At 58.7% G+C, this 40,939-nt stretch carries 28 protein-coding genes and 6 pseudogenes; 26 read left to right on the top strand and 8 right to left on the bottom strand.

The annotated features are described in order from the left end of the window. The first annotated feature begins 89 nt into the window (after window positions 1-89). The gene (locus AOQ71_RS21630) at window positions 90-1,115 is read left to right on the top strand and encodes an IS110 family RNA-guided transposase (protein WP_057748104.1); all 1,026 of its coding nucleotides are present in this window, start codon (window positions 90-92) and stop codon (window positions 1,113-1,115) included. Between the two features lie 574 nt (window positions 1,116-1,689). Here AOQ71_RS21630 and AOQ71_RS21625 read toward each other — a convergent pair. The 3 genes from AOQ71_RS21625 to AOQ71_RS21615 all read right to left on the bottom strand — a co-directional run bounded on the left by AOQ71_RS21625 (window position 1,690) and on the right by AOQ71_RS21615 (window position 5,421). Next, the gene (locus tag AOQ71_RS21625) at window positions 1,690-2,994 is read right to left on the bottom strand and encodes an NAD(P)/FAD-dependent oxidoreductase (RefSeq protein ID WP_063958282.1); all 1,305 of its coding nucleotides are present in this window, start codon (window positions 2,992-2,994) and stop codon (window positions 1,690-1,692) included. A 1-nt stretch (window position 2,995) separates the two neighbouring features. Further along, window positions 2,996-3,379, bottom strand: coding sequence for a RidA family protein (locus tag AOQ71_RS21620; protein ID WP_057750706.1), 384 nt, complete (start codon window positions 3,377-3,379; stop codon window positions 2,996-2,998). A gap of 620 nt (window positions 3,380-3,999) precedes the next feature. Continuing rightward, complete coding sequence (locus tag AOQ71_RS21615) at window positions 4,000-5,421, bottom strand: amidohydrolase (protein ID WP_083514391.1); 1,422 nt, start codon at window positions 5,419-5,421, stop codon at window positions 4,000-4,002. A 1,898-nt stretch (window positions 5,422-7,319) separates the two neighbouring features. Here AOQ71_RS21615 and AOQ71_RS21610 point away from each other — a divergent pair. The 3 genes and pseudogenes from AOQ71_RS21610 to ald all read left to right on the top strand — a co-directional run bounded on the left by AOQ71_RS21610 (window position 7,320) and on the right by ald (window position 10,946). Then, window positions 7,320-9,148, top strand: a pseudogene (locus AOQ71_RS21610) (peptide ABC transporter substrate-binding protein). Between the two features lie 252 nt (window positions 9,149-9,400). After that, window positions 9,401-9,508 carry an ATP-binding cassette domain-containing protein gene (locus AOQ71_RS50340; RefSeq protein WP_167353990.1) on the top strand — a complete coding sequence of 36 codons (108 nt, stop codon included), beginning with the start codon at window positions 9,401-9,403 and terminating at the stop codon, window positions 9,506-9,508. 325 nt (window positions 9,509-9,833) lie between these two features. Further along, window positions 9,834-10,946 carry an alanine dehydrogenase gene (ald, locus tag AOQ71_RS21605; RefSeq protein WP_057750700.1) on the top strand — a complete coding sequence of 371 codons (1,113 nt, stop codon included), beginning with the start codon at window positions 9,834-9,836 and terminating at the stop codon, window positions 10,944-10,946. Between the two features lie 160 nt (window positions 10,947-11,106). Here ald and AOQ71_RS21600 read toward each other — a convergent pair. Both AOQ71_RS21600 and AOQ71_RS21595 read right to left on the bottom strand, forming a co-directional pair. Beyond that, window positions 11,107-11,988 (bottom strand): annotated as a pseudogene (locus AOQ71_RS21600) (MFS transporter); the annotation flags it as partial. Between the two features lie 638 nt (window positions 11,989-12,626). Then, window positions 12,627-13,103 carry an Lrp/AsnC family transcriptional regulator gene (locus AOQ71_RS21595; RefSeq protein ID WP_057750689.1) on the bottom strand — a complete coding sequence of 159 codons (477 nt, stop codon included), beginning with the start codon at window positions 13,101-13,103 and terminating at the stop codon, window positions 12,627-12,629. 157 nt (window positions 13,104-13,260) lie between these two features. Between AOQ71_RS21595 and AOQ71_RS21590 the strand changes: the two genes are divergently transcribed. From AOQ71_RS21590 to AOQ71_RS21550, 9 genes and pseudogenes are all read left to right on the top strand, one after another. Then, the gene (locus AOQ71_RS21590; protein ID WP_057750723.1) at window positions 13,261-14,775 is read left to right on the top strand and encodes an NAD-dependent succinate-semialdehyde dehydrogenase; all 1,515 of its coding nucleotides are present in this window, start codon (window positions 13,261-13,263) and stop codon (window positions 14,773-14,775) included. 8 nt (window positions 14,776-14,783) lie between these two features. Next, on the top strand, window positions 14,784-16,172 hold the full coding sequence (locus AOQ71_RS21585; protein ID WP_057750685.1) for an aminotransferase: 1,389 nt from the start codon (window positions 14,784-14,786) through the stop codon (window positions 16,170-16,172). Between the two features lie 113 nt (window positions 16,173-16,285). Continuing rightward, window positions 16,286-17,038: an SDR family NAD(P)-dependent oxidoreductase gene (locus AOQ71_RS21580; RefSeq protein ID WP_057750676.1), complete on the top strand. Its 753-nt coding sequence runs from the start codon at window positions 16,286-16,288 to the stop codon at window positions 17,036-17,038. Between the two features lie 438 nt (window positions 17,039-17,476). Beyond that, complete coding sequence (locus AOQ71_RS21575; RefSeq protein WP_057750670.1) at window positions 17,477-19,165, top strand: thiamine pyrophosphate-binding protein; 1,689 nt, start codon at window positions 17,477-17,479, stop codon at window positions 19,163-19,165. A 174-nt stretch (window positions 19,166-19,339) separates the two neighbouring features. Continuing rightward, a pseudogene (locus AOQ71_RS21570) lies at window positions 19,340-20,819 on the top strand (NAD-dependent succinate-semialdehyde dehydrogenase). Between the two features lie 258 nt (window positions 20,820-21,077). Next, a pseudogene (locus AOQ71_RS21565) lies at window positions 21,078-21,595 on the top strand (transposase); the annotation flags it as partial. Further along, the gene (locus AOQ71_RS21560; protein ID WP_057750659.1) at window positions 21,595-21,939 is read left to right on the top strand and encodes a hypothetical protein; all 345 of its coding nucleotides are present in this window, start codon (window positions 21,595-21,597) and stop codon (window positions 21,937-21,939) included. The pseudogene AOQ71_RS21565 and the gene AOQ71_RS21560, both read left to right, overlap by 1 nt. A 219-nt stretch (window positions 21,940-22,158) precedes the next feature. Then, the gene (locus tag AOQ71_RS21555; protein WP_057750649.1) at window positions 22,159-22,425 is read left to right on the top strand and encodes a hypothetical protein; all 267 of its coding nucleotides are present in this window, start codon (window positions 22,159-22,161) and stop codon (window positions 22,423-22,425) included. A 1-nt stretch (window position 22,426) separates the two neighbouring features. Beyond that, window positions 22,427-23,212, top strand: coding sequence for an SDR family NAD(P)-dependent oxidoreductase (locus tag AOQ71_RS21550; RefSeq protein WP_057750646.1), 786 nt, complete (start codon window positions 22,427-22,429; stop codon window positions 23,210-23,212). Window positions 23,213-23,352: 140 nt separating this feature from the next. Here the strand turns inward: AOQ71_RS21550 and AOQ71_RS21545 are convergent. Then, window positions 23,353-24,165: pseudogene (locus tag AOQ71_RS21545) on the bottom strand (IS630 family transposase); the annotation flags it as partial. Between the two features lie 773 nt (window positions 24,166-24,938). Here AOQ71_RS21545 and AOQ71_RS46005 point away from each other — a divergent pair. After that, window positions 24,939-25,535 (top strand): alpha/beta hydrolase family protein, encoded by a 597-nt coding sequence (locus AOQ71_RS46005; protein ID WP_162268392.1) that lies wholly within the window; start codon window positions 24,939-24,941, stop codon window positions 25,533-25,535. Between the two features lie 245 nt (window positions 25,536-25,780). On the opposite strand, the gene AOQ71_RS21535 is transcribed toward AOQ71_RS46005, so the two are convergent. Continuing rightward, complete coding sequence (locus tag AOQ71_RS21535) at window positions 25,781-26,263, bottom strand: MarR family winged helix-turn-helix transcriptional regulator (protein WP_057750717.1); 483 nt, start codon at window positions 26,261-26,263, stop codon at window positions 25,781-25,783. Between the two features lie 478 nt (window positions 26,264-26,741). Between AOQ71_RS21535 and AOQ71_RS21530 the strand changes: the two genes are divergently transcribed. From AOQ71_RS21530 to AOQ71_RS43650, 9 genes are all read left to right on the top strand, one after another. Beyond that, complete coding sequence (locus AOQ71_RS21530; protein WP_057750640.1) at window positions 26,742-28,274, top strand: porin; 1,533 nt, start codon at window positions 26,742-26,744, stop codon at window positions 28,272-28,274. Window positions 28,275-29,313: 1,039 nt separating this feature from the next. Then, on the top strand, window positions 29,314-29,553 hold the full coding sequence (locus AOQ71_RS21525; protein WP_057750715.1) for a hypothetical protein: 240 nt from the start codon (window positions 29,314-29,316) through the stop codon (window positions 29,551-29,553). A gap of 457 nt (window positions 29,554-30,010) precedes the next feature. Continuing rightward, window positions 30,011-31,084: an ABC transporter substrate-binding protein gene (locus tag AOQ71_RS21520; protein ID WP_063958280.1), complete on the top strand. Its 1,074-nt coding sequence runs from the start codon at window positions 30,011-30,013 to the stop codon at window positions 31,082-31,084. 12 nt (window positions 31,085-31,096) lie between these two features. Then, a complete protein-coding gene (locus tag AOQ71_RS21515; RefSeq protein ID WP_057750632.1) occupies window positions 31,097-32,212 on the top strand; it encodes an ABC transporter ATP-binding protein in 1,116 nt (371 codons plus the stop codon). After that, window positions 32,209-33,996 (top strand): ABC transporter permease subunit, encoded by a 1,788-nt coding sequence (locus AOQ71_RS21510; protein WP_057750628.1) that lies wholly within the window; start codon window positions 32,209-32,211, stop codon window positions 33,994-33,996. Before AOQ71_RS21515 ends, AOQ71_RS21510 begins: the two co-directional genes overlap by 4 nt. A gap of 27 nt (window positions 33,997-34,023) precedes the next feature. After that, on the top strand, window positions 34,024-34,845 hold the full coding sequence (locus AOQ71_RS21505; protein ID WP_057750625.1) for an acetoacetate decarboxylase family protein: 822 nt from the start codon (window positions 34,024-34,026) through the stop codon (window positions 34,843-34,845). Window positions 34,846-34,859: 14 nt separating this feature from the next. After that, window positions 34,860-36,407, top strand: a complete 1,548-nt coding sequence (locus AOQ71_RS21500) for an aldehyde dehydrogenase family protein (RefSeq protein WP_057750621.1) — start codon at window positions 34,860-34,862, stop codon at window positions 36,405-36,407. Continuing rightward, on the top strand, window positions 36,404-37,756 hold the full coding sequence (locus tag AOQ71_RS21495; protein WP_245317057.1) for an aspartate aminotransferase family protein: 1,353 nt from the start codon (window positions 36,404-36,406) through the stop codon (window positions 37,754-37,756). Before AOQ71_RS21500 ends, AOQ71_RS21495 begins: the two co-directional genes overlap by 4 nt. Before the next feature lie 125 nt (window positions 37,757-37,881). Further along, window positions 37,882-38,061, top strand: a complete 180-nt coding sequence (locus AOQ71_RS43650; protein WP_283809608.1) for an FAD-dependent oxidoreductase — start codon at window positions 37,882-37,884, stop codon at window positions 38,059-38,061. A gap of 469 nt (window positions 38,062-38,530) precedes the next feature. Here AOQ71_RS43650 and AOQ71_RS43645 read toward each other — a convergent pair. Continuing rightward, window positions 38,531-38,668: pseudogene (locus tag AOQ71_RS43645) on the bottom strand (transposase domain-containing protein); the annotation flags it as partial. A 123-nt stretch (window positions 38,669-38,791) separates the two neighbouring features. Between AOQ71_RS43645 and AOQ71_RS48270 the strand changes: the two are divergent. The 3 genes from AOQ71_RS48270 to AOQ71_RS21480 form a co-directional block, all read left to right on the top strand. After that, on the top strand, window positions 38,792-39,307 hold the full coding sequence (locus AOQ71_RS48270; RefSeq protein ID WP_245317055.1) for a hypothetical protein: 516 nt from the start codon (window positions 38,792-38,794) through the stop codon (window positions 39,305-39,307). A gap of 214 nt (window positions 39,308-39,521) precedes the next feature. Further along, window positions 39,522-40,031, top strand: coding sequence for a tyrosine-type recombinase/integrase (locus tag AOQ71_RS48265; protein ID WP_245316621.1), 510 nt, complete (start codon window positions 39,522-39,524; stop codon window positions 40,029-40,031). After that, the coding region (locus AOQ71_RS21480) for a tyrosine-type recombinase/integrase (protein WP_057750615.1) at window positions 40,028-40,939 on the top strand (912 nt) is incomplete at its 3' end. The genes AOQ71_RS48265 and AOQ71_RS21480, both read left to right, overlap by 4 nt.

Genomic DNA, 40,939 nt, shown 5'->3' with positions numbered 1-40,939 from the left:
TCTTCACATGGCGTAATCGCGGCTGACGTCTTCTTGAGAACACGAGGATCGGTACGATCGGCGTCAGCAAATCGAAAAGGAGCCGCGCTATGAAGCAGTACGTTGGTCTGGACATCTCTATGGAAGAAACCAGCATTTGCGTTTTGGACCAGGCCGGCGGCGTGACATTCGAAGGTTGTGCGCCGACCAATCCGGAGGCGATCGCTGAGCTCCTAAGGCGTCATGCCGGCAATGCTGAGCGGATCGTCTTTGAAACGGGCTCGCTATCCAATTGGCTTTGGCATCAACTCAGGGCACTGGGCTTTCCGGTGATTTGCCTTGATGCGCGTCACGCCAACGCGGCGTTATCAATGCGTATCAACAAGTCGGATCAAAACGATGCCAAGGGATTGGCCGAAATGGCCCGCATGGGATGGTACCGGGAAGCTGCCGTGAAGGGGGCGGAGAGCTGGAAAACCCGTTCGATGCTGGCGGCTCGAAGCAAGCTGGTGGATCTGCGGCGTGACCTCGACAACCAGATGCGTGGTCTTTGTAAGGGGCTGGGAATATTGCTCGGCAGGGCCGGTTCGACCAATCTGGCTCGCAAAGTCAACGCCGTCCTCGCTGAATCGCCGGATTTGCAAAGTATTTTCGCGCCGCTACTCCTTGCTCAGTCCTGTTTGACCGAGCAAATTGAAAAATTTGATCGAGAACTTCTGGTGATGGCGAAGGGTGACCAAACTGTTCGGCGAATGATGACCGTTCCCGGTATCGGTCCCCTGACCGCTCTGGCCTTCGTCGTTACCATCGACAACCCCGCTCGCTTCAGACATTCCGCCGACGTTGGTGCCTATCTCGGCCTGACACCAAGACGTCATCAATCCGGCGAGATCGACCGCACTGGCCGCATCTCCAAACGCGGCAACCATCAGGTTCGGACTTATCTGTTCGAAGCCGCGAACGTCCTGCTGACCGTTGTCAGGCGAGGTTCTGCGCTCAAGCGCTGGGGCAGCAAACTGACAAAAAGGATCGGCGCCAAAAAGACGAAGGTTGCCGTTGCTCGCAAAATGGCTGTCATCCTCCACTCCATCTGGACCGACGGCACTGAGTTCCAGGCAGAGATGCGCGCCGCATGAAGTAACCCTAAACCGACACCCAGATCCGCCTCCGGCGGAACAAGCGTCCCTGCCGGGACGAAGGTGTTGGCAATCTCGAAGTCGTCCCTGCGGGCGTTACGCACCGCGCTCTTCACATCGAGATGCACACCTCTTGAACGCCATCATGCGGCGGCTGTAGAGACGACCGCGGAAAGAACCATGAACCCGGCAGTGGATGATTTTTGTCTAATCGGGGTTGACACCGTGCCCGCGATTAAAGAACAGACGACTACTTAACGATCTGGCGCACACGCACGATGCATTCGGGCGCGATTGACGCTCCCGCACTTTGCTGCTCTCCGGTTGACGCCTGCGTTGAAGTCACGTCTTGGCGACTAAAGTAAGCCGAGGACTAGTCTAAAGTCATCAAAAGGGCACGCCCGTCCGCTAGACGCTGCCGTCTCACAAGTTGCCATCCGACCTATCTCGCCGCGGACTCTTTCTCGGGACAACGTCATCAGGCTCCCAAATCGGGCGATTTACGTGCGCATCCTAAGCTCATCCGTAATATTACGAGGGGGGCAGTAGCACCCTTTGTCGAAAATCAACAAACTCAGTATTCACGCCCGGCCTTATGCCGTAGCCAAGCGATGCGGGACATGGCGCCAATGCCGCGGAATGGCTCCGGCGGCAACCAGTTGGGTCCGGTCTGCCTTAGGCGATCAGTCAAGAGCTCCGACTGTGAACCGCAAGCTAACTCGGCAAGTAACTTGCCATGAATCGTGCCCTTCACCACGCCCGTGGCGTTGCAGCCGACAGCGCCGAATATGCCGGGCCTCGCTTCGCCGAAATAAAAGCCACCATTCCCACTGAACGCCATGGCGCCCCCCCAGACGTACTCAAACTCGTGTGAGCTCATGCGAGGGTAGCGGTTGCGGTACAGACGAGTCAGTTCCTCGCGTACAGTCTTTGGATCGGTCTCCCTGCCGTATGAAGACATGCTTCGCACGAGGAAGCGGTCTTTCAGCTTGCGCATAGTCATGCCCATGCTGTTGATAGGCGTCATCCCCCAGATCGGTGCGGCACCGAGCTTGGTGAGCTCGTCCACATCTAGGCGCGGCGTGAGTGCGGCATACGTCAGGATGGTGACGGTGCGATCGGGAAGGATCCCAAGATCCCTGGCCTGCCCATTGTTGGCGATAAACAGTCGGTCAGCCGTGAAACTGCCCTTCGTACTATGGACTTTAAACGGTCCATTGCCTTCGACGCGCGTCACGAGTGTTCTCTCGAGTAACGTCACGTTCGCCGGCAGGCTTCCTGCCAGCCCGCGGATTAGGGCGGCAGGTTGAACGAGTGCACGAGGGCGGACATCGAAAGCCGTTGAGTAGTAGTCGGTCCCGAGCTGGGCCACACGTTCCTCGTCGTTCAGAACCCTACAGTTGAAGCCCCACCTGCGCAGTGACTGCAGCCAATCTCCGGCAGCCACGGCACCCTCAGGCGTCGCCGCGGCATTGATCCGCAGCGACTCTTCGTCCCAGTCGCAATCGATGTTATGTTCCCGGATCAACAAGCGAAGCCACTCCTGTCCGGCCATGGATATTCGGACCTTGCGGATCGCGTCATCGTCTGCAGAACCGTATTCATTCGCTGTCGGCTTGGATGGGAAGATCGACGCAAAACCGGAATTGCGCCCGGACGGTCCTTCGCCAATTTCCGACGCATTCAGCACGAGCACTTCCTTGGCCGATTCAAGTTCGGCGGTGCGGCGGGCTGCTGCCAACCCAGTGTACCCCGCTCCGATCACGATCGAAGCAAAGCGAGTATTCGCCGGCTTCTGATCGCGCGGTGCGCGTGGAGGCAGCAGAGCATTCCATCCGCTACGGGTATGATACTGGGTCAAATGCTTGGTGTTTAACATCTCAGCCTCCAGCAGGTGAAGCAACCGTACCATTGGCCACCGCGACGATGGATACCTCGACAGGTAGTTCGGGCGCGGCCAGCGCGGCCCCCACAGTAGTGCGCGCCGGGGCCGCACCAATAGGCATCCAAGCTTCCCAGACTGTATTCATTGATCTGAAATCGCTCATTGAGCGCAAGTGGATAAGCGCCGACAGGATACGGGTCTTGTCGGTTCCCGCCCGCGCGAGCAACCCATCTACGCGAGCCAAGGCCTCCTGTGTTTGTTGGGCCACGTCTCCGACACCGCTCGCAGCTGTCTGCCCGCACAGATACGCCAGGCCATTGTGGCGCACGATCCTGCTCATACGTGGGCCCGTTTCGAATCGCTCAATGGTTGTCGTCATGTGCGTTCCTTCAGGTGTGGTGCGCAGCCACCGATGACATCAGCCGTTCGTCATACGGCCAGCAGGCTGTCTCCACGCCAACCTCCCGCACGTGTTGAATCCCAACTGGTGGATGGCCCAGTCCTGAATGCCAGGACGCTCGATCGTTGTGGGTTGGGCTGAATCATTAGCCTTACATGTATCGAGCGGTTGGGGTCGCAATTCCGCAATGTGGCAGAGATTTCCGCTGTTTTTGTGCACAGGTCAGAACGTGGCGCTCTTCTCCGGCTCAGACGTAAAGTGATACCAAACGGGAGATCCGGCAGCAGTTTTTCCTGCACGCAGTTTTGACGATACAAGCTTGAGATGGCGAGCTTTCGCCAACCGCCGACAGCTTGCAAACTTCTTCTTCAGATTCGCCGACGGGATGCGATTGCGAGTTCAGCGTGGAGCTTCCAAGGAACGGCAGACACTTAAACTAGCAAAACGGCCTGTTCCGGCTCGTGGTTACCCCGCGTATTCGCCAGCGAGAGCCTGATTTTTGCCTAGCCAGCTTCCGTGAGCAACGGAGCATACCCAGCGCTCTAAGGGGGCGCACGTTGGACAAACTGGTGGTCTGAAGTAGCCGTACAAGTTTATCTTCATTTTGCGGCCATGGAGAGCGGGGGGGCCGTTTCTGGTCCTATAGGATTTTTGAACTCGTTGTCTTTGCGATAACCCTCAAGTGCTTCTTTCGCCGCAGCAAGGAGCGCGGGATCCGAAAGAACGTCTGCGGCCACGCCAGCCATAGCTTTCGCCGCGAAGGCGATTCCTTTGTGAGCAGCGGGGGATTTGCCTTGCGCAACCAGCTGCCAGGAATGACCTGGCGTACCGATCGCATAGCTTGAGACTAAGCACTGCACCGTAGGAACGACCCAGCTCACGGTTCCTACGTCCGTGGAGCCCAGTGAGTCAGTGCGAGAGCCCTCCGGGGGGTAGATTTGGCTGCTGAGAGGGTCTGAGCTCACCGGCAAACCATGCCGGCCATATGCCGAACGAATATCGTCCGGCGGGAGAGTGCTTTGGATGCTTCGGGCGAACTCCATATCAAAACTGTCAAACTCCACTCCGCCCAGTTGCATCAGGTTAGCATGCATGGCTTCTTCCAAGGGAGCGTTAGGAACCAAGTTCGCCTCGCCCGAAAGCTGTTTCATCTCCACCCTGGTCTCTGTCATCAGCGCCGCGCCCTCCGCGATCTTCTTGACCCACTCGACCAGACCCCACATTTCATTGAGCTTAAGTGCCCGAACGAGATGACGCACAACGGCACGCGGCTGCACTACGTTTGGCGCGATACCTCCACCATCCACAAGAGCGTAGTGCACGCGAGCCGAGGAGGGCATGTGCTCGCGCATATAATTCACCCCTACGCTCATGAGCTCCACGGCATCGAGCGCGCTTCGCCCAAGATGCGGTGCCGCCGCGGCGTGGGCGGCGCGACCGTAAAACGTGAATTCGAATTCCGCACACGCGAGCGAAGCCGCAGGCCACACGCCGGTAAAGGCTGAGGGGTGCCAACAAATCGCAGTGTCGACATCATCGAACGCGCCAGCGCGAACCAAAAAGCTCTTGCCAGATCCACCCTCTTCCGCAGGGCAGCCATAATAACGCACTCGCCCCGGCAGCCCAGCTTGCGCTAGCCAATCCTTCACCGCCACCGCAGCCAGCAGGGAGGCCGAGCCCAGCATATTATGACCGCAGCCGTGGCCTGAACCGCCCGGAACGACCGGCCTCTGTTCCGCCACGCCTGCTTCCTGGCTCAAACCGGGCAGCGCGTCGTATTCACCAAGGATCGCGATAACAGGGCCGCCTTTACCCGCTTCACCCATCACTGCTGTTGGTATTCCCGCCATCGCTTCTGAGACGGTAAAGCCTTCCAAGGCGAGCGTCTGGCGATGTTCGTTGAATGCGAAGAATTCCTGATAGTTCTCTTCGGGCCGCCCCCAAATCCGGTCGCTTAAACCGAAAAATTTCGTTTTGTGAGATTCAATGCACTCCCAAACCGGTTTTGTGTTCCTCAGCATTGAAATTCCTCGCTGTAAGATCCAATCACTTAGTTGCTCTTCGCATTTTCGCCCCTACTCGCCACCGAGCCCCACATGGGAAGCCTGCATCGGTCAACCAGAGATGAAGCGGCAACACCATCTTTGAATTTGCGACGCCCGCGTCTCGCCGAAGACGCTCTCTGTGCGAGATTGGGCGATCTGCCACGACAATCGTCGGCAAAGGTGCTCCGCCTGAGACGGAATGCGGCGTTGAGAATGCTTGACATGCCGAAATCCATCACAGGTCTGAATGTGCCGCTTTGCCGCGCGCATGGCCAGCACTGGCTGCTGGTGAACTCAGAACCTATCAGCAGCCAACTCGACCGCCGGGTCGCTCCCGCAGCCATTCCATGGTCTCCGCAAACGGGCTTCAGAGTTACAGTAAGCACAACGCTTCAAACAATCGGTGGGACCAGAAGTCGAACCGCCGTTCTCTATGGCGCCAAATTGAAATGCACTTTTAGCGCGCGCCAGGTGCCCAGGTAATGAGTGCCGGTGGGGCCTCAAACGCCTGTCGCTTGCCATCAGACGCGTGCATCCAATGCCGGATCGGATCCGCCACCCATAGTGCGACCATCTGGACGCAGTGCAGAACGATAGCGATCTTGCGTGGCCATGGCATCAAGGCTTCAACTCCTGGCCGACGTAGCCGACCCAGAAGGCGATCGTGGCGCGGTCGATAACGATATCTTACCTCGCCGAACGGTGCGCCGGCCGATAGGCCGTAAGTGCCACCGATACTTGGTACCGATCACATGTGCGACGAGATGCACAGTAGGCAGTTAACCCCGGAACAATCGGCTCGGGAGGGTGTGCCGCAGAACGACACCGTGAGGCGCAGCAAGCCAGCTTGGGGCGACGAGCCACGATCTACCCGGTATTGCACCGGAGCGACGTCGAGCCTGGACTCTTAACCATCGGATCCCAGTTGCGAGCCCTGTGCGGCCACCAGAAACGGGATTGACATGGTTGCGTTGCGAATTCGGTGCTAAAGGCGCCGGGCGGATTTGCGCACCGCGGTACAGAGCGATGCGCGCAACATGCTAGTCAGCAAGCCAGCATCGCCGACTGCCGCGATTGTGAGCATGCGGCCGCGGCCTCGATTCGGGATGCGGCGAACAGGGACTGACTGACGCGTCTCGCGCAGTCACTACAGGCAGTCACACCGCATTGTGCGGGCGACAAGCGGGTGACCGGAAGAAATTGCCGTCGAATGGCCAAAGTACATGATCTGTCGTTCTTCGGCCATTTATCGGAAGAGGTTCTTGCCTAGAGGTAACTGATGCAGAACAGACGGGCACGCTCGCTCGGTGAGCAACGTGACCGGCTAGGCGAAGCCGTTGGTCGCAGCCCACAGATGCTGGTTGCAGCGCTTTCGATGTAAACATTAAGCAGTAAGGAGAGCGTATTTTGTCGTCGCTGCTCTGTGCTTCGAATTCAACAAGACGTTTGCCAAAGAAGCCGCGCACAGAAAAACTTGAATAGGTGAGAAATAATAGCAGGATTCCGGCATTGCCAGGCTCCACATTAGGGGAATCCAACCTAGGGCGCCGATTACATCTGAGCAACAATACAATCTTTACGATTGATCAAAGTCACTCGCAAAAGTCAAAGCTCTGGGATGGAAAGATGGAGGCGATGGTAAGGCGCAGTCGGCGCCTCGCTCAGGTGGGCTAATCCTGTTGTCATTCCGGTTTTAGTGAGAAGCTTGGCTCCGACGGCATCGTTAGTTGGCAGCGTGGGCATCTGGTTGATGGTGGAAAGTGAAGGCTGCACCACTCCGGCGGCCTCAGCCGAATCTCGCCCGGCGGCTCAAAATGTCAGAGGTAATCCCTCTGGCGCTCTCGCATTCACACAACTCTTGGGGATCCACGATCGTGAGCCATTTTGACAGTTCAGCGCGGACGTCCACGTCCGATCAACATCAGCTTGGTTCGCTCGTTGAGGATGTGAAGAAGGGGGGCTGTCGCGTCGCTCCTTTGTTCAGCGCCTGATCGCTGTCGGATTCACCGCGCCAATGGCGACCCAGATACTCGCTCTTGGCGGCGTCGCGATGGCGCAGAGCGCGTCTTTCTACAAGCCGACCAAGCGCGGCGGCGGGGGCGCCCTACGGTTGTTGTGGTGGCAGGGGCCGACCCTACTCAATCCGCATTTCGCCGTTGGCGAAAAGGACCTGGATGGCTCCCGCTTGTTCTATGAGCCTCTCGCTAGCTGGGACGCCGATGGCCACCTCAACCCGATCCTCGCTGCTGAGATACCGTCGCTCCAGAATGGTGGCCTGAGCGCCGACGGAGACTCGGTGATTCGGAAGCTCAAGCCCGGGGTTAAGTGGCATGATGGGACGGCATTCACCGCCGATGACGTAGTATTCAATTGGGAATATTCTCGGGACCCTGCAACAGCTGCGGTAACAATCGGCACTTATCGCGACGTCATCGTCGAAAAAGTGAACGATCTTATCATCCGTGTCGCCTTTCCTAAGCCGACTCCATTCTGGGCAGTCGCCTTTGTGGGCCCATCTGGCTGTATCATCCCCAAACACTTATTTTCGGAATTCAAGGGCAAGAAGTCCCGCGAAGCTCCAACCAATATGAAGCCGGTCGGCACTGGCCCGTATAAGTTCGTCCAGTTTCAGCCGGGCGACCTCATTCGCGGTGAGCTCAATCCCGACTACCACATGGCAAACCGCCCCTACTTCGATTCCATCGAGATGAAGGGCGGCGGTGATGCCGTATCGGCGGCGCGCGCCGTGATCCAGACCGGCGACTTTGACTTTGCCTGGAGCATGCAGGTCGAGGACGAGGTGCTGCAACGCATGGAAAAAGGGGGCAAGGGGAAGGCCGTCTATATCAGCGGAAACAACCCGGAGACGCTCTTCATCAACTTCGCCGATCCAAATACTGACGTAGATGGCGAGCGTTCATCAATCAAGGTCAGGCACCCGGTGCTCTCGGAGCCGGCAGTGCGGAAGGCGCTTTCCTTGCTCATTGATCGCGAAACCATCAAGAAGGCGATCTATGGACGTGCTGGCCGCATCTCGGCCAATTACGTCAACGGTCCTGAGGAGTTTGTGTCTAAGAATACTTCGTGGGAGTTCAGTATCGAGAAGGCCAGTGCACTTCTCGATGAGGCCGGATGGAACCGTGGTGCCGACGGCATTCGCGAGAAAAACGGGAAAAAGCTAAAATTTGTGTACCAGACCACGATCAACGGTCCCCGTCAGAAAGTACAGGCGATCGTGAAGCAGGCCTGCCAGAAGGCGGGCATAGATATCGAGCTAAAATCCATCGTTGCCTCGGTCTTCTTTTCATCCGACGTTGGCAATCCCGACACCTTTTCCAAGTTTTACGCAGATCTTGAGGTATTTGCTTCTACGATGCTGCAGCCTGATCCAGGCCGGTTCTTGAATAGCTTCAATTCCCGCAATATCGCCGCTAAGGAAAACAAGTGGCAGGGAACTAACTTCCTTCGCTGGGTCAATAAGGCTTATGATGCGGCACTGGAGGCGGCAGATACCGAAACCGCCCCCCCGATCAAGCGAGCAGCCTTCTACGTCAAGTGCAACGATCTGCTTTGGCAGGACACTGCGCTCATTCCTCTTATGCAACGTCTCGTAGTGCACGCTAGCTCCAACACGTTGCGGCCGGCACTCTCAGGTTGGACCAGCGCAACGGACAATCTTCAGGACTGGTATCGCGAATCCTGAACGCCGTGTAGCGCAACTTCATTTGTAAGTTTATCGCTTCTATCTCTCCGCTTGAACGCGGGCCTATCGAGGAGCCGTTCAACCTTCCCGGACCGGACCCAGGAGCATTGTCGTCCATAAGTAAGTACATTCTGCGCCGCCTCTTGAAGCCAACTGCGTGACGCGCTCGATGCGCGACGGGTGATCTGATGGCGCGAAGCATTTTCCGGTGCTGGGCGGCCTGTTGTCGCGCCAAGTCGTCAATGGCGTGTCATTTCTCGGTTCAATCGCGGCGAGACGCTCGGTCTCGTCGGGGAGTCCGGGTGCGGCAAGTCCACGGCGGGACGCTGCGTGCTGCGCCTGATCGAACCCAGACCGTGAGGACGTGTTCGACGGCCAGTACGTGCGTAAGCTCGGCGGCAGACCTGCGATCTCTACCGCAACCCACAGCATTGCTACACGAAAGCGCTGCTCTCGGCGCCAGGGTAGTTTGGCCGGGATAGGACCACTTCGCCGTTTGGCGCCGCGGCTGCTCCGGGTTATCGCGGAGAAAGAATATCTGTGAACTGGGCGGTCTGATCCGTCTGTTCGAAATCCTGCGCGGCGGCAAATAAGATCGCCGGATTAATGCGTCGTTTGGGCTTCAGAGTTGCAGGTTTATGCCGCTGTTACGACTACAAAGGACAGCTCACCAAGGAGATTGTAGATGAAAGTCGGTGTTCCCAAGGAAATCAAGACGCATGAATATCGCGTGGGACTGACGCCTGGGGCCGTCCGCGAATACGTGGCAGCTGGACACAGCGTGTTGGTCGAGACCAATGCCGGTGCGGGAATCGGCGCCACAGATGACAATTACCGCAAAGCCGGCGCGACAATTGCGGCCTCTGCTCGCGAGGTGTTCGCGTCCAGCGAAATGATTGTGAAAGTCAAGGAGCCACAGGCGTCCGAATGGACTCAGCTCCGAGAGAATCAGATTCTATTCACTTACCTACACTTGGCGCCAGATCCGGAGCAGGCCAACGGCCTTATCAAGTCCGGATGTACCGCAATCGCCTACGAAACGGTGACTGATGCCCATGAGGGGCTCCCGCTGCTTGCGCCGATGAGCGAGGTCGCAGGTAGGCTTTCAATCGAGGCAGCTGGTGCCGCGCTGAAGCGATATGCAGGCGGCCGTGGCCTGTTGATTGGTGGTGTGCCGGGGGTTCAGCCGGCTCGCATTGTGGTGATCGGAGGCGGCGTTGTCGGTACACACGCTGCGCGTATGGCGGCCGGCTTGGGCGCCGAGGTTACAATCCTTGACCGCTCGATTCCTCGCCTTCGCGAGTTGGATGAACTGTTCAAGGGGCGGGTTCGTACCAGGTTCTCGACAATCGATGCTGTGGAGGAAGAGGTCTTCGCCGCAGACGTCGTTATTGGCGCGGTGCTCGTTCCTGGCGCGAGCGCGCCGAAGCTGGTTAACCGCAGTATGTTGGGCTCTATGCGAAAGGGCTCAGTGATCGTTGACGTTGCGATTGATCAGGGCGGATGCTTCGAGACATCGCGGGCGACGACACACGCTGATCCCACCTACGAGGTAGAAGGGGTCATCCACTACTGCGTCGCCAATATGCCTGGAGCTGTCCCGCTCACCTCGAGCCAGGCTCTGAACAACGCTACGCTGCCTTTTGGCTTGGCTCTCGCCAACAAAGGATTTGCAGCTGCCCTCGAAAATCCGCATCTTCGTGCCGGCCTAAATGTCTATCGGGGCCGGCTTACTTACAAGGCTGTGGCCGAGAGTCTCGGGCTGCCATTCTCCCCGATTGAACAGGCTGCGGCCTGATCCCAGAGGTCCTCTAGGGGACATTTCCTCCCTGACTCGGTGGCCACTCCTTCGGAGTGGCCACCTTTTTGTAAGCTGCGGAAGACTTTACTCGGCAGAGACCACGTGGTTTCTGCCGCTTGATCCGTATCCAAGGTCTCTAACGGCTGACGGTTCGAACGCCAAGAATGCGCTTGCGCAGCTCGGTGATATTGAGTGCGCGCGACCACCGCGCCGAGACCAAAAGCGCTGAGCATCGTGCCATACGTTTGTGCGACGCCATGCAGCAGGTCGCGAGCTACAAGCGACATGAGCGCGATAATCGCGCCGCCGATCACACCCATCACCATGGAGCGCACCAGCACGATCATGATCGAAGGCGAATTGATGATGTAGCGCGCACCTGAAACGATAGCGCGACTAAGCTTCTCAGGCGGCAGACGACTCGGTACAGAGTTGCGTTTCCATAAGAACAACGCGACAATCAGCGGAAAATAAAGGAAGGCATCGGTGCGAATGCAGCTGCCGCACCCGCGGTTGCAACTACGATACCGCCAATGGCCGGACTCTCGTTTCGCGCAATGTTGTAGCTGATACTGTTCAGCGCCACTGCCGCCGGAAGGGTTTCCACGGCACTTGCTCGCTGACCGAGGATTGCCAGGCCGGATCCATCAGGGCCATGCCGCTGCCGACTACGAAGCATAACGCCAGCAACAAATTTGGAGTGATCAAGTCAAGCCAAGCGAGCGCCGTCGGCGCGGACGCGCCGGCGAGTGCGATACCGACAGAGACCAGTGCAACGATACGCCGGTCGTGCATGTCGGCGATCGCACCGGCCGGCACTGAGATGAACATGACCCGCAACATCAGAGCGGTCTGCACTAGCGCGAGCTTCGGCTGACGATGTCATCTGGGTCATTGCCCAAGCGGCGCCGACGCCCCGAATGAGAGCGCCTAGATTGGCAAGCACGCTCGCTATCCAGATGCGCCGGAAGGTGAGAAAGCGGAGTGGCGAGGTGATGCCATCAGCGCTAACCGTCTTCGGCTTGGACGAATTGGTCATCTCGGCCCCTGTCTCGCATCCGATTATTGGATTGCAACGGCCGTTGATGGTCCAGCTTGACCGTTAGGAAACGGTCAGACACTTCGTCCGATTTGCACAGCTCGAGTGCGAAGGCCTTACCGCAATGGTCAACGCCCTGAAATTGCCATGGAACAGGATACTGCCCGCCTCGTGTGTGAGAAGCCGTCTCTCGTGTTGTAAGGGCAGCCTGTGACAAAGCCGTGAGGTGGTCTGGATGAGGCGTGCTCTCGGTGAGCTGGCTTACCGCCCTCGCGGCATCTTCCGGTCGCCGCGATCCCGACCTCGACGCTGATGCCGATTGTCGTGAGTAGGGAGCATCGGCCCTTCCGCCACGGTACGCGGGAGCAAGTTGAGCTACTTCGTCAAGTGAACCGCAGAGGAGCTTTCGCGAAGTTCTTATATTTTGCATCGTCTCGTCAGAGTGGATGCCTCACGCGATCAATTGACGAGCCGCTTGGTCGAGCTGGCTGCTTGGAAAATCAATCCGAAAGGAAACCGCTTCAGAAAGCGTGCCAGCGAGTAGAGTAGAGCACCGAGGCGACTGTTTTTTGGCGCTGTATGCGAATGAGCGATGAAAAACCGCACGAAAGACTTAGTCCGAGGGAGGAGCGCCACGTTCACTCCTCCGACGGAGACTCAATCGGAATGGCAAAACCTGTCTTCACACGATCCATTATGACCATTGTTTTGAAGCCTTTGATATCCGAATTCTCATAGAAGAAGCGACGCGTGAACTGTTCATAGTCCTCCATGGTTCGGGCGGTAATGTAGAGAACAAAATCGGCGTCGCCCGTGACGTAAAAGCCGTTGACGACCTCAGCAGAGGATTTGATGGCCTTCTTGAACTTGTCGATGATGTCTGAACGCTCTCGTTCGAGGCTCACCAGCACAAGCATCTGGATGGGCCTTCCCACCGCTCTTGCGGAAACGATCGAGACATCGGCTTCAATTATTCCGTCCGAGCGGAGGCGTTTCAGCCGGCGCTGACATGCCGTTGCAGAAAGCCCCGCCATTTCACCGATGACCTCGGAAGTTAGTCGGTTATTCTTTTGGACGATCTCCAGGATGCGGGCGTCTATCCGGTCGTATTGCATGATTGAGCTCCAGCCTTCGGGTGCATTCCGTCGCCAAGTGCATCTGCGTTGCAGGAAATCGTCCGAGCGATGGGTAAATGCGACGCAAATCTCTATGCACTATGAGTATCCTGAATGCATGTGCAATTTCAACAAAATGACCGCGTGGGACCCCCAAATGGTGTTTCAAAGTAGCCGGCACAAACGTCCGCACTCGGTCGGTCTGGCTAGCAGGTATCTGCAGAATCTGCGCCGTCGTGATTTTCTGTCTGGAGCGGCGCTCGTCGACGGACAGTGGGTGTCCGGCGGCGAGCGAGACCCTGTGATCGATCCCGCGACGGGCGAGGAGATCGCGGATGTTGCTCGTTGCGGGGCCGCAGGGATGGAGGTGGCGATAGCTGCCGCCGAGCGGTCTTTCCCCATGTGGCGAGAATTGCTGCCGGCAAGGAGAGGCGCGATTCTCCGGAGTTGGGCCTCATTGATGATTGAGCACGAGGAAGAGCTCGCGATCCTGGTGACGAGCGAGCAAGGGAAGCCGCTCGCTGAGGCGCGTCAGGAAATAGCGTATGGTGCTGGCTTTCTTGAGTGGTTCGCAGCAGAAGGGGAGCGGGCATACGGGGAAACGATCCCAAGCCATAAGCTTGGAAGCCTTCTTCACGTGCGAATGCAGCCAGTAGGTGTCGCGGCGGCGATAACCCCGTGGAATTTTCCTATAGCGATGATCACACGGAAGGCGGGGGCCGCCCTCGCTGCCGGATGTCCGATCATTGTTAAGCCTGCTCCCGAGACGCCGCTCTCTGCGATGGCGCTGGCGAGGCTAGCCGAGCAGGCTGGGCTTCCGCGGGGCGTGTTTCAGGTGCTTGTCGGCAATCCGATCGAGCTTTCGACGCCCCTGTTGAGCGATACAAGAATACGCGCTCTTTCGTTTACGGGTTCTACCGGAGTGGGCCGTTTGCTTCTTGAAGGGGCAGCCGAGAGCGTCAAGAAAGTATCACTAGAGTTGGGTGGCCATGCTCCTTTTCTGGTGTTTGACGATGTCGATCTTGAGAAGGCCGTCAAGGGTGCGATGGTAGCAAAATTTGCTACGTCTGGTCAGGACTGTTTGGCTGCTAACCGCATCTACGTGCAAAGAAGCATTTATGGCGCCTTCGTCGAACAGTTTGCCGCTGGGATCGCTCAACTGAGAATTGGCCATGGTCTGGAGGCGACAACAGATATCGGGCCAATGACCAAGTTGTCAGTCGCCGACAAATGCAGGTCTCACATCGATGATGCGGTGAAGAAGGGAGCGCGCGTTGTCTCGCCGCAGCAGGACGCGAGCTTGGGTCCCAATTTCGTTCCTCCGACGTTACTTAGCGACGTCACCGAGAACATGCTCATCGCTCGCGAGGAAACATTCGGGCCTGTGGCAGCCGTGCTTCCGTTCGACTCCGAAGAAGAGGTTATCGCTCGAGCAAACTCCAGCGAAATGGGCCTCGCTGGGTACGTCTATACGGACAATCTACGTCGAGCGATGCGACTGTCAGAGCGGATCGAATGCGGCATGCTTGGTATCAATACGGCTTCATTTACTGGCCCACCCATTCCGTTCGGCGGGTGGAAACAATCTGGGCTCGGTCGCGAAGGGTCGCGCCACGGATTGGCGGAATTTATGGAGCTGAAATACGTCTGCTTCGGCGACCTGGCGGCTTAGGAGAGCGCATGATTGACATCAAGACCATTGCTGAACGGGATCGCTCAAGTGTTCTGCATCCTTTCACTCAGCTCAAGGATTTCGCCACTGGTAAGATTGGTGACCCGACGATCGTCACCAGCGGAAAGGGGATCCATATCAAGGACGCAGAGGGGCGCAGTTATATCGACGGCTTTGCTGGCCTTTACTGTGTAAATATCGGTTACGGTCGCACCGAAGTGGCCGAAGCCATTGCGCGGCAAGCCTATGGTTTGGCGTACTACCACACATATGCAGCGCACACGACCGAAGAACTGGCTACGCTTTCGGATCGCCTCGTGCGCATGGCGCCTGGCAAGCCAAGCAAGGTGTTCTACGGGCTTTCGGGATCGGATGCCAACGAGACTCAAGCAAAGCTCGTTTGGTACTACAATAATCTATGTGGGCGGCCTAAAAAGAAGAAGATCATCTCGCGTGAGCGCGGGTATCATGGTTGCTCGGTGATCTCCGGTTCGATGACTGGCATGTCATTTTATCACGATCGTATGGACCTACCTTTCCCGGGGGTTCTCCACACGGGCACGCCGCATCATTATTGGGGTGCTGAACCGGGCGAGACAGAAGAGGACTTTTCTCGCCGGCGAGCGGCCGAGCTCGAACAGCTAATCGTGAGAGAGGGTCCAGAAACGGTCGGCGCTTTCATCGCTGAGCCGGTGCTCGGCACGGGTGGTATCACGCCGCCGCCTGCGGGTTACTGGCGTGAAATCCAGGCGGTGCTAAGGCGGTACGACGTCCTTTTGATTGCCGATGAGGTCATCTGTGGATTTGGTCGAACCGGCGCTGACTTCGGGAGCACGCTGTATGGAATCGAACCAGATCTTGTCACAGTCGCCAAAGGGCTGACATCCGGGTACATGCCGCTATCGGGAGCCATCGTCGGCGAGAGAGTTTACAAGGTCATGGAGGAAGCCGCTGATCGCGTCGGAGCATTCTCTCATGGCTATACTTACTCCGGCCATCCGATCGCGGCAGCAGCCGCCAACGCGGTGCTCGACATCGTCGAGAAGGAGCGACTGAGCGATAGAGCCCGAACCGTCGGCGCTCACTTTCAAAAACGGCTCAGGGAGCGGTTTGCACAGCTGGAAATCGTCGGGGAAGTTCGAGGCGTGGGCTTGCTCGGGGCGATCGAGTATGTTGCGGATCGCCAGACGAAGCGCCGATTTGATCCGGAGTTGAAGGTCGGTGCCCGCATCTCGAAGGCGGCTCGCGATCGGGGGCTTATTGCACGAGCGATGCCGCATGGAGAGATTCTTGGCTTTGCACCGCCTCTGGTTGTTTCCGAGGCTGAGATCGACGAAATCGTTGAGCTGGCCTATCAAGCAACCAAAGAGGTGATGGACGAACTGGCGAATAAGTAGGCGCCATTGAAGCTCAATGGGGCCGTCATGCAAAAGCGTGTTGCTCAGGGCACCGGGAGCAAGCTGCCACCCGATCGACGCTGCTGAGCAGTGAATCCGGAGCGAAAGTGACTATGTCCGATCATAAACGAAAAGTTGCCTTGGTAACCGGGGCAGGCCGCGGAATTGGCAAGGCGACCGTTCTTGTTCTTGCCAGACGCGGCTTTGACGTCGCCGTGCACGACATCGACGCGACGACGGCGGCCGAGACCGCTGCGCTGGTTCGAGAACTTGGTGTCGAGGCGGAAAGCTATGCTGCCGACGTTTCCGACAGCGAGGCGATGCGCGATGTCGTAGCGGCTATCGAACATCGCTTCGGCCAGATCGATGTGCTGATCAATAACGCGGGCATTGCGTCTGACCGCTGTCCGATCGAGCAGGTCACCGAAGCGATGTTCCAGCGCTCAATCGGTGTACATGTTGGTGGTACGGTATGGACGACGCAAGCGGTGGCTCCTGGCATGAAGCGCCGCAATTCCGGCAGTATTGTCAACTTGTCCTCGATCCAAGCGCTCGTGGGCTGGACCGAAGGCGCGACCTACAACGCGGCTAAAGGCGCGATTTTGGCGCTCTCCAAGGGCTGGGCCAAGGAATTAGCCCCCTGGAACATCCGGGTCAATGTCGTGGCGCCAGGCCATACCGAGACCGAGATGACGGCCCGCAACGACCCGCCTGAGTTGCGCGCCGCTAAAGCCAAGACGATCCCACTCGGCCGCTATGGACAGCCCCACGAAATGGGGGAAGCGATTGCTTTTCTCGCAAGCGACGAGGCCTCTTTCATCACGGGGCAGGTGCTGAGTCCGAACGGTGGCTTCGTCATCACATGAGTGCGCTCACGGCCATATCCTCCAGTCCGCCATCGGGTATTCCCTCTGGGCGTTCGTCCGATGTGTGGCTCAGCGCACATATTCTTTGGAGGAATTTGCTCCGTTCGACATGGGATCCACGCATCCCGTCACTTGTGGACGAGAGCCGTTTCATGACTCGTGTGCAGTTCAGAACAACAATTGCGGCAGCTTTAAAGCAGCTCGTACTAGGTCTCTGTATCCAGCGCTGTGCGCAAGGGATCGGCGACGATGCTCCGCGTCGACGACAAAGCCCAATGGTCGCGATTGCAGGGAGGACGCAATGTTGGCCAATGAGCTGACCGTCGAAGGTGAGCAAGAACGATCGTCTTGCCATTTCACAATAGAACCCGGGCGTGTCTGAATGGACCTAACACAACCGGGTCACCAACCATCGAACATCAATTCGTAAGGAACGCTATGTCTACCAAAAACACCAAAACTGGTGCTCAAGCTGTAAGTAACGCGCTTGTCGAGCTCGGTGTCACTCACATCTTTGGCATGGACACGCCTGAGCCTCTGTATATCGATTTGGACCCGAGCATACGGGCAATCACGGTCCACGATGAGCGTGCCGGTGCCGTCATGGCCGATGCGTTCGCCAGGGTATCGGGACGGGTCGGCGTATGCGGCGCGATACGTGGCCCCGGTGCGACGAACCTGGTCTCAGGACTAGCGGAGGCGTATAACACGTCAACGCCAGTATTGGCTCTTGTCAATGACATTGCTACGCCCAATATGGACCGCAACGCCATACAGGGCATCGATCACGTTCGTCTGTTCGAGCAAATGACCAAGTGGGGCAGGCGGGTTGATGCGCCAGAACGCGCAGCCGACTACGTTGCCCATGCGATGCGTGTGGCGACGACCGGCCGGCCGGGGCCAGTGGTGATCGCCTTTCCGGACTCCGCCCTGACCAACGGGCCGGTTAACCCCGTACAAATCACAGAACCCGCCACGTACCCGCGGGTGCGCATAGCAGCAGATCCATCGTTGATTGAGCAAGCCGCGCAGCGGATCAAGGCGGCCGCACGCCCGATCGTGATCGCCGGCGGTGGGCTGCACCTGTCACAGGGCTACGATGCGCTGCAAGCGCTGGCCGAACGGCTGCAGATTCCTGTTGCGACGACGCCGTTGGGCAAAGGCGCAATTGCCGAAACGCACCCGCTGGCCGCCGGAGTCGTCGGATCCTACACCGCGGGCGAGGGTGCACGCGGGTGGCTCGCAAACCAAGCCGTGCGAGAAGCGGATCTGGTGGTCCTCGTGGGGACGAAGACCGACTCGATTGCGACCAATGATTACACGATTCCCTCGCGCGACCAGCAGATCATCCACATCGACATCGATCCGGTGGAACTCGGAAGGACGTACGTAGCTCTCGAGATTGCCGCGGATGCAAAGCTGGCGCTTGATCAACTTGTCCAGGCAGTTCCACAACGCACAGAGCCGTCTGCATGGACTAGAGGGCTGCAGTCAAAGATCGCGGCTTGGAACGCCACCTTCGAAGCTTTGGACCTCGGTAAAGGCTCGATCGATCCACGCCAGATATATCGATCCCTTAATGCTTTGCTTGGCGAAGATGACATCGTGACGACCGATGCCAGTTACTCCTCGGCTTGGGGGATGGACTTGCTGCGTTACAAGAAGGCAGGGCGTAAGTTCCTCGCGCCTCGTGGCTTCGCCGGTCTCGGATGGGGCGTCCCGGCGGCAATTGGAGCCAAGTTCGCAAAGCCGGATTCGGCCGTGTATTGCGTGACTGGCGACGGAGGCTTCGGCTACGTTGCAATGGAGATGGAGACGGCAGCGCGCTATGGGGTACCGATTTGTGTGATTGTACTTAACAACAGCATTCTAGGTTTCCAGCAGCACTACGAGAAGCACCGCTTCGGCAAGACGGTCCAGACTTCTTTCACCCCGGTCAACTACGCTGACCTGGCGCGCACGCTGAACTGCGATGGTATACGTGTGACGACGCCGGCCGAGCTCGAGGATGCCCTTCAGGGTGCGCGAGGGTTGAGCCGTCCGCTGCTGATTGACGTGGTGGTGCCAGCGGAGGCGCGCCCCCCGATCAGCACCTTCGCATCCGCGCCGGCCGACGCGCAACACTAAGAGTGGCGGCAGTCCAAATCTCAGTGCCTACCTGCAGGCCGAATGTACTCGCCTATTCAGTATTGCCGGATCTTTCGACCCGGCAATTACTGGCAGATGACAAAGCGGCAACTCGACTTGCAAACTTACGCTGCTGACCTGTCGCCTCGACGAAACCTAAAGCAGGACCAATCAGTGACTATATCCCAAAAGTTGCGGATGAAATTAAAGGATGCGTCCCTTGCAGTCGACAAAGCTCTTGTCGGCGCGGAGTGGCTGTCCGCCAGCTCGATTGGGACGAGCTTTGATGTCACCAACCCTTCGACCGGCGAGGTGATCGCCACTCTGCCGGACATGGGCAGAGAGGAGGTAGATCGCGCCGTAAACGCTGCCTTTGCTGCACAGAAAGCCTGGGCAACGCGAACCGTCAAAGACCGGGCCGCCATCTTGCGTAAGCTCTACGATTTGATGGTTGCTAATGCCGACGATCTCGCGACGATCCTCACGATGGAGATGGGTAAGCCCTGGCCGGAGGCCCGGGGCGAAATCCTCTACGGAGCCTCCTACGTTGAATGGTTTGGCGAAGAGGCGAAGCGGACCTATGGCGATACCATACCTGGTCATCAGGCAGATAAGCGCCTTATCGTGATCAAGCAGCCGGTTGGAGTCGTTGATGCTATCACACCTTGGAACTTCCCGAACGCGATGCTGGCTCGGAAGATTGGCGCCTGCTCTTGCAGCTGGGTGCAGCATGGTTTCCAAGCCCGCTGCCCAGACGCCGCTTTCCGCGCTCGCTCTCGCCACACTCGCCGAGCGCGCAGGACTTCCGCCGGGTCTCTTCTCAGTACTGACGGCGACTGACGCGGCCATGATCGGTCAGGAACTCTGTCGGAATGACAAGATCCGGAAGCTGACCTTCACAGGATCGACCCATGTTGGCAAGATCCTGATGCGTCAAGGAGCCGATCAGGTATTGAAGCTTGGCCTTGAGCTTGGCGGCAACGCGCCGTTTATCGTCTTCGACGATGCTGACCTCGACGCCGCAGTCGAAGGCGCAATGGTCTCAAAGTACCGTAACGCTGGCCAAACCTGCGTCTGCGCCAATCGCCTGTACGTCCAGGCCGGTGTCTATGAAGCCTTCGCAAACAAGCTCGTCGAGCGGGTTAGGAAGATGAAAATCGGTGATGGCTTCATCGACGGTGTCACGACGGGCCCGCTCATCGATGAAAGCGCTATGAAGAAGGTTCAGGAACATGTGTCCGATGCCGTCTCAAAAGGCGCAAGGGTGGCGATTGGTGGCAACCCCGCTCCTCAAGGTGGGCTGTTTTATGAGCCTACCATTCTGACGGGCGTTACTGCCAATATGAGGCTGTCGACGGAAGAGACCTTTGGACCAGTGGCGCCGCTGTTCAAGTTTGACACTGAAGAGGAAGTCATCGAACTGGCGAACAACACCGAATTCGGGCTCGCCTCCTATTTCTACGCGAAGGATGTCTCGAAGATCTTTCGCGTGGCAGAGGCGCTCGAATACGGCATGGTTGGCATCAATACAGGGATGATCTCGACGGAAGTGGCGCCGTTCGGAGGGACCAAGCAATCCGGAATCGGACGTGAGGGCTCCAAGTATGGTCTCGATGACTACACTGAGTTGAAGTACCTGTGTTTGGGTATCTGACATTCTCGAGAGGCATACGAGCCCTGCTTTGGTAGGGAGTCCTTGCGTCACGGCACCTCGGTGGTTTGGACGGTTGAGAACATGCGAGAGCTGTATAGGGATCGCAATAGGTTACTTTCCGCCGTGGCGACAGTCAGCCACACTAGTTATCTGATCAGGCCATTTACGCGTACTACCCTCAAGCAGAGTTAACACTGCCGAAAGTGCGGAATCCCGTTGGGACCAACTTGGCCACTTGCAGTCGCTCCGAACGAGTCCGCTTCGACTACCGATCCGGATGCCAGGCTCTACCGCAAGGGCAGAGGCAAGGAGACGAAGCTGTGCTTCATCGGGCATGGCCTGATGGAGAACCGCCACGGCCTGCTGGTCGACGCCTGCCTGACGCAGCCGACGGGCATGCCGAACGGGTGGCCGCGCTGCACATGATCGAGCCTCGTGCCGACCGGCCGACAGCGATCACGCTTGGCGCCGACAAAGCCTACGATGCAGAAGACTTCGTCAACGAGCTGCGCTCGATGAATGTGACGCCGCATGTTGCGCAGAATGCCAGCGGCCGCAGCTCTGCGATCGACGGACGAACGACCCGGCACGGCGGCTATGCCGTCAGCCAGCGCATCCGCAAGCGCATCGAGGAGGTATTCGGCTGGATCAAGACGGTCGCCGGGCAAGAGAAGATCCGGTTCCGTGGCCGTGATCGCGTCGGATGGGCCCTTACCTTCGCTGCCGCCGCCTACGATCTGGTGCGGCTGCCGAAGCTGATCGCGGAGCCCGGCTGATGGCCAAGGTGCCAGGCTTCGCCAAGGCCTTTGCCGGCCGCTGGCGCATCGTCGAAATGGACAACTGGGACAGCCACTTCCTCGACCTTGTCGAAGAGGCGCATCTCACCTTCGAGGGCAAGTCCGACGCTGAAATCGCCTTCGGTGCGCTGAAGGGCTTTCTCGACGTCCGCTACGGCGCGCGAGACGGTTCGGCCTGTGCGGAGTTCTCGTGGGAGGGGCACGACGAGAATGATCCCGTCTGCGGTCGTGGATGGGCTATGATCGGCACTGCGGGCAGGCTCGTCGGTCACATCTACATACACAATGGCGACGATTCAGGCTTCGTTTGCGAACGCGCCTGAGTTCTTCGGCCTCCCGGGCACATCGATCTGGCATCGTGAGACTGCACTAGGGTGCCAAGCAACGGTTTGATGCCGGCGATGAAATTCTGCACGAAAATGCAAAGTCGATCCGAAGAATGTGCGTCGATGGGCAAAAGTTGGCCGATTTTATTCTCTCGTGTCAGGGTACGAATGTTGCCGACAAACACTGGGTAAGCGGGGCCGATAGGTTCGAACCGGATGGACACACGCATCAACAGCTTTTTGTCGGATGCTGAGCGCGACGCGGTCATTGAGCTGCGCCATGCAATGCACCGGGAGCCGGAGATCTCAAACGCGGAATGGAAGACCCAGGAGCGGATTTGCGGCATACTGCAACGTTTTGGTGTCGAGGATGTCACGACCTTCCACAACGCCGGCCTCTATATCGGTATTAAAGGCACTGCCTCCGGCCCGGGGCAGCCTTTATTTGTGACGTGCGGCAAGGGGCATTCAGGAGCGATGTAGGATGAATGACGTTTCTATCTCACAGAGATTTCGAGGTCGGCGAGCATTAGTCACCGGTGCGGCAGGTGACCTAGGCGCAGCCATCGCAAAGCGCCTTTCGAGCGAAGGCGCCCGAGTAGCCGTATGGGACAAAAACTCGAACGGTCTCGATATCGCCTTCGGGTCAGCGGGCGGCGACACGTTCCTGAAATCGGTTGTCGACTTGCGGAGCGAGCGCGACGTTAAGCAGGCGGCCGCCGGCGTACTTGACGCGTTTGGCGGGGTCGACATTGTCGTCAACAACGCTGGCGGTGCCTTGGACAGGCCATATTACTTGCTCGATCAGACCGAAGAGGATTGGGTTCAGACCATTGACCTTAACCTCTACACAGCGGTACGGGTGACGAAGGCTTTCATCGGCGCGATGAGCGGCGCTGGCTACGGCCGGGTGATTAACCTCGGCTCGAAGGCCGGGCGTTACTCGAGCTATATCGATGGCCCTGCATACTGCGCGGCTAAGGGTGCGGTGCACGCTTTCACGTTATCTCTCGCCATGGAATTCGGGCCGAAGGGGGTGACGGCCAACGCTGTCCTGCCGGGGCTGATTATGACCGAGCGCGTCCGCAAGCTGTGGGAGTTTCGCCGTCCCTTGGTAGAGCGCGAGGCAATTAAGAAAGCGATTCCGCTACAACATCACGGTGATTTGGAGGATATTAGCGGGGCAGTCGCTTTCCTAGCGTCGGACGACGCTAAATTCATTACAGGAACTCTGCTCGATCTGAATGGCGGCCAGTCAATGGCGACGTAAATGTCTTTGCTCGGGCTGGCATAGCTTCATTTCTGTCTTTGCTAGCCCGACGTGCCGAGTGGGGCGGGCGTAGCGTGGAAAGCGGCCGGGGTCCTGGTTCTCGGCTGTCTCCTAGAAATTTTTCGCGTCCTGGTAGCCTATCACAGTGATTTTGACTCTTTGGCGGTGGCTGGATAGGCGCGGCCGAGCTTGGCGCGGGCTTTGTTGGTTGTGAACATCCATTTGATGCGGGTTCGGTTTTTATTTCGCCGCCGTTGCCATGCTGCGATCTCGTTTCGGAGCCTTTTGGGGTCGTCGATGCGGCGGCCGAGACACTGGCGCTGAAGCACGCTGATCTCGCACTCGACCATGTTGAGCCAACTGGCGTGCTTCGGAGTGTAGTGGAATTCGAGGCGGCACAGGATGTGTCGGGCCTCGGCAGGCGCGAAGGCCTCATACAGCGCCCCAGGCTTATGAATCGACAAATTGTCCTGCACGATACGGATGCAGGAGGGGTTGGGATAATAGACGTCGACGAGCTCACGCATGCACTGAGCGTAGTCCACGGCGGCGCGGCGGTCGGTAACCTTGACGTTGCGCCAGCCCCGATACGGATCGAAGGTGACGAAGAGATTGACAGTGCCGTTGCGGCGATACTCGTAATCGTACCGCTCGCGCTGTCCCGGTTGCGCCGGGACCGGCTGGCGTACCTCGCTGATCAGCCGGACGGGGGCCTCGTCGAGGCAGACCAGCGGCCGGACGGGATCCGGCGTCTCGGCGCAGAGATCGAGCACGTCCTCCATGTGGGCGACGTATTCGCCGTCGACATGGGGAATGCACCACATGTCCCTGCGCCATGGCTTGAGGTCGTTCTCGGCCAGCCGGCGACGCACGGTCTCGCCCGACAGGCTGTCGTGATCGGTGAGCTTGACCATCGTGTCAGCCAGCAGCGTCAGCGTCCAGCATTTGCGGCCGGCCCGTTTGCGAACGCGCCTGAGTTCGTCAACAGCCTGCTAGGGGTTGCGCCCGTGCCTCCTGTCGCATTTCTTGCTTTCCCAAGCCGGACGGACGCGCATAAAAAGCTCGTATACCAGCCTTCGAAGGCAGAATTTCTAAATTACACACCTCTCCATTGGGATATTTCGGCGCTCAGCTCTTGGTAGATTTATTGCGAGATGATGACAGCATCTCTCTAAGAAGCAAAAACGATCTCCATAGGAGCAGCTGAATAACGGGCGCATGCTGTGCGAAGGGGTAAGGATCTTCACCGAGGGGCAGATCGATGGAGTTTGGTGCTTGGCCTCATGTGAGGGGCGATCTTGCGTCCGCGCGACAGAACGCTTCGGCGTTCCTGGACGGGCTACTGCCAGAGTGTGATCGCACCCAATTAGCTCGGCAGAGCTGGGGCGCAACCTGGGCGGGGACCGGGGACGCTTATTGCCGTCTGGCTGACCTCAACATAAAGAAAAAGGAATACGATGAGGCCACGGAGGCTTGGCTTTGCGCGCTCACTGCCTTCGAGGTCGCCAGGCGGCTAGTCGCGGACGATGATCCGCGAAGGGCGCACGTTACAGCCAAAGTCGAGGCTGGTCTTCATAAGATCGGACTATCCTTCGGCCATGAGGTGGAGAGCGCACGGATCGCGTGTGGCGATCTGGGAGAATTTCTCGCCTACTATCTGCCTGCAGGGACTCCGAATTCGCGTGCGCCGGCGGTCATTTGCGTCAGCAACGAAGAAGAGACGGGAGTGACGCTGCTCGGCAGGCTCTTGCCTGTGGTCATTGGTCTGGGGATGTCCCTCCTGGTTGTCTCTCACGAAAACATCGCAAATCACACACGCGGTGGCTCCGAAATCGTATTGTCCCATTGTTTGGATCATTTGTCGGTTCGTCCTGATGTTGATAGTAGTCGGATCGGCATTTATGGAGATGGGTTATCGGCCTCTTTAGCTACTGAATATGCAGCCTACGATCGCCGCATCGCAGCGGCGGTTTGTGATGGTGGCATTTGGAATTGGACGCGCTCCCTAAGATCCATCGAATGGATGACATCGACCGATGACAGCACAGATAGGGACATGGTGTCAGGGCATCGCTCACGGCTGGCTCGACTGCCGAACTGTCCAATACTCGTGGTAGCCGGTGGGCGCGGCCTCGTCAGCGTGTGCGAGGCTATCAAACTACAGACTGTTTGCATGGCGGCGCGCATCGACGTGGACTTGGTCATGCCGCAGCTCATTCGAGGTCTGGGCGAAGGGGTTGACAACTTCGTTAGCTCAGATGGCTGCATCTTCAGCTGGCTGAAGCAAAAACTCGCACCACCTCCAGAGCGAGTCGTGGGCTAGCGGCGCTTGCGGTTCTCTCTCGATCTTTTCGCAGAAGCTCTCATTAAGCCGTAAGTTGTAGGCGAAATCGATTTTTGTGAGGGCTTGGATGGGTGCTCAGTGCAAGACGACGGGACCTACCTAGATGGACTCAAGTCCGTACGACGTCCGCCTCGAACGTTACCTGCAGTGAAGCCGTCCATCTTGGTCGGGGGGGGGCGAATGAAAGAAACGGCTAGGCTGATGCGGCCTTCACCGGTTCAGGCCTACAACGCACCAGTACTCAGCTTTTGGGATGCCAATCGGCTATTCTTCGCGATCGAGGTCAGCCGCTTGTTGAGGTAGTCAAGCGATGCCTGGTCCAGCCCTTCCAATAGCGCGGAATTCAGAGCTTCCCTCTTACTCGACAGCTTTGAGATTTCTGCTCGAGCCTTCTCAGTCAGGGACATTTGAACGAATCGCGCATCATCAGGCGACGGCTCGCGCACCAGAAACTGCGTCGCCTCTAACTTTTTCGTTTGGTTGGTAACGAACGCGGGATGAATTCGGAGTTTGCTCGCAACTGCTATCCCCGAGACACCGCTGCCCTGATCGAGTTCGTCGATAGCCATGAGGATCAGCCACTGTGGCTCGGTCAAGCCCAGTAGCTCTGCCCAGCTCTTATGTATCTCCTCGATTTGGGAATGGATCTCGACAACGTTCCAGATGAAATCCCTGACGGCCCTGTCGATTGTTGGTTTTTCAGCCATGTTGTTTGTTCCGCCAAACCCCAGCGACGCCCGATAAGCCGCTGCGACATTCCCCTTGGTATCTGGGTTCAGTCGCCCCAGAAAGGCTCCATCGAGCATAGACGCCATGTAAAAAATCAATTGATTTATGCAATTATTTTGGTACTATTTTGCCCAGATCGTTCGAGGAAAAACTCTTCAGCGATCATGTAAAATCTCCAAGGAGAGCCTCCGGGATGCCCCCCGGGGGCTCTTTTTTTGCGAGAGTTCCTTCACGGGCGCGCTGTAGAAAGGACCGTTGCACAACTGCAACGCTGATCCATGAAATAATGCTTCTCGATATTAATGAATTGAAGCAATTGATGTGACGAATTAGACCTTGGGCTGACGGAGAGGGGGCGCCTCGACGTCGTCCGTCAAGCACCCGCCCAGTAGGTGAGGCTAGCCGCGGCGGATCTTTGAAGGACGGAAACGACGTTTCCAACTTGGAGGTTCAACAATGAGATTGATGAAAAGCTTTATCCTCGGTTCGGCCGCAATGCTCGCTGGCGCCGAGGCTCAGGCGGCGGATCTTCCCGTCAAGGCCAAGGCAATCGAGTACGTGAAAATCTGCTCGCTGTATGGCGCTGGCTTCTACTACATTCCCGGCACCGACACGTGCATCAAGCTCGGTGGTTACGTGCGTGCTTCGACCCAGCTGGGAACGAACAGCGTCTGGGGTGCGGCGGCCAGCGGTCTCGGTGGTGCGCACAACCGCCTCAGCAACTACTATACTGCGCAGTCTCGGTTCGATTTCAGCACCGATACGCGGACCGCGACGGAGTATGGCGTCCTTCGCACGTACGCCGAGTTGGCCTTCACTTGGACGGCGGGCGGATATGGCGGCGCCGGAAGCAACCTGATCAATGGCGCGACCGCCTACAACGGAAGCAATCCGGCTGGGAGTGGCAGCGGGTCAGTTTCGGGTGGTTCGCTCAGCGTGTATTATGCGTTCATGCAGTTTGCCGGTTTCACCTTCGGCAGAGCGCAGTCGCAATTCTCGTCGCCCTGGACTAACTATCCCGGCAACTCCTTCGATGGCATGCCTGGCGGCGGTGGGTGGGAGGCCGTCAACCAGATCGCCTATACCGCTGACTTCGGCCAGGGCATCACGGCTTCATTCTCGGCCGAGGATCAGGTTACCCGTACCACCAACATCTGGAACGTCAGTGGTGCGACGGCTGCGGGTCTCGCCACCGGCACGTATGGTGCGGGCGATATCGGCGGCTCGCGCGCTCCCGATCTCGTAGCCATGCTGAGAGTCGACCAAGCTTGGGGCCTTTTCCAGGCATCGGTCGCCGCGCACGATAATCATGCCGGCTATTACGGGGTCGATGAAACGACAGGGCATCCGGACGACAAGTGGGGTTGGGCCGGTCAGCTTGCGTTGTCGATCAAGAATATCCCGACTGGCGCCGGCGACACTATCAACGTCCAGGGTGTCTACACGAACGGCGCCAGCATTTACAACTTCCAGTCATATACCCCGTTCACTTATGCGATCTACGGAGGCACGGGGTTGGGAGGGGCCTACCAGAGCGTCGGTCTCGGCGGCGTATCTGACTCCGTCTTCGTGGCGGGCGCCGGCCAGCAATTGACGACGACGTACGGCTTCAACGGTGCGTACACTCACAATTGGAATCCGTATTGGAACAGTGCCATCTTCGGTGGCTGGGGTGCCGTGCGTTATAACAACACAGCCAAGGGATATATCTGCGGCGCGTTTGTTGCGACGCTTGCGTTGTCGAGTGGCCTTCCTGGTTGCAATCCCGACTTCAACTACTCGGTCGTCGGCGTGGCGACGCGCTGGAATCCCGTCAAGAACCTGACCTTCTCGACCGAACTTGCTTACACGATGCTCGACCAGAAATATGCGAGCGGAAGCACGGTCACCTTGCCGGTGCAGGCTGGCATCGCCAAGCCGGCGGCAACCTACGAGCTGAAGGATCAGAGCAGCCTGCAGGTGATGTTCCGCGCGCAGCGCAACTTCTAAGTCTTCCGTCGCCAGCAAAAGGAGAAGTGGCTCTCGATATAGGTTAACCTCCAAGAAGGCCTCCGGCATGCCCGCCGGGGGCCTTTCTGATTCGAGAGAAGCTATTTCGACAGGGCAGAGAGCGATCTTCGCGTTCCAGTATTATTGACCTAACGCGAAATCGTCGTCGCCTACGTGCCCAACTGCTTGTGGACGCGGCGCAATCGTTTGCTCTCAGATCGCAACTAGTGCAGGAGCTGCCGTGTGAGCATAAGACGGGGCACAACTCTGTGGGTCGGCGACAATTGACAGTGGCGGCACATGTCCTGGCTCGTAGCATCCTGTTCGAACACTACGCCTCGCAAGTGCCCGTGACGGGACCGGTACTGGATGGGGTGAAGCGCGCGCGGTGGATCACTCGATCGAAATTATTGCCCCGTCGTGCTTCTCGCCGACTTTGATCGCCTACAACGGTACGCGCGGCAAGCTAGTTGTTGCGCCAGATCGTGGCAACGCATCTGATCGCGGCCCCTCCGATTCGACGTGGAGCGCCACCTCGACGCCAGACCTGCTTCTCGCAGAGGAAGGTTCATACACGCTGGTCGGGTACGACGGGCGGTCGTAGACGGCGGTTCCTTCGCCGCCGACGAAATGATGGACGTTACGGGTCAAGCATTTGCCGCGGTTGATGGGCTGCAGCGGGTTCATGCTGCCTTCATCCATTCCCGGCAATGCCGGCACTTGCCCATAAGCGTTACCACGTCGACCGGAGCCGCAGGGGCTACTTTCATTCATTTATGAGGTCGTACGATGTGCGAACCACTCCATGGATTTAGTCGCCTCGCGCAAAAGCTGTCTCTGACGGAAGAATGGTGCAGATTTCCACCAATGTGGCGCCTCAGCTTGACGGATTTCGACGTGCGGGCTCGGTTAATCTGCCACAAAACGCTGACGCTATCGGGCGTCGGCTGATCGACGCGATGCGCCTCTTGGGATCAGACCAACTGCCAAATGTGATCCATCGCTCGATCGCCAATCCGACAAAATGGGAGACAGCTGGATGCCGTACTACTCTTTTGATCTTGTAGTTGGCGACGAATTCAAGAATCAGGGCGGTCTCATTCTCGAGAACATCGAAGTTGCCGCTGATCGAGCAGAGCAGCTTGCGATCGAGCTCTCTGTTGTGCGTCCTGACCTCAAGTCCAATGGTTGTTCGGTTCGCGTGACCAGCGCAGACAGCACTGAAATATATCGAACTCCACTCGATCCTATCCCGTCATGGATAAAAGTCAGAACCTGAAGGTCCACAGTGGTGCGAATAACTGGATTGCTGGACTGCTGACAGGCACCTCGTCGCTATGAACGCGAGCGCTAGACCATATTGGTCAAGCGCAACAACTCCTTTCTAATCTTAAGAAGGCACGAGCTATCCACCATGTCGAATACTTTGAAAGGCGTAGCTCGGGTGCATCCCGCTGTCGGGGCTTGGCCTCCTCGCAAAATCTCCGGCGCCGGTGAGGCGTCGAAGAGTATCTTGGTGGAGATACCGGAGAGGAGCGGAACTTCTGCTGCGTGGTGCTATAGCGACAAGCGAAGCTATCGTGCCGGCGAAACGGTAAGCCAATTCATTTCGGCCAATATCGAACGACTTGCGATCAAGATTTACAAGGATGGACTGAGGCCGAGTCTGCTGCGCGAGTAGAAGGGCCTTAATGTTACTTTCCATTGTTTCAGCCGCTGGTAGCCAGGAGGATTTGATGACAGACGACAGTAGAAGAGTTGATCTTGGACGCCGCCGTATCCTTAAGGTGATGGGCGCGAGCGCAACGGTACCGTTCGTGACACCGTTTATCGGTCGCGCATTCGCGGCCGAACGGCTCGTCGTTCGCGATCCGGGTGGTGTCGTGAACGAAGCCGCGACAAAGGCATTTTATAAGCCATTTGCGCAGGAGACCGGCGTCGAGGTGGTTGGTGTAACCTCCCAACTGGAGCCGCTGAGCCAAATTCGCACTATCGTTAACAGCAAGTCCTATCTCTGGGATGTTTCCGTGCTCTCGGCTCAGGCGCAGGAAATCCTAGGAAAGACCGGCTACCTTGACGAGATCGACCCGAATGCACCTGGGATTGTCGACATCCTGCCACAGGCTAGATCGCCGTGGGGTGTCGGCTTTCAGATCTATGCAACGATTCTCGCCTACAGCACCAAAACCTACGGAGATAACGGACCTCAATCCTGGGCGGACGTCTTCAATCTCAAGATGTTTCCAGGGCGGCGTGCCCTGCGCAAATTCCCAATCGACACACTCGAGTCAGCGCTTATGGCTGACGGTGTCGACATGAATAATTTGTATCCACTTGATCTTGATCGCGCCTTCAAAAAGCTCGACGAAGTAAAGCCAAGTGTTACTCTTTGGTGGAGTAATGGAGCACAATCCTCGCAGGCCGCGGCGTCGCAAGAGGTTGATATCGTCGCAACCTACAACGGCCGGGTACAGGCAGCAATTGACGATGGCGCGCCTTTCAAGATCGTCTGGAACCAGGGTATCTGGGCTTCGGACGGCTATGCCGTGCCCAAAGGTAATCCAAAGGCAAAGCTCTGCCACGATTTCCTGAAGTTCTGCGCTCGGCCCGACCGCCAAGCCGAGTTCTCCAAGTGGGTTCCTTACAGCCCGCCGAATCCGAAAGCCTACGAGTTCATCGACAAGGCCCGCATCGACCTGTTGCCCACCGCGCCAGGACGAGTGGAAAAGATGGTCATGGAGAACGGCTCCTATTGGGCGGCCAACCTTGAAAAGGTCGCAGCTCGTTTCAACGAGTGGATTGTCAGGTAAGATGCGGGCGACATGCTGGTGACGAAATCGGCTTTCCACACCCCGGCGGCGGCGAAGCAATTCGCCGCTATCAAGCTGGATGTTGCAGGCATCGAGAAGCGCTACGGCAGCGTCGTGGCGCTCGCTCCCACGGACCTTGAAGTCCACGAGGGCGAGTTTCTGACACTGCTTGGGCCCTCTGGTTCTGGCAAGACGACGCTGTTGATGACGATCGCGGGCCTGGCTTGCCCGGATGGCGGCCGGATCGTGATCGACGGTCGCGACAGTACAGACATTCCAGTCTATGATCGCGACATCGGTATGGTCTTTCAGAACTATGCCTTGTTTCCGCACATCGACATCTTCGAGAACGTAGCCTTCTCGTTGCGGGTGCGAGGGATTAGCGAGAACGAAATCGAACGACGCACCCGTGAGGCGCTCGAGCTTGTTCAGCTCGGCCATCTGGCACAGCGATTTCCTAAAGAACTGTCGGGCGGACAGCAGCAGCGCATCGCTATCGCTCGCTCAATCGTCTACCAGCCCTCGATCATTCTGATGGACGAGCCGCTCGGCGCACTTGACAAGCGCCTGCGGGAGCAGATGCAGATCGAGATCAAGCGACTTCACCGACAACTCGGCGTGACCATCATCTATGTCACCCATGATCAGGAAGAAGCTCTGTCCATGTCGGATCGCATCTGCCTGATGAACAATGGCAGCATTGTCCAACTCGGCCGCCCTGACGAGCTCTATTTCGCGCCACGCAACCTGTTTGCTGCCAATTTTCTCGGCGAAGCCAATATCCTCAAGGCTAGTCGAAGGTCTGGCGAGAAAGAGGTGACCGCCGCCGGCACGACAATCCGGATCGGAAGTAGTCCTCCCGCGGTTGAAGCGGCACTCTTGCTTCTGATCAGACCCGAATGCTTCTCGCTCGAATCCAGCGGGCCGTCTAGCAACTGCCTGACCGGAAAGCTGGTCGACGTCACTATGTTAGGCCCCCTGACACGGCTTGATGTCGTCTGTGAAGGTGGAACCCCCATTCTCGCAAAGGTGCCAACCAGCCGCGCCGTCACAAGGCTTTCTGCGGGCCAGGATGTCGCGCTCTATGTCGCTGCCGATGATGTAATCGTTGTGCCGGAGGCTCCATGATGGGACGCAATGAATCCCGCAGTGCTGTCCTGAGCGAAGCCGTCCCGCTCGCGCCTGCTCTGTTATTGCTCCTACTCGTCTATGTCGGGCCCGTTGTCTATTTCCTCGCCTCCAGCTTTGTCGGCAGCGACGGAAGCATCGGCCTTCAAAACTACAGCCGGCTGTTCGGTAGCGCGACCTATGTAACCACAATTGTGACGACGCTCAATCTTTCCGCAACCACGACAGCGTTGTGCCTGGTGATCGGCTACCCCGTCGCCTACCTGATAGCGACGACGCGAGCCGGATCGAGCCTTATCCTGCTCGTCGTGCTGCCTTTTTGGACGAGCTACTTGGTGAGGACCTTCGCTTGGATCATTCTGCTCGGGCGCAGCGGAACGATCAACAGCACGCTCATGAGCCTCGGCTTGATTGATCGCCCGCTCGAGCTCTCCTACAACTTCTTCGCTGTCGTCACTGCGATGGCCCACGCTATGTTGCCGCTGGCGATCCTGACGATGCTCTCAACGATGCAGAACATCGGCTCGCATTACAGTCGAGCAGCCTCAATACTCGGCGCACGTGGCGCGCAATCTTTCCTGCGGATCTACTTGCCTCTGTCGATGCCTGGCGTTGCTGCTGCGGCGCTGATGGTCTTTATCATTTGCCTCGGCTTTTTCGTTAATCCAGCGCTGCTTGGCAGCCGGCATGAGACTGTAATCACCCAAATTATTATTGATCAGCTCAGCACCTCGCTCGACTGGGGCTTCGCGGGAGCGGCTTGCGTACTCATGCTGATCGTTTCTCTGGCTATTGTTGCGCTTTATCAGAACGTATTCGGGATGACCGCTGTCACTGGTATGGAATCCAGGGAGAGCCATGGCCGGTTGCGTAGCATCGTTTCGCGGGGCTCGATGCGACTGAACGGAGCTCTTGGCCAAGTGCTGTCGGGCATCGGCAAAGGCATTGAAGGGCTGATGTGTGCCGCGAAGATCGAGCCGCGTGCCGGGAGTACGCGTATCATTCTGGTGACATTCGTCGCGCTCATCGTAGCCTTCCTGCTAGGACCTGTGCTGTTCCTGATCCCGGTTTCATTCTCGACCTCCTCTTTTATGCGCTGGCCTCCGGAGTTCTTCACACTGCGCTGGTATGAAGGCTATCTTCTGGAGCCAATCTGGACATCGGCGATCCTGCGCTCGCTCGGCGTGGGCCTCGGGGCTGCCGTAATTGCCACAGCTGTCGGCACGCCGGCCGCCTTCGCGCTGGTCAGAAGCCGCCTGCCGGGGAAGCCCGCTTTGATGAGCTTCATCATCATCCCGATGATCCTGCCACATATGGTGCTGGCCATTGCGCTATTTGCGCTCTATGCGAGGCTCGGTTTGGTGGGATCTGCCGTTGGCTTGATTATTGCCCACGCAGTGCTGGCCATCCCGCTCGTCGTCATTACCGTCTCCTCGGTGCTGCGCAATTACGACCGGCGGCTCGACCAAGCTGCCGCCATTCTTGGTGCACGACCAATGCGCGTGTTTCGGACCGTGACGCTGCCCCTCATAGGCACCGGGATGATTTCTGCTTTTATCTTCTCCTTCATCAGTTCCTTCGACGAGCTGACGGTTTCACTCTTTGTCACGGGCGGCCTGACCGCAACGCTGCCGAAGCAGATGTGGGAGGACGCCATCAATCAGGTGTCGCCAGGCTTGGCGGCGGTTTCGACCGTCATCCTTATCGGCCTGACGGTAATCCTCCTCCTCACTGCTCTCTATCAGCGCCGCTCTGGTTCGACCGCTATCGAGCTACGCGGATAATATCGCACCTGCAAAGAAGAAACTGCCATGACTGCCTTCGACCGGCCGTTCACTGTCCCAGACCGCACACCTCTGTTCAAAGCCTTGCCGCGCCATTACGTCGGTTACCGCAAGCTCTCGGTCTTTTGCGAGGCTTCGCCAGAGGGCATCCGCAAGGCCCTGCCTGTGGATCTCGAATACGTCTCAAACCGAATTGAAGTCTTTGTTATGGACTGCCCGGAAGTTCATGATCTGGACAATCCTGCGATGGGACCGCGGGCCTATCTAGAAGGTGGTGTTGTCGTCCAAGCCGGCTATCATGGCGTCACCGGTGGTCATGTGCTCTACGAGTATGTCACAACTGACGACGCGATGGCCGGCGGCCGGGAGGTCTGGGGGTATCCCAAGAAGCTCGGACAGGTCACTTATGATGAGACTTCCGACGGCAGCATCACCGCGAAAGTATCGCGGCTGGGACAAGCGCTAATTAAGCTGGGTTTCCGCCCTACAGAGGCCGAGTTCGATAAGCCAATCCTTCATCCGCGTTTGCAGGTTAAGCGCATTCCGCGCGCGGACGGTCAGGGCTTCGATGTCGACCAGATCATCCTCAACGAACTATCCGACGCGAAGATTGTCAGCCGGACCTGCGGCACCGGGGCCGTCATTTTGGGTGGGCGCGCAGATATGGATCCCTTGATGGAGTTAGGTAGTACTTGCGTCATCGGCGCGGAACAGGTCGTTGCAGAATTCAAGCTCGGTTGCGGGCGCGTCTTCCATGACAAGCTGAAGCCTGACCGATGCGATTTCGCTCAGAGTGGCGGAGTTTCCAACATGTCGCTGTCTCCCAAACCCTGCGTACAAATCTCATAAATCGGATTTAGGTCATGATCCAGTCGCTCCCGCGCGTCACCTACTCGAACATTGGCGTCGATTTCTCACCGGTTCACGATTTCCTCGATACCCTCATGCCGGACTTCGAGGCCACGACCCTTGCCCAGACTTGGGGCACGCCGTTTGCGACCGGTCCCGCACGACAGGTCCGGAGCCCGATTGATCCGTCGATCTCACTGGGGAGGTTTCCCGATTCGACGGCCGAGGACGTGAAGGCTGCGGTCGCCTCTGCGCGTGCGGGCGCAAAGATCTGGAATGTATCTTCCCTGGAGGAGCGCCTTGCCTTCGCGACCCGCTGGAAAGACGTTCTTGCGGACGGCAAATACCGTCTCGGTCTCGCGGCCCTCTATGAGGTGGGGAAATCCCGTCTCGAGGCCATTGGCGAAGCCGAGGAGGCGGTGGACATGCTCGACTACTACCCGTCCGAACTGCGGAAAAACAACGGATATGTGCGGGCGATGAACCAGCTCGTGGAGCATGAAACGGCCACCAGCGTCCTGCGGCCCTACGGCGTGTTCGCCGTGGTCGCGCCGTTCAACTTCTCGCTCGCCCTGTCGATCGGCATGATCGCCGGCGCCTTGCTCGGCGGCAACGCCGTCGTCTTCAAGCCCTCGCCGGATTGCCAGCTTACCGGCCTGCTGATCGCGGAAACGCTGCGCAAGGCCGGACTGCCGGAGGGCGTCTTCAACATCGTTCTCGGCGGTGCCGAGGTCGGCCACACCCTGACCACGGACAAGAGCATCGACGGTGTTGCCTTCACCGGATCGCACAAGACTGGCATGGGCATTTTCCGCCACATGGCGGTCCAGCCATGGATAAAGCCAGTGGTTGCCGAGATGGGCGGGAAAAACCCAGCTTATGTCACGGTGAACGCGGATCTTGATCGCGCGGCCCAGGGCGTCATGCGCTCCGCCTTCGGCCTCCAGGGACAAAAGTGCTCCGCATGCTCGGTGGTCTATGTCGACAACGCAGTGAAAGACGAGTTCATCAAACGTTGCGTCGCCTTTGCCCAGACCCTTTCCATCGGCGACCCGCGCCAGCGCTCGACGTTCATGGGCCCGCTTTACGGGCCGGCGACCGTCGAGCGGTTCGATGCCTCCGTGGCCCAGGCGCGGGCGGAGGGCAAAGTTCATTTCGGCGGCAGCCACCTGGACGGCAAGCCCGAGAACTACGTCATGCCGGCCATCGTGGAGATGAGCGGCCCGTCCAATCTCACTCGCGATGAACTATTCATGCCCTTCGTGGTCGTCCGGGGCGTCGACGATCTCGAAGCCGGCCTTGCCGAAGGAAACGACGTGACCTACGGCCTCTCCGCCGGCATCTTCACGCGCGATGAGGAGGAACTGCGCTACTTCCTCGAGAACGCCCAGGCTGGCGTTCTCTACGCCAACCGCGCCAGCGGCGCCACCACGGGCGCTTGGCCGGGCGCACAGCCGTTCTGCGGCTGGAAGGGGACCGGCGTCAGCGGCAAGGGTGGACTCGGGGCTTATTTCCTGCCGCAGTTCATGCGCGAGCAGAGCCACACAATCATGACCAAGTGATCACCGGACGCGAGGCGCCTGCCGCCTCGCGCCGCCCGCTCTTCTGGGAACCCACCAACATGTCCACCTATCCTGCTTCCTGCCCCCGCTCCGAAGAACTCTTTGCGCGCGCCCGCAAGGTCATGCCCGGCGGCAACACCCGCACCACCGTCTTCATTGACCCGTTTCCAATCTATGCCGAGCGCGGCGAAGGATGCCGGATGTGGGACGTGGACGGAAACGTCTACTACGATTGCATCAACAACTTTACGGCCATGATCCATGGCTATGCCCAGCCCGAAGCCGTTGCAGCCGTGCAGGGCCAGCTTCCCCTCGGCACGGCGTTCGGGGCGCCGACGCAGAGCGAGATAGACCTCGCCGAACTGCTGGTGGCCCGGCTGCCCTCCGTCGAGCAGATTCGCTTCGCCAACTCCGGAACGGAAGCCGTGATGATGGCGATCAAAGCCGCCCGTGCCTTCACAGACCGTCCCAAGATCGTCAAGATCGAAGGCGCCTATCACGGCTCCTATGACTTCGCCGAGGTGAGCCTCGACAGCTCGCCGCAGAACTGGGGCGACATGCCGGCTTCTACCGCTTATGCGAAGGGAACACCGCAGGGCGTGCTGTCCGATGTCATCGTCGTGCCTTTCAACGACATTGAGGCGCTCAAGGCCGTATTCCACGTTCATGGATGGGAGATAGCCGGCGTCCTGATTGATCCCATGCCTAACCGTGCCGGCCTGATCCCTGCCAGGCGCGATTATCTGGAAGCGCTCGTCGAAACCGCGCACGCTGCCGGCGCACTCGTCATTTTCGACGAGGTGATCTCCTTCCGCCTTGGCTATGCGGGTGCCCAGGGCCTGTGGAACATCGCACCGGACCTGACTGCGCTCGGCAAGATCATCGGCGGCGGCTTCCCCGTCGGCGCCGTCGCTGGGCGCGCCGAGATCATGGCTGTGTTCGATCCGACGCGCGGCAAACCCGCCCTGCCGCACGGTGGCACCTTCACGGCAAACCCGGTCACGATGCGAGCCGGCCTCGCGGCGATGGGGGCTCTGACGTCAAAAGCCTTCGCTCATCTCGACTATCTCGGCGCCTTCCTGCGGGATGGCACCAACGCTGCCTTCGAGCGCCACGGCCTCTCCGGCCGCTGCGTCGGCCTCGGGTCGCTGTTCAGGATCCACTTCACCGGCAACGACATTGTGGACTACCGGTCGGTCTATCCCTCCGCCACCGAACGCCGGAAGCTGAATCTCCTGCACCGGGGCCTGCTCGACCGCGGGGTTCTCTCAGCCAGCTACGGCCTCTTTGCCCTGTCGACCCCGATGACCGACGCAGAACCATCCTCGCAGCCATCGATGACACGCTGAGACAGATCGCGTCGTTGTCGTGACGATCGTACGTTCCGGGCCCTTGCGGGACGGGCTCGGACCTCACGTCACCTTGCCGCTCGTGCGAAATACAGGAATTGAAGTGACCTCCTCCCCAAGTCGTCGTGATCGGAGCCGGAACGCTCGGAATGTGCATGGCGATCAACCTCGTCCAGCAGGGAGCCCGCGTGACTGTCATCGATGCGAACGCCATCGCTTCCGGATCCAGCGGCCGCTCGGTCGGCGTTGGCAGGACGCAGTTCACTGATCTCTTCGAGATCATGGTGCGTGTGCATGCGATGTGATGGTGGGATCCGTTGATCGAGTTAGGCATAATTGAAAGCATCGGCGCGGAACATGTCGTTGCAGAGTTAAAGCTCGCTTACGGACACATCTTCGACGACAGGCTCAAAACCTGATTGATGCGTTCCCACAGAGTGGCGCCGGTTCCAACATGTCGCTGTCTCCCAACCCTGCCATCGAGGTATTCCATCGCTCGACATGGGCGACTTGCTCTTGAGTTTCGCTGGCGAGTTCGGGACGTTCTTTGAGGATTTGGCAGACCTTAGCGAAACCGCTCACCTGGTGCAAATGTCGGATTCCACGGTCATACGCGCCGATGTTTCCGCGGCTGATAGAAAAGGGGGCAGGGCCGGCGCTGGGCCGCCCGCGCGGGGACTTGTTGACCAAGATCTACCTTAAGATCGTGCGGAATAGGTACGCGTCCGGTGACGACCCCTAGTTCGGTCATCTTGAGCAGATGGCTGACGGCGGTTACGCGGCGTGAGCGACGTTCTGAGGTCGCCAATTCCAGGGCATGAGTTCGTGGATGCGCTTGGCGGGATGATCGGGCAGTCGGGCCAGCAAGTCGGCGATCCAAGCCTGTGGATCGATGTCGTTGAGCTTTGCGGTTTATGCCGCCCGCCGAACTATGCCGAGTCGGCTCGTTTTCCCCAGATTTCTGGCTGACCGGCGTTTGGTCGGTTCGGCATAGTTCGTTCTGTGCCTCCGCTTTCAACAGCGGAGAACAGGAAGATGGAAGCTGAAGAGTACTTGGGCAGAAGCCGGCTGTACCGGCGTCTCAGAAGCGGGCCGCACGGACGGCTCGTCGAGTGCTACGCCGTTCGTCTCGTCGAAGAGAGGCTCGTTCGGCACGGCGCGTGGCGTTGCCTCAACGTAGTTGGCGGGCTCCTGAGTTGGATCGCAGGCCGTCGCTACAAGCTGGTCGATCTCGATGAGCAGGTCGTTGAGCGGTACCTCCGACATCGAGGCGGGAGGCAGTCTATCCAACCCGGTGACCGAGCTGCGCTCAAGCGATGGCTGTCGGTGCTGCGCGAGGAAGGCGCGATCGCGCCGTTGGTGCTACCGCCTCTCACCCCGCACGAACGGATCTTCAAGGAGTTCGATGCCTACCTGCGATCGGAGCGCGGCTTGGCCCCGAGGTCCATCGTCCGCCATCTCCCAGTCATCCGCAGGTTCCTGCACGAGGTGTGCTCCGGCGGCGCCAGCGCCCTGTGCAAGATCAGCCAAGGACGTGATCCGCTACGTTGAGCGCCATGCCCAGGATTGGAGCCCGGGAACAGGCAAGGCGATGTGCTGGTCGTTGCGTGCCTTTCTCCGTTACCTCCACCATCGGGGGCTGAACGCGCGCCCGTTGGCGGATTGCGTTCCATCGATGCGCCGATGGAAGCTCGCAACTCTACCGACCTTTCTGCCTGCCGCTCAGGTGCGGAAGGCTCTCGACAGTTGCGACCGAGAGACGGTGATGGGACGGCGCGACTACGCCATTCTGTTGTTGCTGGCCAAGCTCGGTCTGCGGGCCGACGAGGTCGCGACGCTCACGCTCGATGATATCGACTGGCGCGCCAGCGAGATACTCGTTCGCGCCAAGGGCCGACAGCGTGCACGGATGTCGATACCGCCAGACGTTGGCGCGGCCATCGTTGCATATCTGCGCAGTGGCCGCCCAAAGTCGTCGTGCCGACGGTTGTTCGTCCGCACACTCGCGCCGCACATCGGGTTTGCTTCCGGATGTGCGATCACCATGATCGCCAAGGCCGCCCTCGATCGCGTTGGAATCGACGGTTGCGCGCACCGCGGCGCCCATATCTTCCGACACAGTCTCGCTACCGAGCTTCTCCGATCTGGCGCGACCTTGTCGGAGATCGGACAGCTGCTGCGGCACGAGAATCACGACACCACCCGGATTTACGCGAAGGTCGACATCGACGCGCTGAGAACATTGAGCCTGCCCTGGCTGGGAGGCGTGCAATGACCAATCTGCGCGCCGTACTCGATAAGTACCTGAGCATGCGCAAGGGGTTGGGGTACAAGTACGCGCACCAGACCCGTCGGCTCGCCGACTTCGTTGCCTTTATGGAGAAGCGCAAAGCCAGGATCATCACGACGAGGCTGGCAATGGAATGGGCAACGCTGCCGCCCGATCGTCATGCATCCTGGGCGCTGCGATTGAGCGACGTGCGAGGGTTCGCGCGCCATGTCGCCAACTTCGATCCTAGAACGGAGGTACCGCCCGTCGGCATGCTGCCCGGATGGAAGCGCGCCAAGCCCTATGTCTACAGCGACGCGGAGATCGATGCGTTGCTGGCGGCAGCGCTGGCTTTGCCGCCAGCGGGCGGGCTGCGCCGATGGACCTACCATACCCTGTTCGGGCTGATCGCGGTGACGGGCATGCGTATATCCGAGGCGATGGGCCTGGGGCGTGATGACGTCGACCTCGACGCCGGCGTGCTGACGGTACGGCTGACCAAGTTCGGCAAGTCGCGGCTCGTTCCATTGCATCCGACGACGAGAACCGCGTTGCGCGACTACGCCCACCGGCGCGACGCGATGCCCGGATCACGCTGCGGCTCGACTTACTTCGTTGCCGAACAGGGAGGCCGCTTGCTGCACCAGTACGTTCATCGCGTCTTCTGGCGATTGTCCAGAGAGATCGGGCTGCGGCGCCCAGGTGATCGTACCGGGCCACGCGTGCATGACTTCCGTCATCGCTTCGCCATCCGGACGCTGCTCGACTGGTATCGCGAAGGCAAGAACGTCGAGCAACGAGTTCCAGTGCTCTCCACTTACCTCGGCCACGCCTGCGTGCGTGATACCTACTGGTATCTCTCGGCTTGCCCCGAGTTGATGGAAGAAGCGGCGCGGCGTCTCGATCGGCGATGG

This window comes from Bradyrhizobium manausense (genome assembly GCF_001440035.1).
GTDB lineage: Bacteria > Pseudomonadota > Alphaproteobacteria > Rhizobiales > Xanthobacteraceae > Bradyrhizobium > Bradyrhizobium manausense.
Note: the sequence above shows the minus strand (reverse complement) of the source record. Positions and strands in the feature narration are given on the sequence as shown.

Coding starts and splice junctions, on each gene's coding strand:
- AOQ71_RS21630 (WP_057748104.1), top strand. CDS start 90: ATGAAGCAGTACGTTGGTCTGGACATCTCTATGGAAGAAACCAGCATT.
- AOQ71_RS21625 (WP_063958282.1), bottom strand. CDS start 2,994: ATGTTAAACACCAAGCATTTGACCCAGTATCATACCCGTAGCGGATGG.
- AOQ71_RS21620 (WP_057750706.1), bottom strand. CDS start 3,379: ATGACGACAACCATTGAGCGATTCGAAACGGGCCCACGTATGAGCAGG.
- AOQ71_RS21615 (WP_083514391.1), bottom strand. CDS start 5,421: ATGCTGAGGAACACAAAACCGGTTTGGGAGTGCATTGAATCTCACAAA.
- ald (WP_057750700.1), top strand. CDS start 9,834: ATGAAAGTCGGTGTTCCCAAGGAAATCAAGACGCATGAATATCGCGTG.
- AOQ71_RS21595 (WP_057750689.1), bottom strand. CDS start 13,103: ATGCAATACGACCGGATAGACGCCCGCATCCTGGAGATCGTCCAAAAG.
- AOQ71_RS21590 (WP_057750723.1), top strand. CDS start 13,261: ATGGTGTTTCAAAGTAGCCGGCACAAACGTCCGCACTCGGTCGGTCTG.
- AOQ71_RS21585 (WP_057750685.1), top strand. CDS start 14,784: ATGATTGACATCAAGACCATTGCTGAACGGGATCGCTCAAGTGTTCTG.
- AOQ71_RS21580 (WP_057750676.1), top strand. CDS start 16,286: ATGTCCGATCATAAACGAAAAGTTGCCTTGGTAACCGGGGCAGGCCGC.
- AOQ71_RS21575 (WP_057750670.1), top strand. CDS start 17,477: ATGTCTACCAAAAACACCAAAACTGGTGCTCAAGCTGTAAGTAACGCG.
- AOQ71_RS21560 (WP_057750659.1), top strand. CDS start 21,595: ATGGCCAAGGTGCCAGGCTTCGCCAAGGCCTTTGCCGGCCGCTGGCGC.
- AOQ71_RS21555 (WP_057750649.1), top strand. CDS start 22,159: ATGGACACACGCATCAACAGCTTTTTGTCGGATGCTGAGCGCGACGCG.
- AOQ71_RS21550 (WP_057750646.1), top strand. CDS start 22,427: ATGAATGACGTTTCTATCTCACAGAGATTTCGAGGTCGGCGAGCATTA.
- AOQ71_RS21535 (WP_057750717.1), bottom strand. CDS start 26,263: ATGGCTGAAAAACCAACAATCGACAGGGCCGTCAGGGATTTCATCTGG.
- AOQ71_RS21530 (WP_057750640.1), top strand. CDS start 26,742: ATGAGATTGATGAAAAGCTTTATCCTCGGTTCGGCCGCAATGCTCGCT.
- AOQ71_RS21525 (WP_057750715.1), top strand. CDS start 29,314: ATGCCGTACTACTCTTTTGATCTTGTAGTTGGCGACGAATTCAAGAAT.
- AOQ71_RS21520 (WP_063958280.1), top strand. CDS start 30,011: ATGACAGACGACAGTAGAAGAGTTGATCTTGGACGCCGCCGTATCCTT.
- AOQ71_RS21515 (WP_057750632.1), top strand. CDS start 31,097: ATGCTGGTGACGAAATCGGCTTTCCACACCCCGGCGGCGGCGAAGCAA.
- AOQ71_RS21510 (WP_057750628.1), top strand. CDS start 32,209: ATGATGGGACGCAATGAATCCCGCAGTGCTGTCCTGAGCGAAGCCGTC.
- AOQ71_RS21505 (WP_057750625.1), top strand. CDS start 34,024: ATGACTGCCTTCGACCGGCCGTTCACTGTCCCAGACCGCACACCTCTG.
- AOQ71_RS21500 (WP_057750621.1), top strand. CDS start 34,860: ATGATCCAGTCGCTCCCGCGCGTCACCTACTCGAACATTGGCGTCGAT.
- AOQ71_RS48270 (WP_245317055.1), top strand. CDS start 38,792: ATGGAAGCTGAAGAGTACTTGGGCAGAAGCCGGCTGTACCGGCGTCTC.
- AOQ71_RS48265 (WP_245316621.1), top strand. CDS start 39,522: ATGGGACGGCGCGACTACGCCATTCTGTTGTTGCTGGCCAAGCTCGGT.